Below are 57,671 nucleotides of genomic sequence, written 5' to 3'. Positions count from 1 at the left end.
ACCGGTCAAGGTGCAGTACACCGGTGTGCAGGTGTTGGCGCAGTGTACGAACGACCTGCATTACTCGAACAGTCGCGACCGCGCGATGGACATTGCGAAGGCGATCAACGAAGACATTCTGGAAGTCGACGCACTGGGCGTCGATTATATTCAACTCGACGAATTCACTTGGCCTTATTTCTATGAAGACTGGGCGATCGAAGCATTCAATCGCGCGGTGGCCGGCGTCAAACATGCGAAAATCGTCTGCCATATCTGCTGGGGCAACTGGGGTGGGACGCCTGCCTATTACCCGGATGAAACCGCATCGGCGGGCGAGGTTTTCGACCTGACCCTGCGCGCGCAAAACGCCAAAAAACCGAATCCGACTTCGTCGGTCGTGCCGAAATCCTACCAGGCCAACATCGACGTCTTCAATATCGAGGGCATCGGCCGTCTGCCCTTTGAGAATTCGGGCCTGGAAATCCTGAAGGAGCATCCGATTCCGAAAAACATGATGTTCTGGGCCGGCGTGATCGACGTCAAAAGTACCGTCTGTGAAACGGCCGAGCAGGTCGCCGCGAAGATTCGGCAGTTACTGACCGTGGTGCCGGCCGAGCAATTGGGCGTCACGACCGATTGCGGTCTGATTCTGCTGCAGCGTTACATTTGCCAGGACAAACTGCACGCACTGGTCGAAGGCGCGAAGATCGTCCGTAAGGAACTCGGAGTGGCTTAACCGGAGCCGCCCATGTTCACGCAAACCGACAAGCGTTGTTCGTTGTCCGAACTCGTCGTTCAGGTGAAGGACGGCGATGTGGTTGCTGTCGGTGGCGGCCTGTCCTGGCGCGAACCGATGGCCGCCTTGCGTGAACTGATTCGGCAGGGCCGCAAGGGACTCAAAGTAGTCGGCTCCGCCCATGGCATCGATATCGACATGCTGTGCGGCGCCGGCGTCGTGGCCGCGAGCGGCGAATCCTATGTCGGTTTCGAACAGGATTTCGGCATGGCGCCGAATTACCGGCGCGCCTGTGAATCCGGCGATGTCCAGGTCGAGGACAACTGCTGCTATACGCTGGTGCAGCAATTGCGCGCCGCGATCTCGGGGCTGCCGTTCATGCCGATTCGCTCGGTGCAGGGGACGGGCTATGAGGCACTGCATCCCGAATTCAAAACGATGATCTGTCCTTATACCGGCGACAAGCTCGTGCTGGTGCCGCCATTGCAGCCCGATGTGGCGCTCCTGCATGCGCATTTCGCGGATCGCCACGGCAACCTGCACATCGAAGGGCCGCCGGTGGCCGATATCCTATTCGCGAAAGCATCCCGCAAAGTGATTGTGACGGTCGAAGAGATCATCGAGCATGAAGACCTCGCTGAAAAAGGCGTCACGATCCCTTATTTTTACGTGACCGCGGTCTGTGAGGTTCGGTACGGCGCGCACCCGACCTCGTGCTATCCGAACTATGCCTATGACCGGCAGCATACGCATTATTACTACGATCAAGCCAGGCAAGGTGCCGAGTCTTTTCGGGAAAACTATCTGAAACCGTTCGTTAGTCAATGTCCCGATCATCAGGTTTATCTGGAGGCGATAGGCGGCCGTGAACGCTTGCACCGGCTGGTAACATGGCGCGAGAGCGCCGAGCAGTGGAGGAGCCTCTATGACTGAGCCAATCCGCACCTGCACGCTCGGCGAATTGATGATCTATCAGATCGCATTGACTATCGAAGACGGCATTCTGGCATTCCACGGTTTCGGCTCGCCCCTGGTACAGCTTGCGCTGCATCTGGCCAAGCGCAGCCATGCGCCTAATCTGGTACTGGTGGCGGGCGCGACCTATGCGGTCAATCCGAGCCCCCTGTTTTTGACGCCAACCTCGAACGATTTCGCGATGAGCCTCGGCGCCGAATGCGACTTGAATATCGAGGAACTGTTCGATCTGGCCGCAAGCGGACGGATGGGGCGGATGTTTTTATCCGGGCTGCAGATCGACCCTTGGGGTAATGTGAATGTGACCCGGCTTGGCGATGCCGGCCATCTGAAGCTGAAGCTGCCGGGCGGTGGCGGCGGCTGCAATCTGTCCTGCGATGCGGGCCATATCACGATCTGGACCGCGGCGCACCGTGCGCCTCCGGATCAACAAGGACGGCGCCGCTTTCGGCTGGTCGAGCGCTGCGATTTCGTGACCAGCGTCGGGCATCGCAGCGCCGACGGCAGGCCGCGTTCCGAACTGCCGTACCGGGGCAAGGGGCCTGACTGCATCGTGACCGATCTCGGCGTTTTCGATTTCGACGCAACCGGTCATGCCAGGCTGAATGCGGTTTATCCCGATACCACGGCGGCGCTTGTCGCCGAGAACACCGGCTTTGATTTTCCGGTCGCCGCTGATCTTGCGAACGCGCGTTTGCCCGAGCCGGGCATGATTGAGCTGATCCGCCGTCTGGACCCGATGCAGGTTCACCGCCGGGAACTCAGCCTTGACGATCAGTCCCGCGAATTCGAGTTGTAGGAGCATGCGGATGGCAAACACGAACGGCGGCATCCTCGAGGTCGGTCAATTAAGACAGCGGGAGAACTTCGTGCCGTTGCCTTACCGCTGCGTCAGTTTTCAGCCGTATGAAGGTCCGATGACGGCGGATGCGATCGAGCGTTATTTGCTGAGTCGGGAAGTTTACCGCCGAACCGATATCGTGATCCTGCATGGCCCGAATCGTGACTATGCGGTCGCGGCGGTGCAGCGGTCTGGATCGGACAGCCTGTTTACGAGGGCAGAGAAGGTTGAAGTACTCGGTCTGCCCGCCGATTGCATCTTGATCGAAGATCCCGATACCGACCCCGCCAACCGTTCGGCGCTTGCCCTTACCGCGGTTAAGCACGGGGTCACCCCCAAGCAAACCGCGATCGTGATCGGCACGTTCGATCATGTCAACATCATTCATCGGCCGAATCCTCTGCGTCTGCGCGTGGTTGAAGTCGTGCCGCCCCATCCGCCCAAGTTGCTGCATATGGTTGAACAGGTGCTGGGCTATGCCGATTTGCCGCCGATAGTACTGGAGCCGGTCACGATCGATTTGCGCGATCTGGCTGCTACCGTAAGCCCGGACGCGTACTTGGTACCCTGCCGTTCGGGCGGTCTGAACGAACTCGGCGCGCCGGTCTATTTTTTGGACGAGCGGCCGAAACAACGTGAAAACTGGACTTTGCTCGGCTGCGAGCGGAGCCTGCAATTTCACCGGTATTATTACGGCGATGAGCCGCCGCGCGTCGAAATGTGCCCGCGCAAGCTGACCGCGCCCGATAACCAACTGACACTGCTGAAATGCTGTCTACTCGAATACGATATTGAACGGGACGGCCAGCGGATGATCGTGCCCTGGGGTACCGATTTGCCGATGATCGAAAGAGCCCTGCGCGAATTAACCGGAGACGGCGGCGATGTCTGAACTGGCCTGGGAAAATATCATTACCGGCGTGCGCGAGGCGCGCAGCGCGAAGCCGCGCAAAACCGGCTGCACGATGGTGATGGATGTCGGCAAGGGGCTGTTCGAAACGCAAAGCATTTTGGAGATGTCGGGCGCGTATATCGATCATTGGAAGTTCGCGTTCGGCACCTCGGTTTTTGTCGAGAAAGCCCGATTACAGGAAAAATTGCGCCTGTTGGCCGAGCACAATATCCTGACTTTTCCGGGCGGGACCCTGCTTGAGGTGGCGATGCTGAAGATGCATTGCCGGGTCTACATGACGCATGCGAAGGCGCTCGGCTTTCAGGCGGTCGAAATTTCGGACGGCACCCTGCCGATTCCTCGCTTCAGACGGCGCCGCATCATCGAGTGCGCGCTGAATGCCGGCTTGATTCCTATCACCGAAGTCGGCAAGAAAGATCCGAAGCGGCAGCCGACCGCCGATCAACTCGCCGACGAGATAGTGCAGGATCTGGAGTGGGGGGCGGCCTGGGTGATTCTTGAAGGCAGGGAGTGCGGCCAGGGCGTCGGCGTTTTTGACGAGGCGGGCAATGTCGAGGGTTTCGAGGTCGAAAGGCTCGTCGAATTGCTCGGCTCCAGAATCGATGCGTTGATCTGGGAGGCGCCGCTGAAGGCGCAGCAGGTCAATTTCATCGAAAAATTCGGCGTGAATGTCGGCCTCGGCAATATCAGCCCGGATCAGATCCTCGCGGTCGAGGCGCTGCGTAACGGCTTGCGCTTCGATACGCTGAATCGGGTCTCCGATAAACTGGTGCGCACCGGCTTCTGGGATCCGAATGCGGTGGAGCAGGACAAACCGTAGTTATTCCTCTTGTTAAAATTGAGATCATCATGACAGCCCGGCATCAGGCGGAACCACTCCCGCAGCAAGTGCTCGAAATAGGCGCCCGCCTGAAGGTCCCTCCTTCCGAGTTATTGGTAAATTCGGTGTTTGCTTCGGAACTCGCTCAGCAACTGCATCTGTTCGATGCATTGGGTATCACCGACATCGCGCAGACCCTCGTTGCTCTCGAACTGAAGACGATTCCCGAAACCGAGGGACGCGCATTGCTGGCAGCATTGCTGGAACTGCAAAAGAAACCGGACGATTTTGTACTAGGCCCCGAGCGTGGCGACCTCTATACCAACCGCGAGGCCTGGCTGACCGAACGCAGCGCCGCAGTCGGCTGGCTCGGCGCCGGACGTGCCCGCCGCGAAGCGATCACGACTGCATTCGTGATCGTGATGCGCAGGGTTTTGCTGGACTATCAATTCGCGTTGAGCAAACTGGGCGGTCTGATGGTCGAACGGGCCATGATCCACCGGCTTTCGATCATGCCGGACTACACCTACCTGCAAGCGGCGCAGCCGACCACGTTCGGGCATTATCTGCTGAGCTTCGCCTATCCCCTGCTCCGGGACCTCGAACGGCTCGATCTGCTGTTAGGCCAATTGAACCTCAGCCCGGTCGGCTGCGGCAGCACCAATGGCTCCCTGATTCCGCAAGGCCGGCAGCAAGCGGCGCAACTCCTCGGTTTTGCCGGCGTGATCGAGCATGCCCGCGACGCGATGTGGCAGGCCGATGTGTGCATCAACGGCGTCTCGATACTCAATACCAGCAGCATCACCTTGAGCCGCTTGGCCGAAGACCTGCAGATTTTCAGCACGCAGGAGTTCGGGTTGATCGAGCTTGACGATCGCCATGCGCGCGCGAGCAAGATCATGCCGCAGAAAAAAAATCCGTTTGCGTTGACGCATGTCAGGGCCTTCGCGAACAAGATGATCGGTCTGAGTACGACCGTGACCGCAAGTTCCAGAACGCCGAGCGGTCAGTCGGATAACCGCTTGCTGGTTTACGGCGAACTGCCCGAAGCCGTCCGGCAGGCGACTGAAGTGAGCGAGCTGATGGCCGAGGTGCTCGAACACTTGACGTTCAAAGCCGACAGGGGCAGGCAACTTATCGAGACCGGTTGGACGCTCGCGACCGATCTTGCCGAAACGCTGGTGCTCGAATGCGGTCTCGATTTTCGGGTCGCGCATCAACTGGTCGGATTCCTGGCCAGCGAGTTTCAAGGGCAAAGTCTCAGCGCATTGTCTCCCGACATCATTAGCGCCGCCTGCGAACAGCGCTTTGGACGGCGCATCGAATTGTCCCGCGCGCAATTCGAAAAAGCGCTCGATCCCCTGCATGCGATTGAATCCCGGCAGGAGGCCGGCGGCACTTCAATGCGCAGCATGGAGACTATGCTGAACGACTGTTCGGCCCGATTCACCGGCTATCGGGAGCAAGCCCTCCAGAGTCTCGCCTACCTTGAAGACAAGGAAAAGGAACTTCTGATGCTCGCCGAGGCGCTGGCCGCAACATGATCGATTCGGTGCATATCAGCGATTCGACGATTTACGGCTCGGCCTGGAGCACGCCGCCAATGCGTGCGCTATTCGCCGAGCAGAATAAAATCAAGGGCTGGCTCGAAATCATGTCGGTATTGGCGGCCGTGCAGGCGGAGTTCGGTTTGATTCCGGTCGAGGCGGCCAGGCAAATCGAGGCATGCCACGCGCATATCGAGATCGACGAGGCTTTCCTGCGAGAGGCCGGTGAAGGCTTCGCGAAAACGAACCACTCGCTGCTCGGCATCATCAACGTCTTGAAGTCGCGGCTCGAACCCCAAGGCGGCGAATGGGTCTGCTATGGCGTGACGGTACAGGATATTACCGATACCCAGACGATGCGGACTTTGGTGCGGGTCCGGGAACATTTTATCGAGCAAGTCTGCGCGATCGAACGCACTTTGAGCGATCTTGCCGTCCGCCATCGCGATACGCCGATGTGCGGCAGAACGCATGGGCAGCCGGGCCTGCCGATCACCTTCGGTTTCAAGGCCGCCTGCTGGCTGGACGAACTGGACCGTCACCGCCGGCGCCTTGTCGAACTCGGCCCGAGACTCTGTGTCGGACAATTGGCCGGCGGCGTCGGCAGCCTGTCGTCATTAGGACCGGCATCGCTGGCGTTGCAGCAAGCGTTTCTGCAACGCCTCGGCTTACAGTCTCCCACGATCTCCTGGACCAGCAGCCGCGACCGTCTTGCCGAATGGCTGAATACGCTGGCGCTGATCACCGCGACCGGCGACCGGATCGGTCAGGAAATCGTGCAGTTGCAGCGGCCCGAAATCGGCGAGCTCAGCGAAGGTTTTACCGAGGGCGCGGTCGGCAGCATCACGATGCCGCAAAAACGCAACCCGGAAATTTCGGAACATCTCGGCACACTGTCTCGAGTCGTTCGGCATCATGCCGCGCACATGGCCGAAAATCTGGTGCACAGTCATGAGCGCGACGGTCGCTCCTGGAAGGGCGAGTGGGCGATCATTCCGGACGCCACGCTGGCGGCCGGCAAGGCGCTGGACTTGTTGAAGACTCTTTTGATTGAACTCGAGGTGCACGAGCAGCGCATGCTGGCGAATATCGACGCCAGCCGAGGCCTGATTTACAGCGAACGGGTGATGCTGGCGTTGGCGAAAAAGATCGGCAAGCAAAGCGCGCATCGAGCAGTTTATGAAATCGCCATGCGCGCTTATGAACATGGAATGCATCTGCGGCAGGCATTACACAAGGATCAATCCATTACCGGTCTGTTGCCGGCGGCCGAGATCGATGCGCTGTTCGATCTCGGCTCCTGTACTGGGCATTGTGCGGAGATGGTCGAGCGGGTGATCGCTTCAATCGATCTATCGGGGCAGTCATCGTGAAACTCCCAATGACTGCCGCGGAGCGTCTCGATGTGGCCCGCCACATCGAAAAGAAAATCCCGCGCCAGAGACTGGCGGCCTATCCTACGCCTTTGCAGTCCTTCAACCGTTTATCCGCGATGCAGTCCGGTCCGAAACTTTGGGTCAAGCGCGACGATTTGATCGGCTTCGCGCTCGGCGGCAATAAGATTAGGGGCCTGGAAGTGATGCTGGCCGATGCCCTAAAGGTTGAAGCCGATACCTTGATCACCGGCGCCGGCGTGCAGTCCAATCACGTGCGCGCGACCGCCTTCGTGGCGGCATTCGCAGGGCTCGACTGCATCGCCGTCTATTGGGGTAAGCCGCCGCCGAACATCGACGGCAATTATCGTGTCACTACGATGCTGGATGCGCAGGTTCATTTCACGCAGAACGACGACAGGGCGAGCGTGGATGGCGCGATAGAAACCATAGCGGACCGCATGCGCAGAAGCGGCAGACGCCCTTATCCGATTCCGCGCGGCGGCGCCTGCATGATGGGCGTTCTGGGTCACGTACTGGCCGTGTGCGAGGCGTACCGGCAATGCCTGGAACTTGCAATCAGTCCGGATGCGATCGTGATCGCGGTCGGCTCCGGCGGCACCTATGCGGGTTGGCTGCTCGGAACGAAGTTACTGAATCTGAATTGGCGAATCATCGGCTACAGCGTCAGCCGCGATCCGAAGGAAGCCGGCGTGCAGATAGCTCGTTTGGCCAATCAGGCGGCGGCATGGCTGGGCTCTGAATTCGGCTTCTCGGTCATGGATGCGCCGGTGCAGGGCGGCTTCATCGGGCCGGGCTACGGCATTCCGAGTCCCGAAGGCGCGAACGCGATTAAACTGGCGGCTCGCTTCGAAGGCCTTTTGCTCGATCCGGTTTATACCGGTAAGGCGATGGCGGGTTTTCTGCATGGACTGGATAGCGGTGTGTTTGATGCGTGCGAAAACGTGATTTTTTTGCACAGCGGCGGCGAGCCGGCATTTTTTGCCGGGCAGGGCGAATGGCTGGGCATTCATCCACGAGTCATTTGATCAGAAAAGGGGAATGACATGCGCATCGTGATCATAGGCGGTGTGGCGGCCGGGGCCAAGGCGGCGGCCAAAGCCAAGCGGGTGAATCCCGATCTGGAAATCATCGTTTTTCAGGACGAGGCCGAAGTGGCCTATTCGGCTTGCGGCCTGCCCTATGTGATCGGCGGTACGATTACGGATCAAAATAAACTGGTGATCAGGACGCCGGAAGAATTCGCCAAAGACGGCATTCGGGTCGAGACGGGCCGTCGCGTTGTCGCTTTGGATGCGGCAAACCGGCGGATGAGGGTGCGCAATCTACAGGATCAAAGCGAAGAAAGCATCGCTTATGACCGTCTGATCGTGGCTACCGGCGCGTTGCCGATCGTGCCTCGGGTGGAAGGCATCGATCTCGACGGCGTGCTGACCTTGCGAAAAATAGGCGATCTGGCAAGGTTCAAGGCCATTTTCGATACGCTGCGGCCGCAAAAGGCGGTGATCGTCGGCGCGGGCTATATCGGCATGGAGCTCGCCGAAGCCTTTCACGAACTGAATATCAAAACGACCCTTATCGAGAAATTCCCGCGTATTCTGCCGAAGTTTGATCCCGAGATGGCGCAACTGGTGCATGATCAGTTAGTCGAACAGGATATTGAATTGATCCTCGGCGATGGTCTCAGTAAATTGCAGGGTGAAAACGGCCGGGTCATCGCGGTTGTGACCGAATCCGGCAAAGTCATTCCGGCCGACCTGGTCGTGATCGCGATCGGTGTGCGGCCGAATACCGAACTTGCGATGGCCGCCGGCATTGCGCTCGGTAAGACCGGTGCGATTGCGGTCGACTCAAGGATGCAAACGAACATTCCGGGAGTCTTCGCGGCCGGTGACTGCGCCGAGACGATCGACCGGGTATCGGGGCAGCCGACGTGGGTGCCGCTCGGCGATATCGCCAATCTGCAGGGACGGGTCGCGGGCGAAAACGCGGCCGGCGGCAATGCGCATTTTCCGGGCGTGTTCGGCACCGCGATCTTCAAGGCCTTCGAGCTGAATGTCGCGATGACCGGATTGTCCGAGCAGGCGGCGCGCGCGCAGGGCTTCGAGCCGGTCTCGGTGTTGCTCAGGCGCGGCGATCGGGCTCGTTATTATCCGGGCGGCCGGGAGGTCACTATCAAATTGATTGCCGATCGCCGGGATGGCCGCCTGCTCGGCGCTCAGGTGATCGGTCCGGGCAAGGCGGACAAGATGATCGATATTGCGGCGACCGCCTTGCTCGGCAAATTGACCTGTCATGATCTGGAGAATGCCGATCTGGCTTACTCGCCGCCGTTCAGTCCGGTGTTGTCGCCGATGATCATGGCGGCCGGCGCCCTGAGCAGCCGGGTTTCGGGCGTCGCGGATTGAAGGTGTCGGCTGCATGGAACTATGCGGCCGCCGCTTTCCAGGTCAATGTTTCTCCCGCCTTCAAAGGCGTTATCGCGACCTCGCCGTCTTCGTAAGCCGCCGGCACCTGCCAATCCCTCTTTTCGAGCGTGATCGTGCCGGGGTTTCTCGGCAGCCGGTAAAAATCGGCGCCGTAAAAACTCGCAAAGCCTTCCAGCTTGTCCAGCGCATCAGCTTTTTCGAATGCCTCCGCATAAAGTTCGAGCGCGATAGGCGCGCTGAAGCAGCCGGCGCAGCCGCAGGCGTTTTCCTTCAACGCGGTCAGGTGCGGTGCGCTGTCGGTGCCGAGGAAAAATTTTGGATTGCCGCTGGTCGCCGCCTGCACCAGCGCCTGGCGGTGATGTTCGCGCTTGAGCACCGGCAGGCAATAATGGTGCGGGCGGATGCCGCCGGCCAGAATCGCATTGCGGTTATACAGTAAGTGTTGCGGCGTGATCGTCGCGGCGATGTTCGGGCCTTGGGCCTTCACGAAATCGACTGCCTCTCGCGTGGTCACATGCTCGATGACGATGCGCAGCGCCGGGAAATGCTCGACAATTCGGCTCAGCCGGGTTTCGAGAAAAACGCGCTCCCGATCGAAAATGTCGCAGTGTTCGTCGGTCACTTCGCCGTGGATCAACAGCGGAATATCCTGTTTCTCCATTTCCTGAAACAAGGGGTAGGCGGCCTCGATGTTCGCGACCCCTGAGTCCGAGTTGGTCGTGGCGCCCGCAGGATAGAGCTTGAACGCATGCACATGCTCGGATTCGGCGGCTTTCCGGATCTCTTCAGTACGCGTCGAGCCGGTCAGATACAGGGTCATCAAGGGGGTAAAATCGAGCCCTTCCGGAATCGCCAGCAAGATTTCCTGGCGGTAGGCCAAGGCCTGCTCGACGGTCGTGACCGGCGGTTTCAGGTTCGGCATGATGATCGCGCGGGCGAATTGCCGGGCCGTATGCGGCAGCACCGCTTTCAGCATCGCGCCGTTGCGGACATGCAAATGCCAGTCATCGGGGCGGGTGATGGTTAATTTCTTCATTTAAAAGGCCGTTTTCTGTAGAATAACTCGATATTCTATCGTAGCTGCTTGAAAAAAAGTGCAAGCATCCCTATCTCGATCATTATTTTCTTACCGGAGACATCCATGCCAATCTATGAATATCAATGTCAATCCTGTGGGCATGAGCACGAAGCCTTGCAAAAACTCAGCGACCAGCCGCTGGTGCATTGCCCCGCGTGCAGCAAGCCCGATCTGATCAAAAAAATATCGGCGGCAGGCTTCCGTTTGAAAGGCGGCGGCTGGTACGAAACCGACTTCAAGAGCGGCGCGAAGAAAAACGTTGCGGGCGAAAGTACCGAGTCCTCGAAGCCGCACAGTTGCAGCGGCAGTTGCGGCCACTAGGTCGTGGCTTGAATTAACCACGCCAAGCGGTTAATATCGATCATTTTTTCGGATTTACAGGAATAACACCACCATGCGGACGCACAAGTGCGGGGAATTAACGAAACAACATACCGGGCAAACCGTTGAATTGTGCGGTTGGGTGCATCGTCGCCGTGACCACGGCGGGGTCATTTTTATCGATTTGCGGGACCGTACCGGCCTGGTGCAGGTGGTCTTCGATCCGGATGTGCGTGAGGCGTTCTCCTTGGCCGAGCATGTGCGCAGCGAATATGTGCTGAAAGTGGCCGGTACCGTGCGCGGACGCCCGGAAGGCACGATCAATCCGAACATGGGCACCGGCGAAATCGAAGTGCTGGTCAGCCAGATGATCGTGTTGAACGAGTCCGAAACGCCGCCGTTCCCGGTCGAAAGCGAGATCGAGGTGAACGAGGAACTGCGCCTGCGCTACCGTTACATCGACCTGCGCCGCTTCGCGATGCAGGAAAAGATGAAGGTACGCCGCGACGTGGCGCGGGTGCTGCGCAATTTCCTGGACGATCACGAATTCTTCGAGATCGAAACCCCGTACTTGACCAAGGCGACCCCGGAAGGCGCGCGCGACTATATCGTGCCGAGCCGGACCCATGAAAATGCGTTTTTCGCGCTACCGCAATCGCCGCAATTGTACAAACAGATCCTGATGATCGCGGGCATGGACCGCTATTATCAGATCGTGCGCTGCTTCCGCGACGAAGACCTGCGCGCGGACCGTCAGCCCGAATTCACCCAGCTCGATATCGAGACCTCGTTCATGGACGAGAACGAGATCATGCAGATCATGGAAGAGATGATTCGCCAGTTGTTCCAGAAGGTGATCGGCGTGAATCTCGGCGCGCATTTCCCGCGCATGACCTATCAGGAAGCGATTTCGAAATACGGTATCGATCGGCCCGACCTGCGTATTCCGCTGGAACTGGTCGACATTGCCGACGACATGAAGCACGTCGATTTCAAGGTGTTCTCCGCGCCAGCCAACGATCCCGACGGCCGTGTCGTCGCGATGCGCCTGCCGAAAGGCGGCGATTTGAGCCGGAAGGATATCGAGGACCTGACCAAGTTTGTCGGCATTTACGGCGCGAAGGGCCTGGCCTACATCAAGGTCAACGATCTTGCCGCCGGCATTGACGGTTTGCAGTCGCCGATCGTGAAGTTCGCCCCGGCCGAAGTCTGGGACAGCGTGCTGGCGAAAACCGGCGCGCAAAACGGCGACCTGATCTTCTTCGGCGCCGACAAGGCCATGATCGTGAACGAAGCGATGGGCGCGCTCCGCGTCAAGCTCGGCCACGACCTGGGGCTGCTCGAAGGCGAATGGAAGCCGGTCTGGGTCGTCGACTTTCCGATGTTTGCGTGGGACGAAAAGAGCCGCCGCTATGCCGCGATCCATCACCCGTTCACCGCGCCAAGCTGTTCGATCGAGGAATTGAAGGCGAATCCCGGCACGGCCTTGTCGCGCGCCTACGACCTGGTGCTGAACGGCACCGAAGTCGGCGGCGGTTCGATCCGTATCAACCGGCCGGCGATGCAGCAGACCGTGTTCGAGATTCTCGGCATCCAGGAAGACGAAGCCCGCGAAAAATTCGGCTTCCTGCTCGACGCCTTGAAATACGGCGCGCCGCCGCATGGCGGTCTGGCGTTCGGCCTGGATCGTCTGGTCATGCTGATGACCGGTTCGACCTCGATTCGCGACGTGATCGCGTTCCCGAAAACCCAGTCCGCGGCCTGCCCTCTGGTCAGCGCGCCGGCGGTCGTTCCCGAGGAACAATTGCGCGAGTTGGGCATCAAATTGATCAAGCAGGCTGGCAAAGAAAAAGCTTCATAAATTAAAGCTGAAAGTCAGCGGTGTCCGCGGCGCAAGGAAGCGCCGCCTCAATCAATCACAGAACAGGGATTGAGTCATTTTTTAGGAACAAGAAGATTAAGTCTTGTGCCCGTCTTTCTGTAGCAACATCAAATATGGCTAATACCCCTTTCCCAATAGAAGATTACGCCCTCCTCGACGACGCCGAATGCGACGCCCGCATCGTTGCGGCCAAAGCCAAGCTCGGCAAGCGCTGCGTGATTCTGGGGCACCATTATCAGCGCGACGAGGTGTTCAAGCATGCTGATTTCACCGGCGACTCGCTGAAGCTGTCGCGTAATGCAGCCGAGTCCGATGCCGAATACATCGTGTTTTGCGGCGTGCATTTCATGGCCGAGGTGGCCGACATCCTGTCGCGCCCCGAGCAGATTTCGATTTTGCCCGATCTCGCAGCCGGCTGTTCGATGGCGGACATGGCCAATCTGATCAAGGTGCAGAAATGCTGGCAGGAGTTGGCCGAGGTGATCGACGTCGAAAACGAAGTCACTCCGGTCACCTACATCAATTCCGCGGCCGACCTGAAGGCGTTTTGCGGCGAGCATCAAGGCATCGTCTGCACTTCATCGAATGCGCAGAAGATTCTCGAATGGAGTTTTGCAAGGCGGTCCAAGGTATTGTTCTTTCCGGATCAGCATCTGGGCCGCAATACCGGCTACCGCATGGGCATCCCGCTCGAACAGATGGTCGCCTGGGATTTCAATAAGCCGCAGGGCGGTCTGACCATTGATCAGATCAAAAATGCGAAGATGATCCTCTGGAACGGCTATTGTTCGGTGCATCAGGCCTTCAAGCCGGAACAGATCGACCAGTTCCTGGAGCGCTATCCGGAAACGAAGGTCATTTCGCATCCCGAGGCCGCCTTCGAGGTCTGCCAGAAATCCGATTATATCGGCTCGACCGAATACATCCTGAAAACGGTGCGCGAGGCCGAACCGAATACGCGTTGGCTGGTCGCGACCGAACTGAATCTGGTCAACCGCCTGAATGAGGAATGCAAGGCGCAGGGCAAGCATGTGCATTTCATGTCGCCGATGCTGTGCATGTGTTCGACGATGTTCCGAACCGACCCGCAGCATCTGGCTTGGGTGATGGAAAATCTGGCGGCGGGCCACGTGATCAACCGGATCACGGTGCCGGCGAAAGAAGCGGCGTTGGCGAAAAAGGCACTGGATAATATGTTGGCGGTGGCGTAAGCTAAGGCAATAGCCGGAGCAGAATCAAGGCCGGTTTCAATCAAATCCGAAAGGTAGAAAGTATGCGTGCGAATTCTTCATCGTTCAATTGGGGTGTGCCGGCGGCGTGTCTTCTGGCGCTATCGTTCGCGGCCGGCTGCGGAAAGGACGCTCCGAAAAGCGCATTCCCTCAGCAGGCGGTCAAAAAATACGAGCAGGCGACCACGTTGGAAGGGATGGTTTCCGACAATGCAGGGCCGATCAAACTGGGCACGGTGAAGGCCTGCGACGAGAAAGAGAACGTGATTGCTGAAACGGCATTGCAAGGCAGCGATCATTACAAAATCGAAATTCCAGCCGGCACCGCCTTACCGATAGTATTGACTTTTTCTCGGCCGCAAGGCGTCGAGAAGATGAATACCGTGGTCGTGTATCCGAGCGTGACCAAATTCGACATCACCCCGTTATCGACCGCGATCGCGAAAAAGGCCAAGGCGCTCGGCGGTTATACGCACGGCAATATGCTGGTCGCTGCGGAAAGCATGGGCACCGTGCCGGACGACAACAAAATGACCGCCGGCTTTCGCGGCGACCCGACCAAGCAATACGGCGGCTGGCATTAGTTTCTACGAATAATCAATACGAGCAGCGGGCGTTGTGTATTGCGCCTTGATTTAAAATGACTCGGCCGTTATAATTCCCCAGCTAAATCGATGGGAGCACTATGTGGCAGATAGAAGATGGTCTACTGTCAGCAAGATACTGCTTTATCAAGTTCTGATAACTATACTGATGACGGCCGGATTCGCCGTCGCTGGCGGAAAAATGGCGGCCTTATCCGCGGCTCTGGGTGGGTCGGCGGCATTTTTTCCGAACCTGTTTTTTGCATACAGGATTAAGAAGGCGACCGGACAGGAAGCGCGCAAGATCGTCGTATCATTTTACACCGGCGAAGCGGGCAAGCTGTTGTTGACAGCGGCATTTTTCGTCCTGATTTTTCAAATCCCTAACATAGATTTATTACCGTTGCTCGTCGGCTATCTGACGGCATTGTCGGTTTTTTGGTTTGCGCTATTGATGCGCTGATATTTTTTGACGACGAGAGAGGAAAGATGGCAACCGAAGCGCACGCGGCTGAAGGGGCAACCGGCTATATCATCCACCATTTGACTCCGCTGAGTGCAGGCGAGGGATTCTGGACCTTGCACCTGGATACCCTGTTTTTTTCGGCGCTGCTCGGCGCATTGTTCATCTGGTTTTTCAAGTCGGCAGCGGAAAAAGCGACCGCCGGCGTGCCGGGTCCGGTACAGAATTTTGTCGAAATGTTGATCGAATTCGTCGATCAGCAGGTGAAGGACAGTTTCCACGGCAAGAGCGCGCTGATCGCGCCGTTGGCGTTGACGATCTTTTGCTGGGTTTTCATGTTCAACTTCATGGACTTGTTCCCGGTTGACATTCTGCCGCTGATCGGTGGTGCGATGGGCATTCCGTACCTCCGGGTCGTGCCGAGCACCGACCTGAATGCGACCTTTGCGATGTCGATTTCGGTGTTCTTCCTGATCATTTTCTACAGCATCAAGGTTAAGGGCGTCTGGGGTTTTGCGAAGGAACTGATGTTTCAACCGTTCGGTCCCTGGCTGTTGCCTTTCAACCTGCTGTTGAAGCTGGTTGAGGAAATCGCGAAGCCGATCTCGCTGGCGCTGCGGTTATTCGGTAACCTGTATGCGGGCGAGTTGATCTTCATCCTGATCGCGCTGCTGCCTTGCTATGTGCAGCCGATCTTGAGTCTGCCTTGGGCGATTTTCCATATTTTGATCATCACTCTGCAAGCCTTCATTTTCATGGTATTGACGATCGTCTACCTGAGCATGGCGCACGAAGATCATTAGTCTTTATTTTTAACTGTTCTTATAACTATTTACCTTTGGAGGTATCATGGAAATTGCAAAATTGATTGCTGATGTGCAGGGTATGACTGCGATTGCAGTGGGTCTGGTATTGGGCATGGGTGCGCTCGGAACCGCGATCGGTTTCGGTCTGCTCGGCGGCAAATTCCTGGAAGGCGCGGCGCGTCAACCGGAAATGGTTCCAATGCTGCAAGTCAAGATGTTCGTCGTTGCGGGTCTTTTGGACGCGGTAACCATGATCGGCGTCGGTTTGGCTTTGTTCTTCACTTTCGCAAACCCGTTCCTGTCAGCCGTACAAGCCGCTGCGGGCTAAGTTGAGCCATACCATTTCATAAAAAACGACAAGAGGAACGCATCGTGAGTATCAATGCTACTCTGATTGGACAAATGATCACCTTTGCGCTTCTGGTATGGTTTACCATGAAGTACATCTGGCCTCCTTTGTTTAATTCTTTGGAAGAACGCAAGAAGAAAATCTCCGAAGGGCTGGCCGCGGCCGACAAAAGCCAGGAAGATTTGAAGCTGGCCGAAAAGAAAGCCAAAAACATCATCAAGGAAGCGAAGGATCAGTCTTCGGAAATCGTGACGCTGGCGCAGAAGCGCGCGAACGAGATCGTCGAAGAGTCCAAAGACAACGCCAGCAAGGAAGCGGAGCGCCGCATTCAGGCGGCGAAGGCGCAGATCGAACAGGAGATCGAGCAAACCAAGGAAGCCCTGCGTAAAGAGGTGGCGGCTTTGGCGGTCAGTGCGGCGGAACAGATTCTCGGTGCGGAAATCGATAAAACCAAGCATCAGGACATCATCGGCAAAGTCTCCGATAAACTATAAGGTTAAGCAGAATGAGCGAATTGGCAACATTGGCGAGACCTTATGCCGCGGCGGTGTTCAAGCGGGCCAAAGAGACGGGTTCGTCCGAAAAATGGTCGAAGACACTGGCGTTTCTAGCGTTTATCCTGAGCGAGCAAAGCCTTGCGGTTTTCGTGAACAATCCCAAGATCAGCAACGAAAGTTTGTCGGGCCTGATGCTGGAGATTGCCGAAGGTCAAATCGATAGCGAAGGCGCCAACTTTCTGAAGCTGCTCGTGCAAAACCGGCGGCTGAATCTGGTTCCTCATATCGCGAAGATTTTCGAAGCCTACAAGGCAGAGGATGAAGGCTACCTCGATGTTGACGTCTATGCCGCCTATCAGTTCAGCGCCGAAGGCCGGAAGGAATTTTCCGCCAAATTGGAAAAGCGGCTGGGCAAGAAAGTCAATATGAACGTAACGGTCGACAAATCATTGATCGGCGGCGTTCTGGTGCGCGCGGGCGACAAGGTGATAGACGGATCGATCAAGGGTCAACTCCAACACATGCAAAAAGCGCTACAGTGAGAGTGAGAAAAAATGCAATTAAATCCATCTGAAATTAGTGATCTAATTAAAAAGAAGATCGAAGGCTTCGATCTCGGCGCTGAAGCGCATACCGAAGGCACCGTAGTCAGCGTGACCGACGGTATCGTCAGAATTCACGGTTTGTCCGAAGCGATGCAGGGCGAAATGCTCGAATTTCCGGGCAACACCTACGGCATGGCGCTGAACCTCGAGCGTGACTCGGTCGGTGCGGTGGTGTTGGGGGCCTATCAGCATATTTCCGAAGGCGATACCGTCAAATGCACCGGCAAGATTCTGGAAGTGCCGGTCGGCGAAGCGCTCTTGGGCCGCGTCGTGGACGCGCTCGGTAAACCGATCGACGGCAAGGGTGCGATCGAAACGACCGAAACTTCTCCGATCGAAAAAATCGCGCCGGGCGTTATCGCGCGTCAATCGGTCAGCCAGCCCGTGCAATTGGGCTTGAAATCGATCGATGCAATGATTCCGGTCGGCCGCGGCCAACGGGAATTGATCATCGGCGATCGCCAAACCGGCAAGACCGCGATTGCGGTTGATGCGATCATCAACCAAAAAGGCACCGGCATCAAATGTATTTATGTCGCGATCGGCCAAAAACGGTCGTCGATCGCGAACGTGGTGCGCAAGCTCGAAGAACACGGCGCGATGGATCATACCATCATCGTCGCCGCATCGGCTTCCGAATCGGCTGCGCTGCAATTCATCGCGCCTTATACCGGCTGCGCGATGGGCGAATTCTTCCGCGACCGCGGCGAAGACGCGCTGATCATTTATGACGACTTGACCAAGCAAGCCTGGGCTTACCGCCAAGTTTCGCTGTTGCTCCGCCGTCCGCCAGGACGTGAAGCGTATCCGGGCGACGTTTTCTATCTGCACTCGCGTCTGCTCGAAAGAGCGGCACGGATCAATGCGGAAGAAGTCGAAAAATTGACCGGCGGCAAAGTCAAAGGCAAGACCGGTTCATTGACCGCATTGCCGATCATCGAAACCCAAGGCGGCGACGTTTCCGCGTTCGTTCCGACCAACGTGATTTCGATCACCGACGGCCAGATCTTCCTGGAAAGCAACCTGTTCAACTCCGGCATCCGTCCTGCGGTCAACGCGGGTCTGTCGGTATCCCGGGTCGGCGGCGCAGCGCAGACCAAGATCATCAAGAAGCTCGGCGGCGGTATCCGTCTCGACCTTGCGCAATACCGCGAGTTGGCGGCGTTCGCGCAGTTCGCATCGGATCTCGACGAAAGCACCCGCAAGCAGATCGAACGCGGTCAACGCGTCACCGAACTGATGAAGCAAAACCAGTATTCACCGATGTCGGTCGCACAAATGGCGGTTTCGCTGTTTGCGGCGAACCAGGGTTTCCTGGATCCGGTCGAAGTGAACAAGGTCCTGGCTTTCGAAGCCGCACTGCAGTTGTATATGAAAACGGAACACGCCGCGCTGATGGACAAGATCAATGCGACCGGCGACTGGAACGGCGAAATTGAACAAGGGTTGCAGACTGCGATCGAAACTTTCGTTAAAACGCATAGCTGGTAAAGGGCGCATCCAATGGCAGTCGGCAAAGAAATACGCACCAAGATCGCGAGTATCAAGAATACTCAAAAGATCACCCGCGCGATGGAAATGGTCGCCGCGAGTAAAATGCGTAAGACCAAAGACAGAATGCAGGCGACGCGGCCTTACTCGCAACGGATCGGCCGGATCATCAAGCATCTGGCGCATGCGAATCCCGAGTACAAGCATTCGTTTTTGATCAAGCGCGACGTCAAACGCATCGGTCTGATCGTGATCAGTTCGGACCGCGGCCTCTGCGGCGGTCTGAATTCGAATCTGTTCAGACGGACGCTGAGCCAGTTGACCGAATGGGACAAGGCGGGCGTCGGCGTCGATGTCTGCACGATCGGCGCCAAGGCAACCGGTTTTTTCAGCAATCTGAAAAAGGTCCAGTTGGTCGGCCAGATTTCAAAGCTGGGCGATACGCCGCATTTGAACGACATCATCGGCATCATCAAGATCATGCTCGATGCCTTCGATGAAGGCAAGATCGACGAATTGTACGTGGTCAGCAATGAATTCGTGAATACGATGACGCAGCGCCCGACCATCGAAAAGTTGCTGCCGGTGGTCGCCGATGAGATCGAAGAGAAGCTGAGCGGTCATTGGGATTACCTCTACGAGCCGGATGCGAAAGACGTGCTGGATCACTTGCTGAGCCGGTACATCGAGTCGAAGGTTTATCAGGGGCTGGTCGAAAACAATGCCTGCGAACAGGCAGCCCGGATGATCGCGATGAAAAGCGCGTCGGACAATGCCGGAAACTTGATTGGCGAGTTGCAGTTGATCTACAACAAAGCCAGACAGGCCGCCATTACCCAGGAAATTTCAGAAATCGTTGGCGGCGCTGCTGCTGTTTAAGCCCAAAAAAGCGAGACAAATAAGAGGAAAACTCAATGAGTTCGGGTAAAATCGTACAAATTATCGGCGCGGTCGTCGACGTGGAATTCTCACGCGAAGAACTGCCCAAAGTATATGATGCATTGAACGTGGAAGGCGCCGGTCTGGTGCTGGAAGTACAGCAGCAATTGGGCGACGGCGTGGCCAGAACGATTGCGATGGGCAGCACCGACGGCTTGAGCCGAGGTATGGCCGTCACCAATACCAATGCGCCGATTTCGGTGCCGGTCGGTCTGGAGACTCTGGGCCGGATCATGAACGTGCTTGGTCAACCGATCGACGAAAGAGGTCCGATCGGCGAAAAGACTTCCTGGGGCATTCACCGCGAAGCGCCGAGCTATGCTGACCAATCCGCCGGAAACGAACTGCTCGAAACCGGCATCAAGGTCATCGATCTGATCTGCCCGTTCTCGAAAGGCGGCAAGGTCGGCTTGTTCGGCGGCGCCGGCGTCGGCAAGACCGTCAACATGATGGAGTTGATCAACAACATTGCGACCGCGCATTCCGGCTTGTCGGTATTTGCAGGGGTGGGCGAGCGGACTCGTGAAGGTAACGACTTCTACCACGAAATGCAGGAAGCAGGCGTCATCAATGCGGAAGATCTGACACAATCTAAAGTCGCGATGGTTTACGGCCAGATGAACGAGCCGCCAGGAAACCGTCTGCGCGTTGCCTTGACCGGTCTGACGATGGCGGAATATTTCCGTGACGAAGGCCGCGACGTGTTGTTCTTCGTCGACAACATCTACCGTTACACCCTGGCCGGTACCGAAGTCTCGGCGTTGCTCGGCCGGATGCCGTCCGCGGTAGGTTATCAGCCGACCCTGGCGGAAGAAATGGGTGTTCTGCAAGAACGGATCACTTCGACCAAGACCGGTTCGATCACCTCGATCCAGGCCGTTTATGTGCCTGCGGACGACTTGACCGACCCGTCTCCTGCAACCACTTTCGCGCACTTGGACGCGACGGTCGTATTGTCACGTCAAATCGCCGAGCTGGGTATCTACCCTGCGATCGATCCGCTCGATTCGACCAGTCGTCAGCTCGACCCGCTGGTGATCGGTCAGGAGCACTACTATGTGGCGCGTAAGGTGCAAAGCATCCTGCAACGCTACAAGGAACTGCGCGACATCATCGCGATTCTGGGTATGGACGAATTGTCGGAAGAAGACAAGTTGACCGTGGCCCGGGCGCGTAAGATTCAGCGCTTCCTGTCGCAGCCGTTCTTCGTCGCGGAAGTATTCACCGGTTCGCCTGGCAAATACGTCTCGTTGAAAGACACGATCGCCGGCTTCAAGGGCATTATCGACGGCGAATACGACTCGATCCCTGAACAGGCGTTCTACATGGTCGGCACGATCGACGAAGCGCTCGAAAAAGCGAAGAGTCTGAAAGCTTAATTTTTGACAGGATAAGACATGGTCATGACCGTACACGTAGATATCGTCAGCGCCGAAAAGGAAATCTTCTCCGGCACAGCGGAAATGGTGTTCGCACCGGCCGAAATGGGCGAGGTCGGCATCGCACCGCGGCACGCGCCGATGATCACCCGGCTGAACCCCGGTGAGGTCAGAGTCAAGATCAACGACAAGGAAAGCCTCCCGTACTATATTTCGGGCGGCATTCTGGAAGTGCAGCCGCATCTGGTCACGGTCCTGGCCGACACCGCGATACGCGCGAAGGACATCGACGAGGCGGCGGCCTTGCAGGCCAAAGCCAGAGCCGAGGAAGCGCTGGCCGACAAGTCCGGAAAAGTCGACTATGCGACCGCGCAGGCGCAGCTCGCGCAGGCGATCATGCAGCTTCGCACCCTGGACAGACTCAGAAAGCGCGGCGGTTAAGCGAGTAATCCGCGCGTTATGTGAACACAAAAAGCCCGATAGCGACGAACGCCGTTATCGGGCTTTTTTATTTTTCAACAGGTCGTTATTTCCCCACATTTCTCGCATGGCTCCACAAAGCGAGAATTCCGTCTTGGATATTTCGAGAGCCTATGCAGTACAATAATTTATGGGAAAATTAATACTTTCTTGTCAAAATTAACGGCTCTAACTCCAAAAATCCCTCTTATCCTGTTTTCATGATCAACGCTCATCAATAAGGATGCGCGTAGGAAAATTGCAATGAATCTGACCACCATCATTCTCGCCGCCGGCAAAGGCACCCGAATGCGTTCGGAACTGCCGAAAGTTCTGCACAAAATCGCCGGCAAACCGCTGCTCCGCCATGTCTATGACATGAGCCGGACACTGGAAAACAATCGCATCCTGATCGTTTACGGCCACGGCGCCGAACACGTGCTCGACACCCTGAAGGACATCGATGCCGGCTGGTTCGAGCAAAAACAGCAACTCGGCACAGGTCATGCGGTGCAGCAGGTCAGCGATCAAATAAATGACAATGACGCCGTATTGATTTTGTATGGCGATGTGCCGTTATTGAAACAATCCACCGTGCAACAGATGCTCGCGGCTGTTAGCGAAAAATCGTTGGCCTTGTTGACCGTCACGCTGGCTAATCCGAAAGGTTACGGTAGAATCGTCCGCAACGAGCAGGGGCTTGTGACCCGAATCGTCGAAGAAAAAGATGCAAGCGAGGCCGAGAAACAAATCCGCGAAGTGAACACCGGCATCATGGCAGTGCAGGGTGGGCTGCTGAAAAAATGGCTCGGCCAATTGAAGAATCATAATGCCCAAGGCGAATATTATCTGACCGACATCATCGAAATGGCCGTCGCCGAAGGGGTGACTGTCACGACCAGCCAGCCGGAAACCGAGGACGAGGTGCTCGGCGTAAACGACCGCAACCAACTGAGCCATCTGGAACGGGTGTATCAGCAAGAGCAAGCCAAAGCCTTGATGACTCAAGGCGTCACACTCTATGATCCGGCGCGCTTCGACCTCAGGGGAAAAATCGAGGCGTTAGGCCAGGACATCGAAATCGACGTGAATGTGATTCTGGAAGGCAACATCCGGATCGGCAACAACGTCAAGATCGGTGCGAATACACAGATCAAGGACTCGGTGATCGAGGACAATGTCGAAATCCTGGCCAACAGCGTGATCGAAAATGCGGTGGTTGGCCGGGGCAGTCGGGTCGGACCTTTTGCGCGCTTGCGCCCAGAAACGGTCCTGGCGCAAAATGTGCACATCGGCAATTTCGTCGAGATCAAAAAAGCCACGGTCGCCGACGGCTCCAAGATCAATCACCTGAGCTATATTGGCGACAGCGAGGTCGGCAGCAAGGTCAATATCGGCGCCGGCACGATCACCTGCAATTATGACGGTGTGAACAAATTCAAAACCGTAATCGGCGACGGAGCCTTCATCGGTTCCGACACGCAATTGATCGCACCGGTCACGATCGGCAACAATGCGACGATCGGCGCCGGTTCGACGATTACTCGAGACAGCCCGGAAAATCAGCTGACCTTGTCCAGGGCGAAACAGATTTCAGTACCCGGCTGGCAACGGCCCGCGAAGAAGGAGAATTGATATGTGCGGCATCGTAGGTGGCATCGCAGAGCGGAACGTCGTTCCGGTCTTACTCGAAGGTTTACGGCGGCTCGAATACCGGGGCTATGATTCGGCAGGGCTCGCGGTGATCGACGGCAAGAACATCCGGCGGAAGCGCGAAGTCGGCAAGGTTCAAGGCCTGGACGATTTGATCAAGGCCGATCCGATGTCCGGTTCGATCGGTATCGCGCATACCCGTTGGGCCACGCACGGCAAACCGAGCACTACGAACGCGCATCCGCATGTCAGCCGCAACCGGGTCGCGGTCGTGCATAACGGCATCATCGAAAATCACGAAGACCTGAGGAACGCACAAAAGCAGCTCGGTTACGAATTCACCTCCGAAACCGACACCGAAGTGATCGTGCATGAGATCGACCATGCGCTGGAGACGGCGGACGGCCTGCTGAATGCGGTCAAGCAAACGGTCAAAAAGCTCGAAGGCGCCTATGCGCTCGGCATCATCAGCACCGCCAATCCGAATCTCCTGATCGCCTGCCGCAAAGGCAGCCCGCTGGTGATCGGCGTCGGCATCGGCGAATATTTCATCGCTTCGGATGTGGCCGCCTTGCTGCCGGTCACCCAGCGCTTCATCTTTCTCGAAGACGGCGATATTGCCGCGCTGCAAATCGACCAGTTGGTCATCTACGATGCCGAAGACAACATCGTCCAACGGCCTATCAAGGAAAGCCAGCTGAAGGCCGATGCGGTCGATAAAGGCAATTTCCGGCATTACATGCTGAAAGAAATTTACGAACAACCTTTCGCTATTTCGCAAACCCTGGAAGGGCACTTCATCAATCACCGGCTGCAGGAAAATTCGTTCGGTCATAACGCCGGCGAAATTTTTGATCAGGTCAAATCGGTGCAGATTCTGGCCTGCGGCACCAGCTATCACGCGGGATTGGTCGCGCGTTACTGGTTCGAACGGCTCGCGCGGGTGCCTTGCGACATCGAAGTCGCCAGCGAATTCCGTTACCGGCATCCGGTACTGGCGCCGGGTACGCTGGTCATCACGATCTCGCAATCGGGCGAAACCGCCGACACCCTCGCCGCGCTGCAGGAAGCCAAGAAGCAGGGCGCCAAATATGCGGTCGCGATCTGTAACGTGCCGGAAAGTTCGTTGGTCAGGGAATCCGATCTGGCGCTGATGACAAGAGCCGGCCCGGAAATCGGCGTCGCCTCGACCAAGGCATTCACGACGCAGCTGGCGACGCTGATGATGCTGGTGATCGCAATCGGCCGCCGCTTCCATCTGCCGAACGCGCTGGAAGAAAAAATTACCTCCGAATTGTTCGCCTTGCCAGGCAAAATTGAAAAAGTGCTGGAATTGGACGGGCAGGTGAGCGAACTGGCCGAGCAATTCGCCGAAAAGGAGCATGCGCTTTTCCTCGGGCGGGGTACGCATTACCCGATTGCGATGGAAGGCGCGCTGAAGCTGAAGGAAATATCCTACATCCATGCCGAAGCCTATCCGGCCGGCGAATTGAAACACGGCCCCCTGGCCCTGATCGACGCCGACATGCCGGTGATCACGGTCGCGCCGAACAACAGCCTGCTTGAAAAACTGAAGTCGAACATGCAGGAAGTCAGCGCCCGCGGCGGGCAATTGATCGTGTTCATGGACGAAACGCTGGTGCCGGCGCAGGACGGCAACGTGCAATACATCAAAGTCCCCCAAATCGAAAACGAAGTCGCGCCTATCGTGTTCACAATTCCGTTGCAGCTGCTGGCTTACCATGTCGCGGTGTTGAAAGGCACCGATGTCGATCAGCCGAGGAATTTGGCGAAGTCGGTCACGGTGGAATAACGCGATAAGATACTTAAATGCCTATATTTGGAGATAATAAAGTCGTAAAACGTTTAGGGGCTGTTGCCGTTTCACATCGGTAGCCAGATGAAAGCACAGGCCAAGGCGATGACGCTTTCAAAATTGCGCTTCAATTTGTCATATCGTGTGGCGACGGCTCTGAAATGCTTTAGCCGCGCAAACAGATTTTCAACGAGGTGGCGATATTTGTAGAGACACCAATCCATTTCATCATTCCCGATGGTTGAACTCTGTTTTCTTGGAATGACCGGCACAGCCCCTTGATCGCGAATTTGCATCCGTAAAGGCTCACTGTCATAGCCTTTGTCAGCGACCATGTACTCAACCGGGGGAAGTTTGGCCACCAACTCCGGGGCTTCTTTGCAGTCATGGACTTCCCCTCCGGTGACCGAGAAATGGATGGGAAGGCCGCCCGCATCAACAACCCTGTGAATTTTAGTCGTATTGCCCGCAACCGATTTCCCGATCGCCGTTTCCTGTTCATGAGCTGCGCCGCTGCTATGCTGGTGGGCTTTCACGATACTGCCATCCATGAATGCCCATTCCAAATCCGGCTCCACAACCAGTGCCTGAAAGAGCCTCATTAATTTTTCTTGAAGCGACCAGGCATTGAATCGCTTATAGACCGCATTCCATTTTCCAAAGGCTGCCGGCAAGTCTCTCCAAGGACAGCCGACTCGCATACGATAAAAAATGCCTTCAACTGTTTGCCGAAGCGTGGGTTTGTCATAAATCCTCAAGCTCAGCAGGACGGTTTTAAATTTGTTCCAATGTTCATCCGTAAACAGTTGTCGCGGCATAGATGGCTTTTTCTTTGTGACTGAAAAAATTCAATCAATGAGGCCAATCCACCAGCGTTTCAAGGGCATGATTGTAAAATGGCAACAGCCCCTAACAATTTAAACTTTAAAGACAATTGTGAGTAAAACGACTGAATCAACTACAGCTCTAACAGAGTGCGGCTCACCGGGCATTAAATAAAGCAGTTGGCCGGATGTTAATGCTTGTGTTGCTCCCATTGCAGGGCACTCAACTTCACCGGTTATGCAATGAATCACACAGGGCCCTGATACTTTGTGACCTGCAAATTCTTTACCTGCCGAAAGAACAAGTCGAACCAGTTCCATTTCATCTGTTTTCGCGATGACTTTTGTTTTTTCATTTGGGACGTCTTGCGCCCAGGTTGCCAAGTTAACAATTTCACCTGGTGCTGCGTGATGTGTGGCCATGAATATCTCCTAATAAGTTTAAATTTATCAAACACAAGTTAATAATCCAGTGACGAGAAAATGGTCGCTACTTTTTCGAACCGATCATTAATATTTTTCAATCCTCCCAAAAGGGTAAGTTCTCCATCCGATTAACGGGTTTTGCAATCTATCCTTTAATAGATAGGTTTTATTACTTCAAAACGCCTGATAAAACCAGCCACACACCGCTGTTTTGCGTTGAATGTAACAAACGTCAATCCGTCGACTGTCGACGCACTCCCAGCCAGCCTTTGATGGATGCGATTACCAACGGTATGGCACCAAATATAATAAATACCAGGTCACCGGGCAGACGTAGCCACTCGATCAGGCGAGATCGATCGCTGCCGATGTAATCAAGGCTGCGCGCATGCCAGTATCCATGCTGAGCTACATCCCAGACCTGTAACACTCCGCTGGGGAACAAGCTCATCATTAACATCATAGTCAGACCGACGTTGGTGCCCCAAAATCCGACCTTAACATATTTCTCGATGTCGACCCAGCGTTTATCGGTGCTGGTCTGGCGCAAAACGAATACCATCAGCGCAAGCGCAAGCATACCGAATACGCCCATCATCGCGGCATGGCCGTGATTGGGCGTCAGTTGGGTGCCGACTTCATAGTAGCTCACGATCGGCAGGTTGATTAGGAAGCCGAAGATGCCGGCGCCGACGAAATTCCAGAAGCCCACGGACATCAAGAAGTAGAACGTCCACTTATGCGGTATTGCTACCTTTTTGCCGCAGACGTCGCAGTCAGCACGTGTGGTGCGCACGAAATCCCAGGCATCCAGGGTCAGTAGAGTCAAGGGCACCACTTCCAGTACCGAGACCATCGCCGACATTGCCATGTTGACGCTGCTCTGGCCAGTAAAATACCAGTGATGGCCGGTGCCGATTAGGCCACCGGCGAAATACAGGATGGCATCAAGGTAAATCACTCGAAGCGCAACATTGCGCTGTGTAAGACCCAGTTGATAAAACATCAGCGCCACCATGGTGGTTGCGAAGAATTCAAAGAAACCTTCAACCCATAGATGAATGATCCAGAAACGCCAGGTATCGACCACGGTGAAGTTGGTCTTGGCGCCGAAGAAGAGTGCCGGAATATAGAACATCGGAATCGCCAGGGAAGCCAGCAGGAACAGCCTGACTAAAGGTTTCGCTGAGGACTCGCTCAACGTATCTGGCTGCACCAGTTTCAATAATATCTCAAACCACACCAGCAGACCGGCTATAAGCAGATATTGCCACAGACGACCGAGCTCCAGGTATTCCCAGCCCTGGTTGCCAAGCCAGAACCACCATTGTCCCAGCATTTGTGATATACCGGCCCACTCGCCTAACAGGCTGCCGCCTATGACCACGACGAAAGCACCGAATAGCAGATGAACCCAGCTCGCGAACCAGTGTGGTTCATCGTTGCGCAGTGAACGGCCGAGAAACAAAGCTGCGGCGACAAAGGCGGTAGCGATCCAGAATACCGCGGTTTGCAGATGCCAGGTGCGCATCAGATTGCTGGGAAATAGCCCCTCTAGTTGGAAGCCGTAAAAACTGCCTGGATCCGCTCGATAGTGCGCCACCGCGCCACCCACCAAAGTCTGCACAAGAAACAGCAGTGCCACCACCACGAAGAATTTCACCAGGGCCAACTGTCCGGCGCTGGCTTGGCCAGGCAACAAATGAAGGTGCACATGCTGGCCGGTGCTAAGCCAGCCAAGATAATCGAACTTTCCGAACAGCAACAGCACGATTGCAATACCGGCCAGCAGCACGATAAGACTTAGCGCACTCCACAACAGGGCTCCGGGTATCGGCGTATTACCAACACTGGGGTCGTACGGAAAATTGTTGGTGTAGGAGTAATTTTCACCGGGACGGTTGGTCACCGAGGCCCACGCCGTCCATGTGACGAATGCGGTAAACTGGTGCAACTCAGTCGGATCGCTGATCAGTCCCCGCTTGAGCCCGCCATTACGTTCTGGGTTAAGGAAGTAATCAGTCCAGTAAGCAATCTGTCTATGGTAGGCGGCAGTTTCCGGCATGGTCAGATGCAGTGTTGCGCTGTCGGCGTCATAATGATTGGTTTTTAGCTCGACCGCTGTTTGTGCATAAACTGCCGCTAATTGCCCAGGTGTTAGTTCAGAAAGTGGCTGTTGGTATTGCTGCTGCGCAATGACTGTGGCGGTATCCTCGCCGATACGGTGCGATGCCTCGGCCGAGTAATCGGGCCCCAGGTATGCGCCATGACCCCAGATACTGCCGTTGTTCATCAATCCGTACTTGAGAAAGATGGCCTGGCCTTCACTGATGTCGTCGCCGGTAAACAGGCGAACACCTTGCGCATCAAGCACCTGTGCAGGGATCGGAGGAGCGTTGCGGTAGGCCAACGATGTGATGACGATCAGGCCTGAAAAGCCCAGCACCATCACGATCAACACCGTGCGCAGCCACCAGGGAGACAGCGCAGAGTCCTCGGTAGTTAAGGGTTGTGCGGCAACACTCATAGTATTCTCCTTTAATTAAGTACCTAATACAGCCATCATCAGTAGCCTGAAAACTCTTCCGTGCGGATGTTGTTATCGTCGACGCCCGCTTCGCTCAGTGTTTGTCGCATCGCATTCACCATCGCGGGCGGGCCGTCGGTGTAGTAGATGGGACGCGTCAAATCATCAATGTATTTCAGGAGCATGGCTTTGCTGATAACACCGGTTTCTCCATGCCAATCGCTTTTCCATCTGCGTCATCGTATCGATAAAGGTATAGTTTCTGTTAAACAGTGTGGAAAAATTGCCAGTTATTGCTAATAAAGAGCGTCAAAATTTGCCAGCAGTAATTTTCATCTTGTTGTATTTAAAGTTTCTAATGTATCACTTAACTGGAAAAATCGACGCCGAAAGAGGAAAAGTTGGAATCATTTTTACAACTCCCACGTCTTAAGCACTCTTAGGCGAAAACTAATGACACGAGTGAACCGGACAGTTACAGTTAAACTTAAACTTAAACCAAACCTCAATGCAGTCAAACAGCTTTAAAAATTTGCCAGTAAAGAGTGTCATAATTTCAAGACTGCAATGTTAAATCAAAGGATTACATATTTTTATCCTCCCCTTTGACTAGAAAAACAGGTGCTGACATTGGAAAAAATAGAAGCTGTTTTACATTCTAAGGGTAACAACCGGTTTTCGTGATCTTTAAAATTGACGGATATCAATTTGAGACAAGATTAAGAAAATACTTTTGGAGAACGGCCTAAGTGAAACGTTAAATTGGCCAAATTATTGCCTACACGTTCCTTAGTGTTATCATTTAAGTTCTTCTTTAAGAAGCTTTTTCATGGCAGATACAAGTATTTCTTCAGAGGAGGTTTTTACTTTTTAGAAAATTAATTTTGAACGTCTCTAGGTGGGAGTACAAAGTCATGGGTAAAAACGTAACGCTGAAGCTGATCGAAAGCCACTTGATCGAAGGTCGTATGATACCGGGTGAAGAGATTGGTTTGAAAATTGATCAAACGCTCACCCAGGACGCAACAGGCACTCTGGTCATGCTGGAATTTGAAGCACTTGGCATTCCGCGCGTACGAACCGAGCTTTCCGCCCAGTATGTGGACCACAATCTCCTGCAGGAAGACTTCAAAAATGCCGACGACCATCTGTTTTTGCGTAGTGCTTGCAAGAAATTTGGCCTTTGGTATAGCCGGCCCGGTAACGGCGTGAGTCATCCCGTACATATGGAACGCTTCGGCATGCCGGGAAAAACCTTGTTAGGCTCGGACAGCCACACCTGTGCGGCTGGTTCATTGGGGATGCTGGCAATCGGCGCGGGTGGCCTAGAGGTGGCGATGGCTATGGCGGGGGAACCTTTTCGCGTCAACATGCCGAAAATATTGGGTGTCAAATTGGTAGGGAAGCTTCCCGACTGGGTGAGCGCCAAGGACGTGATTTTGGAAATGCTGCGCAGGTACGATGTGGACGGCGGGCTTGGCAAGATCGTCGAGTATTACGGTCCCGGATTGAAAACCCTGACCGCTATGGACCGGCATGTGATCGCCAACATGGGAGCCGAACTGGGAGCCACCACGACGGTGTTTCCGGCGGACCATGCGGTTATGGCGTTTCTGAAAAGTCAGGGGCGTGAGGACGCCTTTCAGGAAATTCTCGCGGATGAGGATGCGGAATACGACGAATACGAGGAAATCAACCTCTCAGAACTGGAGCCTTTGATTGCGACGCCCAGCAGTCCGGGTAAGGTGGTACCGGTGCGCGAGGTGGCGGGCAGGGAAATATACCAGTCCTATATCGGATCGTCCGCTAATCCGGGGCTGCGGGACTTTGCCATCGCGGCCATGGTCGTGGACGGCAAACAGGTACACGACCGCGTTTCATTCGACGTCAACCCCACGTCCCGACAGATATTGGAAAACATGATGTCAATGGGCATACTCGGAAAGCTCATCCATGCGGGCGCCCGCCTCCATCAGGCGGGATGCGGCGGCTGTATCGGCATGGGACAGGCTCCGGCTACGGGTCGCATTAGCCTGCGCACCGTTCCCAGAAATTTTCCGGGCCGCTCGGGCACCAGAGAAGATCAGGTTTATTTGTGCAGCCCTGAAACCGCTACCGCCTCGGCCTTGACCGGCGTAATTACCGATCCACGCACGCTAGGCATGGAGTACCCCCGTTTCATGGAACCCGAGACCGTTCTCCTCAATACCGAGATGCTGATCCCTCCTACACAGGAAAGCGAACTGTATGACCTGGAGAAAGGTCCCAATATCAAACCTCTGCCACAGTTACAACCTCTGCCCGAAACACTCCAAGGGCTAGTGCTATTGAAAGTGGGGGATGATATTTCCACGGACGAAATTATGCCGGCCGGTGCCAAGGTGCTGCCTTTTCGCAGTAATATCCCAGCAATCAGCCGGTTTGTTTTCAGCCAGATCGACGAGACGTACTATGAAAGAGCCATGGGCCATCAGCAACAGGGATCATTCGTTGTGGGCGGCACCAATTACGGACAGGGTTCGAGCCGCGAGCACGCAGCCTTAGGTCCCCGTTATTTGGGAGTTAAGATGGTAATCGCAAAAAGTTTTGCCAGAATACATTTACAAAATCTTAGCAACTTCGGTATTCTCCCTCTGATATTTACCAATCCTGAAGATTGGAGCAAGATCACTCAAGGCGACTTGCTGTCCATTCCTAATGCGCGCAATGCCATTCGCATGGGCAACAGAGTCCAGGTAAATAATATAACTAAAGACGAGACCTATGAGACCGAACACACGTTGACGCCCTACCAGGTGGAAATGGTGCTGGCGGGTAGTCTGATCAATCTGGTTAAACAAAAAGGACTGAACCTGGCAAAAAATCAGTCATAAAACAATAATTCTAGGTTGCTGAATCAGAGCGAACAGGTGGTATCCATCGAAAAGTGATGAGGTTCATAGCGCATCCCAACCTCGCTAATCAAGAAGGAATACTTAAATGTCAGAAAAGTCGTATCCTAAAGGGGTAGCTCCCGCCCCTTCCAGTATTTACCCAACTTGGGCACCTGCTGCCAAAGACGCGGTTGGCACGGCATTAGGTACCTCACGCGTATGGTTTACCATGGCGCAGGGTATTATTACCGAGGTGTATTACCCGCGCCTGGACATTCCTCAGTTAAAAGACCTAGGTTTCATCATCGCCAACGGCACAGATTTCTGGATTGAACTACGTCGGCTGGGCGATTATACGGTGACCTGGCAGGACGATGCCATTCCGGCAATCACCATCACCCATCACCATGCCCGTTTTATGCTAACACTTAAGATATGCATTGATCCGGAACGTGATGTGCTGCTGGTCGATTTTATGTTGAAAGGGGATGCAGAGCTGCAACTCTATCTACTGGCGGCACCCCGTATTGGCGAAGATGCGACTAGCAATCAGGCATGGAGGGATGTGTGGGCAGGTCACCTCATGTTGTGGGCTGAACAGGGGCCGTTCGGGATGGCCCTGACGGCTGTCGATCGCGAAGGCCGGCCAGCGCTGTTACAATCTTCAGTAGGATTAGTGGGTAGGAGCGACGGCTGGCAAGATTTTAAACTCAATAACGGCATGGCATGGCACTATGCCCAGGCCGGCCCTGGCGAAGTAGCATTCACTGCGCAATTGTCCTGCACCGGTACGTTGGCCCTGGGGCTTTCCAGCAGCCGCGAAGCCGCCGCCACATTGGCCCTGCAATCGCTGTCGTCAGGTTTTGAGACGCTCTGGGCAAGGTATTGCCAAGGCTGGCAGCAGTGGCTGGAGACGCTGCACTGGCCACCTGAGTTGGAGGCTTTGCTGGATTCTAAGTCCCTCATACTATTACGGCGTTCGGCAACAGTCATAAAAGTTCACGAAGATCGTACTTTCCCGGGTGCTTTTGTCGCAAGCCTGTCGGTGCCTTGGGGCGAAGCCAGCAACAGCCGGGGTGGCTATCACTTGGTATGGGCGCGCGACTTAGTCGAGACGGCAGGTGCATTGGTGGCACTTGACGATATAGCGGATGCTCAGCGGTGTTTGATTTACCTCATCGCTACCCAGCAGGCCAATGGCCATTGGCTGCAAAACCAGTGGCTGGGCGGCAAGCCTTTCTGGCAAGGTATACAGCTTGATGAAACGGCTTTCCCGGTGCTGCTTGCCAGCGCCTTGGCGGAGCGAAATGCACTGGGTGAAGTACGAGTGGGCGATATGGTGCGCCGGGCTCTTGGCTTCATAGCGCATGAAGGGCCTATGACTGCCCAGGATCGCTGGGAGGAAACCCCGGGCATCAATACTTTTACCGTCGCGGTAGCCATTGCTGCTCTGGTCGAAGGCAGTCGATTTCTCGCAGGGCTCGAATTAGACTGTGCGCTGATGCTGGCCGATACCTGGAACACGCGCCTGGAAGAGTATACCTGGGCAGCCAATACTAATTTGGCTCAGCAACTTGGAGTACCAGGCTATTACATGCGCAGCTCGCCGAAAGACATATTGATTCATGAAGGAGCCAAGTTTGAACATCTACTGATCAAAAACCGCGGGAATTACCCAGGGGTTGCCGCCGATGAACAGCTCGCTATCGGTTGCTTGCAGCTTGCCCGCTTTGGGCTGCGTGCCGCTGATGACCCTGCCATGGTAAGTAGCGTTCAGGCTATTGACCTGCTGCTCAAGGCCAATACGCCTAACGGTCCGGTGTGGCATCGCTATAACGGCGACGGTTATGGCGAGCATCCGGACGGAGCGCCTTTTGATGGCTGGGGGCAGGGTCGAGGATGGCCGCTTTTATCTGGTGAACGTGGACATCTGGCCTTACTGGCGGGGGAGGATGCACGACCTTATTTACAGGCTATGGCGCGAATGACTGGTAAAGGCGGGCTGTTGCCAGAACAGGTGTGGGATAGCGTGGCCATCCCTGAGCGTGGCCTGTATCCAGGCCAACCCAGTGGCTCGGCAATGCCGCTGGTATGGGCGCACGCCGAATTCATCAAACTAGCGTTAAGTATAGCAGCAGGCGCGCCAGTCGATAGGCCTGCACTCACCTGGGCCCGCTACGGCGGACGTCATTTGCAGCTTGATTACGCTTTGTGGCAACCACGCCAGCGTGTGAAGCAACTGGTTGCCGGTCAGGAACTGCGTGTGCTGTTGTCCGAAGCTTCACAGGTACACTGGGGTAAGAATGACTGGCAAAACCCGGCGGATGTCATCACTGAAGATTGGGGGTTAGGTTACGTTGCACGGCTGCCGACCAAAGAGTTTGTGGCAGGCGAACACATCGACTTTACCTTCTACTGGCTTGACCGCAAAGTGTGGCAAGGTGAAAATTTCCAGGTTGTCGTTATTACAGGAGATACGCCATGAGTCTTAGGAAACCCATGGAAGAGAAGGAAGTCATTATCCGGTATTACGCATGCCGGCTGCAATTCCAGCAATAGTGACCTGCAAAGCTTGCTGTACCGTATCCTGATGTTCTGTATTGAAGCGTAACCGTCTAAGCATTTCCGCCTGCAGATAATGTAAAGGATCGAGGTAGGGATTTCTTAAATTGATTGCATCCCTAATCAATGGCTCATTGTCCAGCAAATGCGATTGCCTTTTAATCAGATTGACGCTGTCTTTTAAATTGGATAACTGTTGTCTTAATTGTTTTCCTAAAGGGTGAAGCCGGCTATCGACCAGCACTTTTCATAATATTCAACCATGTCACTGTCGGTCTTGGCTAAGACCATTTCCACTAGATCGATATGAGTGCGGAAGAAAGGCCAGTGACGATGCATGTCCTTCAAATTTTTCAACATTTCGTCGCTTGCTCCCTCCAGCGCTTGTTCGGTACCTAGCCAGGTAGGAACCATTAGGGGCTGTTGCCATTTTTACAATCTTCAGTCACAAAGAAAAAGCCATCTATGCCGCGACAACTGTTTACGGATGAACATTGGAACAAATTTAAAACCGTCCTGCTGAGCTTGAGGATTTATGACAAACCCACGCTTCGGCAAACAGTTGAAGGCATTTTTTATCGTATGCGAGTCGGCTGTCCTTGGAGAGACTTGCCGGCAGCCTTTGGAAAATGGAATGCGGTCTATAAGCGATTCAATGCCTGGTCGCTTCAAGAAAAATTAATGAGGCTCTTTCAGGCACTGGTTGTGGAGCCGGATTTGGAATGGGCATTCATGGATGGCAGTATCGTGAAAGCCCACCAGCATAGCAGCGGCGCAGCTCATGAACAGGAAACGGCGATCGGGAAATCGGTTGCGGGCAATACGACTAAAATTCACAGGGTTGTTGATGCGGGCGGCCTTCCCATCCATTTCTCGGTCACCGGAGGGGAAGTCCATGACTGCAAAGAAGCCCCGGAGTTGGTGGCCAAACTTCCCCCGGTTGAGTACATGGTCGCTGACAAAGGCTATGACAGTGAGCCTTTACGGATGCAAATTCGCGATCAAGGGGCTGTGCCGGTCATTCCAAGAAAACAGAGTTCAACCATCGGGAATGATGAAATGGATTGGTGTCTCTACAAATATCGCCACCTCGTTGAAAATCTGTTTGCGCGGCTAAAGCATTTCAGAGCCGTCGCCACACGATATGACAAATTGAAGCGCAATTTTGAAAGCGTCATCGCCTTGGCCTGTGCTTTCATCTGGCTACCGATGTGAAACGGCAACAGCCCCTAATGGTTTCCTGGGCTACGCAATCGCTCCTCTTTAAATTTGTCTCAGCGTCATCCAGGGATAGAGGTTATTCAAGCATGTTCGTCAGATCTCCCATGTTTTTCCGTACGCCTGACAATGGTTCCAGATTAAACCGCCGCGTAATAAATTTGATGATCGAAGTGGTGTCGTAAAGCGTATTGTCGATGTGATGCTTTTTCACAAACGGCGAAATAAAAATAGCCGGAATACGCGTGCCGGGCCCCCAGCGATCCGCTTGGGGTGGCGGGACATGATCCCAAAAGCCGCCATTTTCGTCATAGGTGACAATGATGAACATATTCGGCCACTGTGGACTGGCTTGTAGTTGCTTAACCACGTCAGCAATATGGGTATCACCCGACATGACGTCGGTATAACCCGGATGCTGATTCAAGCTACCTTGAGGTTTATAGAAAACGACTGCCGGTAACGTGCCGTTGGCTATATCTGTTTGCAGATCCGTGTAGTCCTTTAAATGCTGGGCGCGTTGCTCCCGCCCCGTCTCGGTGCTGGGGGCAAAGCGGCTAAAGTAGTTAAAAGGCTGGTGATGGGCCTGAAAATTGGCAGCGCCCTTCGCTTTGTTAAATATGACCTGGCGCGGCTTTTCCGGGCTTTGCGTTCCATCGATCAGTGCCAAGCGCCATGCTCCGGCATACCAAGTCCAGTCGATATGTTTTTCCGACAAGGTATCGCCAATGGTTTTTTCGGACTGTGGCGCAAGTGGCGCTGCAGCGCCTTTTGCATTCATATCGGCCAATAGGGCATTTCCGTTTTTTGCGGGTGGCGTACCGCTGGGCTGGAATGGCGGTTGCGTCAGATCGACGGCATAGCTGCGGTGAGTCATCGGATCAGCAGGCGTGAAATTAAAGTCTCCCGCATAGTCTGGTGCCGCCTGCATCGCACTACCGGGTTTGACAGCTAATTGCCCGGTATGCGGGTCCAGTATCGAAACACGGCCATCAGGCGCCTTGTCCATCGAAGGCGTGCAGGCGCAGACCAGCCAGAAATGATTCAAAAACGATCCGCCATATGCAGCCATAAAAAAATTATCGGCCAGAGTGTACTGCTGAGCTAATCGCCACATTGCCATGTTGGAGCCATCGTAATACCCCATCGTCAATCCGCCGGCATTGGAAAAGGCTGCAAATTGGTCATTACGGCCGGCGTGAATTTGTAATTGATGGTTATAAAAACGGTGCGTCAGATCTGGCGAGGCAGCCTGAATCCCACGCATTGAGGGCGAACCTCCGGGCTGTGCATCAATCTGAAACGGTTTATTGGGCAAACTGCCGACAAAGGTCCAGTTTGGATCACGACTGTTCCAGACCGTTGGCAAGCTAGGCAATAGGGTTTTGCCGTCGCGGTCGCGTTGTAAGTACGTATCAGGCTGGGCCAAGGCATTGGCGATGCCATTGGCGCCCGGAAACAAGCCGTAAAGATTATCGAAGCTACGGTTTTCGGCGTAAATCACCACGATGGTTTTGATCTTCTTGAGTCTGGATTCAGTGACTATCTGATCTGAACTGTTGTTTGGGGATGCCTGATGAGTACTGGCACATCCAACGACTAGCAGTGAAAAACCGGTCAATAATCCGATTGAGGTACGGCGATATTTGATGGGCATGTTATTTAAAATTGTTGATACTGATGAAATAAAAGCATTAACAGGCTGTTGAAAAAGCACCGTCCGAGGCGGCACGTGAGCTAATTTAAGGTTCGGACCCCGTCTTTTCAGCTCAAATTCGTAATCTTCTGAGGAAGTGTACCTGAAAAAAAATCAGTACCCTCAGCATTTTTGGTCATGTTGGCGGTGATTAATTCGATTACGGCAAAAACAGTTCTATCAGGTCAATTTTCATACTTTGGCAGCCCGGATTCGGCTTTGTCATAAAAAAGTCATCTTATTGTCGAATAATGTCGGCATCACGCAAATTCATGTACTTCTAAGCGGTGTTTAGAGGCATTGGAATGCCTTGTCCATAAATTTCATTGCAAAAGTTTTGACCTGTATCTGTTTTATGTCGTCAGAAGAAGAAATCATAGAAATCGAAAAAAAACAGAACATTTCCGTACGCTTGCACCACCATGACCGCAATGCGATCAGAACGGTTGCCGCCCGCCTTTTTGTACGGGAGTCGGAGATTTACCGTTTGGCCGTCAATAATTTCATCAGTAACTTCAGCAAGTTGGATGACGAGGAGTGTAGCGGCAGCGATTTGCTGCCGTTGTTTATCAAGTATCGAGCGGAATTGATTCACAGCCTGGGCTTGAAAAAACAACAGTTGTTCAAGACCATCAACAACGGCAATGTGCATCCGGACAAATTCGTTGCCATGGCCGACATTGAATTGCTCCTGCTGCCGCAACAGCAAATGCGCGGGCGTTTGTTGCAAATCGAAGAAGCTCAGGCCTACAAGCAGCTTGATACTAACATCTGGCTCGAAAATTATTTTATCGAGAAATACGGCTTGCAGAAAGATTTCGAGGAATGCTTTGAAATCTCCGACAAGGGCTGAGCCTATTCAACTACACCTCGACAATAGGTTAATGCTGTTCTAGGCGGGAAAATCGCGCAGGCCCCCTTCTCCTTTTTTCCGCTGTCCCTCAATCGCGGCTAAAGTCGCTCCTACAATCAAATACGGCGCTCGAAATTTGTCCGACCATCCCATCGGCAACCGGAAATAGGTTTAGCATGACTTAACCGGGCTGTTAGTATCTTAAGAATATCTGACAACGTAATGCATTACCTGAAATTGTCATCGTTCTGTAACTCCAGCCTCGCGTTAGATATGGATAATGCGCAACTGTCGAGCCCATCTGGTGCGGATGGGATAGACAGGGAATGCAGGAAGCCATCTGGCAACGTAATCAATAAAGTCTTTCGGGGGAGAGCGATTTGTTGTCTTCGGATATAACAATTTGCAGGAGCGCGTTAGGGAGCGGGAAAACTGAAAATGGGAAAGTGATAAGGGATGAAAAATGGTAGCGGGGGCAAGGCACTTTTAGGGGCAGGGACGGTTTGAAAAAGACCTTCAGCGAGTTCAGGACGGGCGGTTCCCCAATCGGTGAATATCGCAGTAAAAAACGAGCGTGTGAAAAAGCCACACCCGCTGCGAAGCGGGGACGGAAAGCCGCGGATCTTGTTGCCCACAAGCGCAATACAGCCGGGCTGTCACATCATGCCAATTAAGTTATTTAATTTTATTAAGCAAGAGGATTAATAATGAAAACTTTGAATAAAACACTGATCGCCGCGGCAATGCTGGCTGGCGCAGGGTCTGCAAACGCGAGTATCGCTTACGATCAAAGTGGCTCGAATGAAGCCTATTTGGCTGCATACGACATCACGACTGGCAAAACGTTTAACTTCGATACCGGCGTGACTTACGACAACCTGGTGGCAAACGAAAACAACTCGGCTTTCAGTTTGAATTTCGATTTTTCGGGCGACTCCAACTGGACCAATTTCATCACCGGCGCGAGCTTATCCAGCATCAAATACGTGGTTGCTGTCGGCAACACTAACGTTGGTGCAGCGATTACTTTGGATAGCCCATTGACCCCAAATGCTGAAGTAAACCAAGGCATATTTTTTGGGGCAGACGTGGCAACCGCCATTTCAGCCCACGCAATCGATATCAACAGCAAGGTTATTGTCAACAATGCGCAAAATCTGAGCACGTTAGCGTTGGATTCAGAAAGCCCTGGAGCTGGTCAGTTTGGTGAGGCTACGACTGTGTGGAACAGCTGGATTCAGGATCCGACTGCCTCATACGGCCAGTCGATCGGCTTCCAGTTAGGTGTTTTGGATCAAACTGATGGTCACAACATTGCTTCCACTTTTGCAGGCAAATGGCAACTGGCTGGCAACGGCCTGACTTTCTCTGCTCCGGCTGTTGCGGCAGTGCCGCTGCCTGCTGCGGTATGGCTGTTCGGCGCCGGTTTGATGACCATGCTGCGCGCAAACCGCCGGCCGTCAATGGCTCTGGCCGCCTAAGGCTCGACCTGTCTCTCGCCCGGTCCCCCGCAAAGGAAATCACGAGAGGCGGACAATGCTATAACCCTACCGCGGCCAGGTCGCGGGAATTTAAACACAAAACGCGAGAAAACCATGAAAAACCTTATCTTACGTTCCGCCGTGATCGCGGTGATGTCTGCCGGCGCGGCGCATGCCGACATCACGCTGGATGGCACCGGCAGAGTCACCGTAACGCCTACCAATACCTATGATATTTATCTGTCAGGCTCTTCCGCGGCGTTGGACTTCATCGAGCAGATATTGACGAATGCGGGCCTACCTACTGCCGACCAGTTGTGCGACTCTACTAAGCCAATCTACAAGTTCGCAGACAACAATGTCGCGAACAAAAACCAAAACGCTTACTATTGCTCGATCAACCCAAGCAATACCGCTCTCTCAGGGTTGGCTGCTGGTAAGACCGAACTGTTGATTTATAAACGCAGTTCAGGCGGATCAGCACAAGGAGTTGCACCACTGGTCGCCGAAGCGAAAGGCGCTGCCGGTTCGGCGATTTCGTTTTTGTTCGTCGATCCTAGCGTCTGTGACGTACCGTCAGCAGGTCCTGGTCTCCGTGTTGCGAAATGTACCTTTACCGACGGTACGGCCGGTCAATACCAGTCGCATGTGTCTGATTTCGGCGTTTCCGATGTGGATCCAGGCCAGTTCACCGGCTTAAATACGCCGTCTGGCTTCACGGCTGTCACTGCGAGCGACGTTGGGCTGTTGAACGTGAGCACCGCCGCAGCGCAAGTGTTCGGCATCCCGGTCACGCTGAGCCTGCGGAATGCGTTACAAAACGCGCAATTCCCAACCACCAGCGTCTGTAATCCAACCAATGCGGGTTATACCACCGGCTTTAATGGTACCGCCGAATCGGAAGCCTGCATGCCCAGCCTGACCCGCGATCAAGTCGGCAGCATCTTGGCCGGTAAACTGAACAGCTGGGATCAATTGAGAATTGGCACGACCGGTTTGTATGCTATGACTACCGCGACGGCTCCTAACGTGACCAAGCCTACTAGCTCTCGCCTGCACGTCTGCACCCGCACCAATGGTTCAGGCACCAAGGCGACCACCGGCATCAACTTCCTGAACTATCCTTGCACGGCGGCGGCTACTGCGTTGGCAGTTGATACCGGTACTACTGGTGAAGCGATTGCCAAAACGCAAGTGCATGCGCTGGCCTCTTCAGGCAACGTCACCGAGTGTCTCGATGAACTGGATAGCGGCAGCAACACAGTCGGCACCGCGTTCAACAATACCTATGGCTTTCGCTGGGCGATCGGTATTCAAGGTACGGATCAAAACGTCGATCTGGCTCATGCTTGGCGCTTCATTAAAATCGACGGCGCCGCGCCGACGATGGACAACGTAGCTTTAGGCCTCTACCACGATTGGGCCGAGTTGAGCTTCCAAACCAACAAAACCCACGTCTGGGATCAAAGCGAAGACGGCGTTGTGAACGAGTTTATTCGTGTTGCCGGCAGCCCGGTTGTGATGGGCGCCTTGAGAGCGACGGCAAGCTTCGGCGACACCGGCTTCCTGGCCAATCCGAAAAACTTTGCGCCTAACGTCAATGGTATCCTCGATCACACCAGTCCGGTCAACCCGTACAGCCATGCTACAACAGGCGCCGCAGTCAATAACTGCCGCGTTCCAGCCGTTTATAACCTGAGCAATCCAGCCGGCGCCGGCGTACAGCTTTATTAAGAAAATGAATGGTCACGGATGACTTGAATCAGGACGATTCATGATAAACCAGCCGTTTTCGGACGGCTGGTTTTTTGCATTTTTGAGCAAGCGCGTTGGTGCGGAACGGATTGAGACCGCGTCAAGTCAGCGCATCAGCCAAACGGCCTAGGCGTTGGGCTTTTTTAGTCACATAACATTAATATAAAACTGATAGATTTGTCAGGATTCGGTTTTCAAGGTGAAAACCTGTCAGTACACGTGGATGATATAGATGAAGCAGGTCAATAGACGCAAACCGGCCCGGATCTTAGGGTGGCTGGCGGGATGCATTTTTACAGTCGCCTTTGACGTGTTGGCTCAGGATGTTGAACAGCCAGCCCCAGCGGAGACTGAAGCCGTGCAGCAACAGCAGAATGCACCCCAGCAACCGGCCCTTTTCGATTTGCTGGAGCTTCGTGTCAAGGGGAATACCTTGCTGAACAAAAATGAATTGTCGCGCACCGTTTATCCCTTTTTAGGACCCAAGAAAAACATCGAAAGTGTGGATAAGGCGCGCGAGGCGCTGGAGAATCTCTACAAAGCCAAGGGCTATCAAACCGTCTCGGTCGATATTCCGGAGCAGGATGTCAAAAACGGCGTGGTGTATTTACAGGTTGTCGAGGGCAAGGTGTCGCGGCTGCGCGTGAACGAGTCGCGCTATTTCTCACTGGGAGCGATCAAGGCCGGCGTACCGGAACTTGCGGAAGGCAAGACCCCCAATTTGCCGGAAATGCAAAAGCAGTTGGCCGCCCTCGCAAAACAAAGCGAAGACCGCAAAATCACGCCGATTTTACGCGCCGGCGACACGCCGGGTACGCTGGAAGTGGATTTAAAGGTGAAGGATGAAATGCCCCTGCATGGGCGCGTCGAGTTGAACGGACGCAATACCTCCGCAACCACCCGTACGCGTCTGGTGTCTTCGCTCCGCTATGACAACCTGTGGCAGAAATTCCACAGCGCGTCGCTGATGTATCAGGTTTCGCCGGAGAATAACGAAGAAGTCGATGTCTGGGCCGGCACCTATGCGATGCCGTTGTTTGACTCCGATACCCGGCTGGTCTTTTATGGCGTCGGTTCTTCTTCGAATGCCCAAATCGCCAGTGCCGGTGCCTTGAATGTGATCGGTCAGGGCAGTATTTATGGCGTCCGGCTCGTGAAGCCGCTGATGAACCTGGACAATTATTTTCATAGCCTGACGCTCGGCATGGACTACAAGGATTTCCAGGAAAATTTGAACTTGGTCGGTTCCGACACCTTATCGACGCCGATTACCTATGCGCCATTCGTCGCGCAATATAGCGGCACGGTGCGGGGCGAGAAATCGATCGCCGCGTTCGATGTGGGCGCGCATTTTTCGGTGCGCGGCGTCGGCAACGATCAGAAAGAATTTGAAAGCAAGCGCTACCTGGCCAAATCCAATTACGCCTATTTAAGCGGCAATCTTAATTTTCGTCATGACCTGCCTTATGGCATGGAGTTCGCCAGCCGCTTTTCCGGGCAGATTGCGGACTCGCCGTTGATCAGCAATGAGCAGTTCTCGCTGGGCGGCGCGCAGAGCGTGCGCGGCTATTATGAAACGCAGGCCCTGGCGGATAACGCTATTCAGGGCTCGCTGGAGCTTTATTCGCCGCGGATCGTTCCGGACGACTGGGATTTTTTCAATAAATTTCAAGCACTGGTGTTTGTCGATGCAGGGCGGGGATGGATCAAGAAGGCTTTGCCGGGCAATGCCAGCGGATACACTCTGGCCAGCGCGGGAATGGGCTTGCATTTCAATATAGGCAAATTGTTTAGCGGTCTGCTGGATGTGGGCATCCCGTTCATTAGTCAGCAGAAAATCATGAGCGGAGATCCCCGGCTGCATTTTACGCTGGCGACCGAGTTTTAAGAATACGTAAGAAAACGTGTCTTTTGGCGGTGTTGACTGCCGATAGGCACAGATAATGAGACAAAAATACCATGCAAAGCCAAACCTGCCGCGAGGCAGGGACGGAAAGCCACGGGTCTTGCGATAAAGATGGCCGGGCTGCCTTTGTGAATCTTAAAGACAGACAGTTTTGTCATACGGGTTGGAAATATGATGGCCAGCGGTCATAGCAATAAATTATCCTGCATCGAATCTATCGATCTCTTCAAGTTAAAACCGGTGGTTTCGTGCATTCGTCTGGTTATCGCCGGCGGTTTGATTGCCGGCAACAGCCTGCCCGTGTACGCGGATCTGCCGGTGCCTTCGCCTAATTTTGTCGCTTCCGGGAGTGTGTTGCCGCCTCAGGTGACCGGCGATACCATGTTGATCAAACAAGAGACCGACAAGGCCATCCTGAACTGGCAGAGTTTCAATGTCGGCGCGAAAAATACGGTGCAATTCGTCCAACCCGGCAGTTCTTCTATCGCTCTGAACCGCATTCATCAGGCCGATCCAAGCCAAATTTTCGGCCAGATCAAAGCCAATGGGCAGATCTATCTGTATAACCAAAACGGTTTTGTCTTCGGCAAGGACTCTGTCGTCAACGCGAATTCTGTGCTGGCTTCGACTCTGAACATTACCGATGAGGTTTTCAACAGCGGCATCACTCGCGTGTTTGACGATGGCGGCAAGGCGGCGCTGGCGATCGAGCCCCAGCAGCCCGGCAGTTCTCTGGACCCTAAAACCGCATCGATTCTGATCGACGCTGGCGCCAAGATCCATGTGGAAAAAAACGGCCGCATTATTATCTCTGCGCCGACGATTGAGAACAAGGGATCACTGTCCGCGGACGAGCAGGGCCAAATCATCCTGGTGGCCAGTCAGGACAAGGTTTATCTGCAACCCGCAGACAAGAACAGCCCGTTTGCCGGCTTGCTGGTGGAAGTCGATACCGGCGGCAAGGTCACCAATGCGGGCGACATTTTGGTTCGGCAGGGTAATGCGACACTGGAAGGCTTTGCCGTCAATCAGAACGGCCGGGTCACCGCCACCACGTCCGTGAATGTGAACGGCTCGATCCGCCTAGTGGCCGAAGAGGCACACGGCATTCAGGGCAATACCTTGGTCGCGACCAAAACCTCCCGTGCCGCCGACAAAGGCGACGGTTTAGGGACTAAATCCAAATTAAGATTTGGTTCCGGCAGTACAACACAGGTTATCGCGGATAACGACGGTGGCGCCGCGATTGACGAACAAGCACAGCCGCAATCCTATGTTCAGGCCAAAGCGCATACCGTTGCGCTGGAGTCCAATGCGGCCGTCGTCGTACCCGGCGGCAAGGTAGATATCACGGCCACGGATAACTTGATTTCGCCCACTCAAGGCACTTCCGGCCGGGTTTTCATGGACAAAGGCGCCTCGATCGATGTGTCGGGTGAAAAAGGAGTGAGTGTGGCGATGGAGCGCAATGTCGGCGAGATTTCGGTACAAAGTTACGAACTTCGCGATGCGCCGTTGCAAAAAACAGGCGTATTGAAAGGCGAGACAGTCCGAGTAGATCTGCGCAAGGATACCAATATTATCGATACCAGCGGGGCCGTGGCGCGGATTCAGCGTGGAATCAAAGAACGCTTGAGCAAAGGCGGCGAAATAAAGTTGACCTCGAGCGGCGACGTCGTGATCAATGACGGCGCCAAGCTCAATATTTCTGGGGGGTCGGTCAATTACCGTTCCGGTTATATCGGTACCACCAAACTGTTAACCGATTATGGAAAGATCGTCGATATCAGCGATGCTGATCCCAATCAGCATTATGTATCGATCTTTGGCGTCGTCAAGGAGGTTCACACAAAATGGGGAACCGAGAGAGTTTGGAACACGCTCGAACAGTTTGGGAAGGGGAAGTTTGAACAAGGCTACCGGGAGGGCAAGGATGCCGGATCGCTCAATATCCGGGCGCCAAATTTACTGATGAATGGCGATTTGATCGCCGGTTCCGATGCTGGGCCTTACCAACGGCTTCCCGGCTTACGTCCAGACGGCGGCAGCTTTGTGTTCGATTCGTCCGTATTTCCGACCGCATTTACGGACGTTCGCTTTCAATCCGATAAATCCCCGGTTTTGCTAGGCTTGGACGATCCGTTTCCGACAGGTACGGGCGACAAGCCGCAAGCGGTGGTGCTGTCAACGCAATTGTTCAATCAGTCGGGAATTCAGCATTTAACGGTTAAAACCCGGGGGGAAGCGTCGCTGACCGAAGATGCCGATGTCCGGATGGTCCCGGGCGGTGAGTTTTCGCTGCAAGCGGGCGCGATCGACGTACAGGGTCGGATTCATGCCGCCGGTGGCTCAATCGACCTGGCTATCGCCCAAACCTTGGGTGATGTGCATCTGGGCGCGTCATCGGTTTTAGACGTTTCCGGACGCTGGATCAATGATTTGCAGCAAGGTTTATCGGCAGTGCCTGCCGATCCGTTGTATCTGGACGGTGGTTCCGTTAAGGTTCATTCGGTTGGCGATTTGTATTTTGACGCCGGAGCGAAAATCAGTGCGGACGGCGGCGCCTGGCTGGCGCAAAATGGTAAATTGAGCGCCGGTAATGGTGGATCAATCGACTTGGCGGCAGTGGGTCTCGGGACGTCATCGGCTGTCCATTTGGATGGCAAATTGTCCGCCGTGGGCATCAGTAAAGGCGGCAGCCTCACGTTGAACAGTGGCGAGATTATTCTCGGTAACGCAGGCTCCAAGACCACCGATCCATTACGGTTGGCGGTGAAAAATGGCGTTTTTGCTTTTGATCCGGAATCGGGTTTCGGTGCAATCAAACTGCTCGGCAATCTCGAAGGCGTAACGGTCGGATCAGATGTGAATCTAAATCTCAAGACCAGAAATCTGGTTCTAAATAGTGACTACCTGCAAAAGGCTAGCGCGGATTCGATACGCCCTATTGCGAATATGCGGCTTTTGCCCGAGCATTTGCGTCAGTCGTTCGCGCTAAGTCTGGCTGGTACACGAGATGTAGTAGTCGCAACCGGCAGTTCTATCGCAACGGACGTTGGATCGACCGTCAGTTTGGCTTCCTCGCTAGGCAGCATTTATGTGGACGGGCGTATTGCGGCGCCGGCCGGCACGATCAATGTGTCGATCAATCCGGTAGACGGTTCCGAATATGATCCTTCTCAAAATGTCCGTTTGGGTAGCCGTGCAGAACTGCTTGCGCAAGGAGCCACACTGCTGAACCCGATTGACGTCTTGGGGCGCCGCACGGGCGAGGTATTGGACGGCGGGCAGGTCCATTTCGATCTGAAAAGAGGATATTTTATTGCCGAACAAGGGTCTTTGATCGACGTTTCCGGGACGCATGCGGTTCTTGATTTACCATCAACAAATAAAGGCACAGGAGCGATGGACAATGTCTATGTGCCGGCCGATGTGGCTTCCAACGCTGGCGGGATTGCCATCACGGTTGCGGAAGGAGTGGTACTGGACGGCAGTATGCGAGGGTTTGCCGGCTCGGACTCGACACGCAGCGGCAGCTTGTCGTTAACATTAGATAATTCACATCGCCAGCCGCCCGATTTTCCGCTAACGCCTTTCCCCAATAATCTATTGACTATCCAAGTCAGGGAAAATCAACAGACGTTGTTCGACTCCAATATACAGTTTGGGGATGCGATTCCTGACAGCTATAACGGGCAGATGGTCGTAGCCGCTGACACGCTGGATAAAGGCGGCTTTGGCGACGTACGGTTGTCCGCACTGAACGAGATACGTTTTGCAGGCGATGTGAATCTGTCTGCAAAGGCGCGTCTGGATCTGGACGCGAGCAAAATCAGTTGGGCCGGTTTAAACGGCGCAACCAGCGGGACCGTCAATCTGAACACCGCTTTTTTAAGAATGGGGTCTTCGCAAACCCGGACAGTCAATACGCTTCCCTTAGCTGGCGAAGGGGTTTTCAATGCCCATGCGCAATGGATTGAATTGTTCGGTGCGACTCGCTGGGACGGTTTCAGCCATATCAACCTGAATAGCGCGCACGACATGCGGGCCGTCGGCATCCGCGCAGGAGCGGATCGCGATTTTCTGGGCGCAATGGTGACTGCCGCCGATCTGAATTTGAACGCCAGCCAGATTTATCCGGCCACATTGAGCAATTTCACTTTTGCGGTCCGCAACAACCCGAATGGCCAAATTAACATAACCGGCGCCAATACCGATCAATCGCCGTTGTCCGCAGCCGGCGTATTAAACTTTGAAGCGCCGGTGATCAATCAGACCGGTGTGATCAAAGCGCCGCTGGGTACGATCAATCTGAAGGCGGGTTCTCAGTTGACGCTCGGCGAGAACAGTTTGACCTCGGTATCTGCCGCCGGCCAAGTCATTCCTTTCGGGGTGACGCAGGGCGGGCTCGACTGGTTGTACCCGTTGGATTCCATCCGGAATTTGGTATTTAACACGCCTCCTGAAAAGAGACTGCTTCTGCAAGCGCCGGAGGTCGTCATGGCAAAGGGCAGCACCGTCGATCTTTCCGGCGGCGGCGACCTCTATGCATACGAATTTCTGCCGGGTTCCGGCGGCTCCTACGACTACTTGCAGCCCGGCAGCGGTTCTTATCAGGGCGGTTTTGCGATTTTGCCTGGTTTGGGTGCAAATCTGGCGCCATATGATCCTTTTCAATATGCCAGTGGAGGCATTGACTTTGGCAAACAGGTGTATTTAAGCGGCACGGATAACCTGCCTGCCGGCATTTACTCCGTATTGCCTGCCCATTACGCCTTGCTGCCCGGCGCATTTTTGGTGACGCCGCAAGCCAATACACAGGATCAGACGTTAACGACAAAGACTATTAATGGGCTATCGGTGGTGGCGGGCTATGAATTGATGGCCGGGACGGGTACGCGTGATGCTCGCTGGAGCGGATTCCGCATCGAAAGCGGCGCAGATATTCGCAAACATTCACAATACGAAGAACATCTGGCCAATGACTTCTATTCGGCGAAAGCCTTGAAAAACGAAACGGCTGTGCCGGTTTTACCTAAGGATAGTGGCCAGATTTCGATTATTGCCCAGACCAAGTTGATGTTGGACAGCGAGTTTATGGTAGATGCGCTGTCCGGTGGCCGGGGCGCGAGAATGGACATCGCTTCCGATAATATCGCAGTCGTTGGCCAACTGAGTGCGACGCCCACGGTCGGCACCCTGGAAATTTTAGATACCGACCTGAGCGGATTGAAAATAGATAGCCTGCTGTTGGGAGGCGCGCGCAGCTTCGACGCAACGTCTGGGGAAACCAAAGTCAGCGTTAATGCGAAGCAAGTCGTGTTCGGCGAGGGCAGCAAAGTCAATGTCTCAGATATGATCGTGGCTGCGACCAATCGAATCGATGTGCAGAACGGTGCGGCGCTGGCGGCAAACGGCTCTGTCAATACCGGCGATAAGGCGCTGAATATTACGGGTAATGGCGCATTGTTGCGGATTTCCGGCGACAAACAGGTTACGTTGAACAGGACCAATGCATCCGGCGCTACCGGAGAATTGAACATTGCAGCAGGTTCGACTCTGTCCGCGTCGGAGTCGATGCTGCTCGATGCCAGCAAGTCAACCCAACTGTCAGGCGATATTTTAATGCAGGGCGGATCGCTGAGCCTGTCCGCGACTACGATCAATCTCGGTGAAGTCGATAATCTGGGCGGCAATGCACTGAATCTGTCCAATCTAAAGCTGCGTAACCTTGCGGTGGATGAATTGGTTCTCACCGGACGCGACAGTGTCGGCATCTATGGCAATCTTGGTCGTGTGGATGACAGCGGACTTCCGGTACTCGGTTCCGATGGGTTGCAAAATCCCATTCAATTCAAGAGTCTGGTGATCAACACGGCCGGCTTTACCGGCCACGGCGCGGCCGGAGACCAGGCTGGAATCCAGGCCGGCAGCCTGCGTCTGCAAAATACCTTTGCGGCCGTAAACCACCAGACGGTCGATGGTCATGGGCTGTTGAATTTGTCGGGGGATAGCATTGAAATCGGTAACGGCAACTTTACCCTTCAGGGCTTCGATGGGGTCGCGATTGACGCCGGCAATGAGTTCAGGCTCAAGGGTACGGGAAATCTTAATGTCGCCGCCGATCTGAATGTGGCGACGCCCGCGCTGACGACTGATGGTGGCGCCGATATCAAATTGAATGCGGCCGGACACAATGTCCAATTTGCGGCCTTGACAACAGCGAAGACAGTCGGCAGCGGTTTCGGTGCCGCCTTTAATGTGATTGGCGATGCGATTTCGTTTGATACGAAAGCCTTGCTGCCGTCCGGCAGCCTTGGCCTTCATTCGACATCGGGAGATGTAACGATTGGCAGTCAAGCCCAGCTTGATTTAGGCGGCAGCGGGGTCGCTTTTGCGGATAAAACCGAATATACGCCGGGCGGCGATCTGAAAATAACGGCTGATCACGGCAAGGTGATCCTGGCGGCCGGGTCAACAGTCAATTTGGACAGCGGAGGCGGCAAAGCGCCTGGAGGACAATTGACTCTGCAAGCGCCTGAGCAGTCGATTGCCTTACTGGGCCAGTTGAAGGCGTCGGGGGGGAGCGCGACACTTGATGTCGCCGACTTCGATACAACAGCCAATTTCGATGCTTTGATGAATAAGCTGGGCGATGCAGGCATCAATCATGCCATCGATTTCCGCACGCGTACAGCCGATATTGTGCAGGCCGCAGATTCGTCGATAAACGCACAAACCGTAACTCTGTCGGCGGATCGCGGTGCGATCAGCCTGGCCGGGGCCATTAAAGCCGATGCCGCAGGAACCGGCGGGCAAATCAAACTTTACGCCGGGGACGGCATTACGCTGGAGAACGGTTCCACTCTGACTGCAAAAGGTCTGGGCAGCGACGCCAAAGGCGGCTCGGTTCTGCTGTCTTCGGTTGATGCGGATAACGATAATGTGAGCGGCATCAATCTGAAGGCGGGTAGCGTGATCGATGTCAGAGGCGGGACGGCGGGAAATGGCGGGGAAGTCACCCTGCGCGCCTTGCGCGCCGGGAACGGCGTCAACATTCAGCCTCTTGCCGGTTCGGTTAAGGGCGCCAGTCATTTTTATGCGGAAGGCGTCAAGAAATATAGCGATGCTAACGGCATCATTACGAGCTCCGATATCGATAAAATCAAAGCGGATACCGACGCTTATATGGCCCCGGCAAACATGCTTGCGGTGACAAACACGCTGGGCGGCGGCATCCGGTTGCGGCCCGGTGTGGAGATTGATTATAACGGCGATCTGGTATTACAGGATAAATGGGATTTTGTCGATTGGCGCTATAACGAAGGAACCGGTTTAAGCGATCTTCCCGGGACTTTGTCGCTGAACGCCAGCGGCAAGATTATCCTGAATGCATCGATTTCGGACGCTTTCAAGGACGGAACCCTTTATTACGATATGGTTCAAGTTAAGGATATGTTGCAAAGCGGCGATTCCTGGTCATATCAAGTGACTGCCGGTTCTGATTTGGCGGCAGCCGATCGGGCTATGACGAGCGCGAACAAGAATCTCGTGATCGGTCCCGATGCGAGCGTCAGAACGGGCACCGGCGACATCGGACTCGTATCGGGGGGCAATATCGTGTTCACCAATGATACCTCGACGGTTTACAGTGCCGGCAGGCCGAGCGATGCCGATCGTTTCGGAACTCTACAAGACTTGAGTGTCGCATTCCAGTTTTATTCGGAATATCCTGTCGACGGCGGCGATCTTGTTATGAAGGCCGGAGGGGATATACAAGGCGCGGCAACCAATCAGTTTATCAGTCCATGGCTGGTGCGCCAGGGCAACTGGACAACTAATGCCAATCATGCCGAGGAAGTTCCGACCGCATGGGGTGTGGCGCTCGGCTACCTGCCTGCCGAGCAAGGCATTGGCAATGTCGCCGATGCCGATGCGCCGTTGTTCAGACAAAATGTCGGGTCGTTTGGAGGCGGCAAGGTTGAAATATCCGCTTCTGGCAATATCAATGACCTGTCCGTTATGATGCCGACAACCGGTAAGCAAATCGGTCAACCTGTCGCGGATCCCCACGATCCTAATCCGTCTTCCCTTGATTTCATAACCAATGACGTGCAGGTTCAGGGCGGTGGCGAGATGCGCATTTCGGCCGGTGGTAATATCGCGGGCGGCGCGTATTTCCTGGGGCAAGGTCAGGGCTCGCTGACAGCCGACGGCGCGATTAAAGGCGGCAGCCAGTTCACTGCGGGACCGCAATTGGTGATGGGCGATGCCCAAATCGATTTGGTGGCAAAGAAGGATTTGAGTCTGGCCGGTGTTTCCGATGCGATGGTGCTGAATTCCGGCGACACCAATTTCTTTACTTACGGCGATGCCAGCGCGGTCAGCGCGAGCGCGTTGGCCGGCAATGTGCATCTGAATTCTGATCTTTCCGTGATCGACAAGTTTGTGCAATTGGGAGACAACCAGAAAAAGTTGGCCGGCATTTATCCGGGAACGCTACAGTCAACGGCTTTCGGCGGCAGCGTGATGCTCGATAACCAGATCATCTTGTTCCCGTCGGCGCAGGGCGCTCTGAATCTGTCGGCGGTACAGGACATTACTTCTAAGGGAGATACGAACCGGCTGGGCATGTCTGACGCGGATCGGTCGCTATTACCTTCCGCTTTGTTGCCGGTCGCGCGGAACAATATGAGCGATGCGGCGGCGCGTCTTAATCCTTTCGGTTTGCCTGCTCTGGTACATGCCGCTACGCCGCTGCATGCCGGTGATAGCGAGCCGGCGCGACTGGTAACCAATCAGGGCGATATCAAAAATATCCAGTTCAGCCTAGCTAAAAAAGCGCTGGTGCAAACCGGACGCGATTTTAAAAATGTGTTGTTGCTCGTTCAGCATGCCAATTCCAACGACGGTTCTCTTTTAAACATCGGTCGTGACCTTGTTTACACCAGCGACCGGAGTTCGGACGGCGCGTTGATTAATAACCCGAATAAGATTGAAATTTCAGGTCCGGGCGAAGTGCTGGTCAAGGCCGGGCGCAATGTGGATCTCGGCGCATCGGGCGGTTTGTCGACACTCGGCAATCTGGTGAATCCCGTCTTGGCGGATCGGGGCGCCAACATCTCCGTGATGACCGGCTTGAACGGCAAGGAGCCTGATTACGTTGCCTTTATCGATAAGTATCTGGTGGGTAGTGAGACTTATGCTGCCGATTATGCCAAGGTTTCTGGGCTGATTACCGATTTTATGCGCGAACACACCGGCAATCCGCTGTTGTCTGCGACTGACGCTTTGGCCGGATTCAAAGCATTGAAGGCCAATGACTATTTGGAAATTCAGCCGCGACTCAATGCGCTGATATTGCCGGCTTATATGAACGAAATCCGGGAGTCGGGTTCGGCTTCGGCAGGTTCCGGAAATCTGGGCAACGAACGAGGTTATGCGGCGATAGAAACCTTATTCCCGGGGGCGTCATGGAAAGGCGATCTGAGCTTGTACTTCAGTAAAGTTCAAACACTGGACGGCGGCGACATCAATCTCTTGGTGCCAGGCGGGCAGGTTAACGCCGGTTTGGCGGTGGCGTTTACGGGGGCGAAAAAATCCTCGGAATTGGGCATCGTCGCGCAAAAAGATGGTGCGGTCAATGCGGTGGTGAACGGAGATTTTCTGGTAAACCAGTCGCGGGTATTCGCGCTGGATGGTGGCGATATCACTCTATGGTCTTCCAATGGAGATATTGATGCAGGCCGCGGTGCCAAGTCGGCGATCGATGCGCCTCCTCCTGTCGCCAGCTTCGATAAAAACGGCAATTTGCAGATTACGTTTCCTCCCATCGTTTCCGGAAGCGGTATCCGAACCGCCGCAAGCTCAAGCAGCACGATTCCGGGGAACGTGTATTTGTTTGCTCCGAAAGGCGTGGTGAATGCCGGCGAAGCAGGTATCGGCGGCACCAACGTGACGATCTCCGCGACCGCGGTCTTAGGCGCAAACAACATTCAGGTGAGTGGCATAGGTACCGGTGTGCCGGTCGCTTCCACGGGCAGTTTGGCTGCCGGTTTGACGGGCACCAGCAATCTTACCGCAAGCGTGAGTCAGGTCGCCCAAGCGGCAACCGGCGTAGATAATGACGATACTACGGAAAAAGCCCAAAATGCAGCTTTGGGCATGTTGAGCGTCGACGTGATCGGCATAGGAGATTCGGATCCGGAGGAAAAGAATTCACCGCAACAGAAGCGCTCATCGCGCAGCACCTCATAACTTGATCCTCTATCCGTTAAAAAACCGGCTTTATAAAAATAAAGCCGGTTTTTTAATCGGCGCTGAATAAATCCAAGCCGTCAGCGGTGTTGGCGTCATATTTATGTAATGAGACTTTGAAATAATTCCACGGCTTAAACGTAAATGAGAGAAAGAATGAAAAAGTTTGGCGTTCTATTTTTGTTACTTGTGTTGGCTCCGTCCATGGCATCGGCCTGGTGGAACGAAGACTGGGCATACAAGAAAAAAATAACGTTGGACATGCAAAAGCTGCAACAGGACGGAGTCACTGTGCCGGCGTCGGCTTTTGCTTTGATCCGCCTGCATATGGGCAACTTCGGCTTTTTTGCCGATCTTGCGGATAAAGGTAAGGATGTTCGCGTATTGGCGGGCGACGAAAAGACGCCGCTGAAATTCTTTATCGAAAAACTCGACACGGTCAACCAGATGGCGTTGATCTGGGTCAAGTTGCCCGCCGACATCGCTACCGCCGAGGAGCCGGCCGTTTGGCTGTATTATGGCAATCAGAACGCCACGGATGCACAGGATGCGGGCGGGGCTTTCGACGCCAATCAGGTGTTGGATTATGCATTTGACCGCGCCGGCACCAAGGATGCGACGGCTTACGGCAATAACCCGAGCGAGTCGAGCGCAACCGCTGTAGAAGGCGGATTGATCGCCGATGCCGCGGTATTCAATGGCAGTCAAATTGTCCGGGTGCCGGCCACTCCGGCGCTGCAAATGTCAACGGTTTCCGGTTGGACCGTTTCGGCCTGGGTAAAAATTGACCAGGCGCAAAACAACAGCGTTATTTTTCAAAGATCGGGTCCCGGCAGCACTGTGACCTTATCCATCTTGGGGGAAACGCCTTATGCCGAAGTCGAGGCCGGTTCCAAACAGGAAATCAAGGGGCCGGTGCCGTTAACCAAAGGTACATGGCATCATCTGGCTCTGAGTGCGGAAACTGCGAACTTGGTGTTGTATGTCGATGGGGTGTCCGTAGGCTCTTTGGGTGTGGAGACTCGTGATTTGACCGGTGAATTGACGCTAGGCGCGGATGCTAAAGGCGCGCGCGGCTTTACCGGCATGCTAGATCAATTGGCGGTATTCAAGACCGTGCGTGACGCCAATGCAATCAAGTTCGATTTTGCAATGCAGGGCTCTGCCGGAGCGGTGCTGGCTTACGGTGAGGACAGCACTCCTGACAGCGAGGAGGGCGGCGAAAACCTGATTATGGGGTCGATCAAGAATGTGACCACGGACGGCTGGGTGATTATCGGCATCCTTGGCGTCATGTTCGTGATCAGCTGGATGGTGATGATCGTTAAAGCGATCGTACTGAACCGGATCAGCCGCGAAAACAAACGTTTCGGGCAGGCTTACAGCCAGTTGACGACGCAGGAAATAGGCAACCTGAACAGCGAGGACGATGAAGACGATCAGGACTATGACGAATCGGCATTGTTGTTATCGTTCACCAAGAGCCATGGCGCGTTTACAGGGTCGAGCATCTACCGTGTCTACCATGTCGGCGTCGAGGAAATGAACCGGCGTCTGAAGAAAGGGACTCGCGTCAAGGACAGCGAACCAAGACTTACGTCGCAATCGATGGAGGCGGTCAAGGCCACGATGGATGCTGCGCTGATCCGGGAACTGCAAAAACTGAATTCGCAAATGGTTCTTCTGACCATCGCGATCAGCGGCGGGCCGTTCCTAGGGTTGCTCGGCACTGTGATCGGGGTCATGATCACGTTCGCCGCGATCGCGGTCAGCGGCGAGGTCAACGTGAACGCGATCGCGCCGGGTATCGCCGGCGCGCTGACTGCAACGGTGGCCGGTTTGGCCGTGGCCATTCCCTGCCTGTTTGGTTACAACTATCTCGGCAGCCGCATCAAGGAAATCACCGCTGACATGCAGGTGTTCGTCGATGAATTCGTCGCGAAGCTGGCCGAGCAGCATACCTAAGGCATACCGATTACGCAATGGTTGTCATACCCGCCAGGACGCGGGTTGACTCTTGGATGCTGGCGATAAAGCAAGGCAGGGAGCCGTTGCTTTATCCAGAGCCAAGGATGGCAAACTTAATACGGCCATGCGGCCTCGGCAACGGCTCCTGTGTTGCCTACCTCCTGCATCTGTGCGGTCGTGGATTTCGACAATCCAGGCTGAGATGACGACAAGTCTTATAGGTGTCTTGGACCTAACGGTATCCGGTTAAAAAATCAGCTAACAAAAATTTATTATGAAAGTACAAGAAGAAAATGCGGCCTATGACGAAATCAACGTCACGCCGATGCTGGATTTGGCTTATGTTCTGCTGATCGTGTTCATTTTGATGACCACGGCGGCGGTTCAGGGCATCCAGATCAATTTGCCCAAGGCCAGCAATACGCCGAGTCTGGCCAAGCCGCAAACCAAAGCGATTACGGTGACCGCCGACGGCACCATTTATCTCGATACCTTTCCGGTCACGATGGAACAACTGGAAACAACTTTGCAGCAATACAAGGCGGTCAATCCCGCCTTGCCGGTGGTGGTGAAGGGCGATGCGACCGTGCAGTATCAAAGCGTCGTCGACATTCTGGCATTGCTGGGGCGGCTGGATATTACCCAGGTCGGTCTTGTCACGCAAAACCTGGTCAAGTAGTTCCGTCTCGGTGCATGAGTAATAAGAAGCATTTGCGGGTATATCTGCCGCGCATCATCGGCGGATTGATACTGATAGCGGCGGTTTTTTATCTGATCAAGGTCATCGGCCGTTTCATTGATGAACAGCCGGCGAAGATCGAGAAAAAAATTCAGCCGATCACGATACTGAAACCGCCGCCACCGCCACCGCCGCCGCCCAAAGTCGAGGAGCCGCCGCCGGAGCCGGAAGTCGAGGAAAAAATTGAAGAACCTACGCCGGAGCCAGAACCGCTTCCGGATGTGCCCGATCAGCAGCCAGCCGGCGACACCGGCCTGGATGCGGAAGGCACGGCGGGTTCTGATGCCTTCGGGCTGGTTGGCCGCAAAGGCGGCCGGGGGCTTTTGGGCGGGGGGAATCCTTATGCCTGGTATGCCGGCACGGTCAAGGCGAGTTTGCTCGATATTCTTTCCGAACATGACGAGTTGCGAAGAAAAAACTATTCGGCAATCGTCAAGATTTGGCTGAACCCCGACGGCTCGGTGTCGCGCTATGAATTGGCGCGCGGCAGCAACGACGCGGAAATCGACAGTTTATTGCACAAAGTGATCGGAAAATTCAGGAAAGCGAACGAAGCACCGCCGGCGGGCATGGAACAGCCGATCAAACTCAAAATTTCATCACGACTTTAAAGAATTCAAGAATTTCAGGACATGAACATGGACAACAATAAATCGCTGTTGGCGATTGCATTGCTATGCGCGACCGGAGTGACGCAAGCCGGGGAAAAAGAAGAGTTGCTGAAGCTCCGCAATACTACGACCAATCTGATCAAGCAGTTGGTCAAGCAAGGCGTGTTGTCGGACAAGTTGGCCGAAGACATGATCAAGCAGGCCGAGACGGACGCCGAGCAGCAGGTTGCGGTGGCCAAGGCGGCAGAGGCGAATGGCAATGAACCTTCCGATCCGGATGAAGTGCGCGTGGCTTATGTGCCTGATTTTGTCAAGGACGAGATTCGCCAGCAGGTGCGCAGCGAGCTGCGCGAGGAAGTGGTCGGGGATGTGATGCAGAAAGCCAAGCAGGAAAAATGGGGCGTGCCCGATGCACTGCCGGAATGGATCAACCGCATCACAATCTCGGGCGATATGCGCTTGCGCTCTCAGCATGAATACATGGCATCGGACAATATCGCTAATGCTTATTTCGACCCGATGGCGATAAATGATCTCGGTGGCGTAACAAATGCCGGGCCTAACGCATTCTTAAACACTACCAACGATAGACAGCGTTTCCGCGAGCGTTTTCGGCTGGGTATCGATGCAAAAATCACTGACAATTTTAAAGCCGGCGTACGATTGGCAACCGGCAATCAGCGAGATCCGGTTTCGACCAATCAGACCTTGGGTAATACCGGATCACGTTACGATTTTGCCGTGGACCGTGCATTTCTCCAATATGATGCGATTGATGACGACAAAT

At 54.5% G+C, this 57,671-nt stretch carries 42 protein-coding genes, 1 pseudogene and 2 riboswitches (2 of these 45 only partly in view); of the genes and pseudogenes, 36 read left to right on the top strand and 7 right to left on the bottom strand.

Features of this window, described 5'->3' with window-relative positions; genetic code table 11:
• The 9 genes in view from ACEPPP_RS09335 to ACEPPP_RS09295 are tightly spaced (at most 29 nt apart) and all read left to right on the top strand, a layout consistent with a single transcriptional unit that may run on beyond the window.
• Positions 1-718 carry the 3' portion of a cobalamin-independent methionine synthase II family protein gene (locus tag ACEPPP_RS09335; RefSeq protein WP_374090813.1) on the top strand. The gene continues 395 nt to the left of window position 1, outside the view, so 718 of the gene's 1,113 nt are visible here — the last part of the coding sequence; the start codon falls outside the window, past its left edge; the stop codon is at positions 716-718.
• Positions 719-730: 12 nt separating this feature from the next.
• On the top strand, positions 731-1,651 hold the full coding sequence (locus tag ACEPPP_RS09330) for a CoA transferase subunit A (protein WP_374090812.1): 921 nt from the start codon (positions 731-733) through the stop codon (positions 1,649-1,651).
• Entirely contained in the window at positions 1,644-2,492 is an 849-nt protein-coding gene (locus tag ACEPPP_RS09325) for a CoA transferase (RefSeq protein ID WP_374090811.1), read from the top strand. Before ACEPPP_RS09330 ends, ACEPPP_RS09325 begins: the two co-directional genes overlap by 8 nt.
• Positions 2,493-2,502: 10 nt before the next feature.
• Positions 2,503-3,426: a hypothetical protein gene (locus tag ACEPPP_RS09320; RefSeq protein ID WP_374090810.1), complete on the top strand. Its 924-nt coding sequence runs from the start codon at positions 2,503-2,505 to the stop codon at positions 3,424-3,426.
• Entirely contained in the window at positions 3,419-4,267 is an 849-nt protein-coding gene (locus ACEPPP_RS09315) for a phosphosulfolactate synthase (protein ID WP_374090809.1), read from the top strand. The genes ACEPPP_RS09320 and ACEPPP_RS09315 overlap by 8 nt, the downstream gene beginning before the upstream one ends.
• 29 nt (positions 4,268-4,296) lie before the next feature.
• Positions 4,297-5,811, top strand: coding sequence for a lyase family protein (locus tag ACEPPP_RS09310; protein ID WP_374090808.1), 1,515 nt, complete (start codon positions 4,297-4,299; stop codon positions 5,809-5,811).
• Positions 5,808-7,187: an adenylosuccinate lyase family protein gene (locus ACEPPP_RS09305; RefSeq protein ID WP_374090807.1), complete on the top strand. Its 1,380-nt coding sequence runs from the start codon at positions 5,808-5,810 to the stop codon at positions 7,185-7,187. The genes ACEPPP_RS09310 and ACEPPP_RS09305 overlap by 4 nt, the downstream gene beginning before the upstream one ends.
• Complete coding sequence (locus ACEPPP_RS09300) at positions 7,184-8,236, top strand: 1-aminocyclopropane-1-carboxylate deaminase/D-cysteine desulfhydrase (RefSeq protein WP_374090806.1); 1,053 nt, start codon at positions 7,184-7,186, stop codon at positions 8,234-8,236. Before ACEPPP_RS09305 ends, ACEPPP_RS09300 begins: the two co-directional genes overlap by 4 nt.
• Before the next feature lie 18 nt (positions 8,237-8,254).
• Complete coding sequence (locus ACEPPP_RS09295; RefSeq protein WP_374090805.1) at positions 8,255-9,616, top strand: FAD-dependent oxidoreductase; 1,362 nt, start codon at positions 8,255-8,257, stop codon at positions 9,614-9,616.
• Positions 9,617-9,635: 19 nt separating this feature from the next.
• Here the strand turns inward: ACEPPP_RS09295 and pyrC are convergent, their stop codons facing one another.
• The gene (gene pyrC, locus ACEPPP_RS09290) at positions 9,636-10,673 is read right to left on the bottom strand and encodes a dihydroorotase (RefSeq protein WP_374090803.1); all 1,038 of its coding nucleotides are present in this window, start codon (positions 10,671-10,673) and stop codon (positions 9,636-9,638) included.
• Between the two features lie 105 nt (positions 10,674-10,778).
• On the opposite strand from pyrC, the gene ACEPPP_RS09285 reads away from it, so the two are divergent.
• The 15 genes from ACEPPP_RS09285 (at position 10,779) to glmS (ending at position 25,185) form a co-directional block, all read left to right on the top strand.
• Entirely contained in the window at positions 10,779-11,036 is a 258-nt protein-coding gene (locus tag ACEPPP_RS09285; protein ID WP_374090802.1) for an FmdB family zinc ribbon protein, read from the top strand.
• Between the two features lie 73 nt (positions 11,037-11,109).
• Positions 11,110-12,897 carry an aspartate--tRNA ligase gene (gene aspS, locus ACEPPP_RS09280; protein ID WP_374090801.1) on the top strand — a complete coding sequence of 596 codons (1,788 nt, stop codon included), beginning with the start codon at positions 11,110-11,112 and terminating at the stop codon, positions 12,895-12,897.
• 134 nt (positions 12,898-13,031) lie between these two features.
• A complete protein-coding gene (nadA, locus tag ACEPPP_RS09275) occupies positions 13,032-14,129 on the top strand; it encodes a quinolinate synthase NadA (protein ID WP_374090800.1) in 1,098 nt (365 codons plus the stop codon).
• A gap of 62 nt (positions 14,130-14,191) precedes the next feature.
• Complete coding sequence (locus tag ACEPPP_RS09270) at positions 14,192-14,731, top strand: hypothetical protein (RefSeq protein WP_374090799.1); 540 nt, start codon at positions 14,192-14,194, stop codon at positions 14,729-14,731.
• A 169-nt stretch (positions 14,732-14,900) separates the two neighbouring features.
• Positions 14,901-15,194 carry an ATP synthase subunit I gene (locus ACEPPP_RS09265; protein ID WP_374090913.1) on the top strand — a complete coding sequence of 98 codons (294 nt, stop codon included), beginning with the start codon at positions 14,901-14,903 and terminating at the stop codon, positions 15,192-15,194.
• A gap of 26 nt (positions 15,195-15,220) precedes the next feature.
• Complete coding sequence (gene atpB, locus ACEPPP_RS09260) at positions 15,221-15,997, top strand: F0F1 ATP synthase subunit A (protein WP_374090798.1); 777 nt, start codon at positions 15,221-15,223, stop codon at positions 15,995-15,997.
• Positions 15,998-16,043: 46 nt separating this feature from the next.
• A complete protein-coding gene (gene atpE, locus ACEPPP_RS09255) occupies positions 16,044-16,328 on the top strand; it encodes a F0F1 ATP synthase subunit C (protein WP_005374759.1) in 285 nt (94 codons plus the stop codon).
• Between the two features lie 44 nt (positions 16,329-16,372).
• Complete coding sequence (locus tag ACEPPP_RS09250) at positions 16,373-16,843, top strand: F0F1 ATP synthase subunit B (RefSeq protein WP_374090797.1); 471 nt, start codon at positions 16,373-16,375, stop codon at positions 16,841-16,843.
• A gap of 11 nt (positions 16,844-16,854) precedes the next feature.
• Entirely contained in the window at positions 16,855-17,388 is a 534-nt protein-coding gene (locus ACEPPP_RS09245; protein WP_374090796.1) for a F0F1 ATP synthase subunit delta, read from the top strand.
• 12 nt (positions 17,389-17,400) lie between these two features.
• A complete protein-coding gene (gene atpA, locus ACEPPP_RS09240) occupies positions 17,401-18,942 on the top strand; it encodes a F0F1 ATP synthase subunit alpha (protein ID WP_374090795.1) in 1,542 nt (513 codons plus the stop codon).
• Positions 18,943-18,954: 12 nt separating this feature from the next.
• A complete protein-coding gene (gene atpG, locus ACEPPP_RS09235; protein WP_374090794.1) occupies positions 18,955-19,821 on the top strand; it encodes a F0F1 ATP synthase subunit gamma in 867 nt (288 codons plus the stop codon).
• A gap of 35 nt (positions 19,822-19,856) precedes the next feature.
• On the top strand, positions 19,857-21,260 hold the full coding sequence (gene atpD, locus ACEPPP_RS09230) for a F0F1 ATP synthase subunit beta (protein WP_374090793.1): 1,404 nt from the start codon (positions 19,857-19,859) through the stop codon (positions 21,258-21,260).
• Between the two features lie 18 nt (positions 21,261-21,278).
• Complete coding sequence (locus ACEPPP_RS09225) at positions 21,279-21,701, top strand: F0F1 ATP synthase subunit epsilon (RefSeq protein ID WP_374090792.1); 423 nt, start codon at positions 21,279-21,281, stop codon at positions 21,699-21,701.
• A 282-nt stretch (positions 21,702-21,983) separates the two neighbouring features.
• Positions 21,984-23,354 (top strand): bifunctional UDP-N-acetylglucosamine diphosphorylase/glucosamine-1-phosphate N-acetyltransferase GlmU, encoded by a 1,371-nt coding sequence (glmU, locus tag ACEPPP_RS09220; RefSeq protein WP_374090791.1) that lies wholly within the window; start codon positions 21,984-21,986, stop codon positions 23,352-23,354.
• 1 nt (position 23,355) lies between these two features.
• Positions 23,356-25,185, top strand: coding sequence for a glutamine--fructose-6-phosphate transaminase (isomerizing) (glmS, locus tag ACEPPP_RS09215; protein WP_374090789.1), 1,830 nt, complete (start codon positions 23,356-23,358; stop codon positions 25,183-25,185).
• 71 nt (positions 25,186-25,256) lie between these two features.
• On the opposite strand, the gene ACEPPP_RS09210 is transcribed toward glmS, so the two are convergent.
• The 4 genes from ACEPPP_RS09210 to ACEPPP_RS09195 all read right to left on the bottom strand — a co-directional run bounded on the left by ACEPPP_RS09210 (position 25,257) and on the right by ACEPPP_RS09195 (position 29,126).
• Positions 25,257-26,006, bottom strand: coding sequence for an IS5 family transposase (locus ACEPPP_RS09210; protein ID WP_374090783.1), 750 nt, complete (start codon positions 26,004-26,006; stop codon positions 25,257-25,259).
• Positions 26,007-26,105: 99 nt separating this feature from the next.
• Positions 26,106-26,435: a hypothetical protein gene (locus tag ACEPPP_RS09205; protein ID WP_374090788.1), complete on the bottom strand. Its 330-nt coding sequence runs from the start codon at positions 26,433-26,435 to the stop codon at positions 26,106-26,108.
• A 235-nt stretch (positions 26,436-26,670) separates the two neighbouring features.
• Positions 26,671-28,965, bottom strand: coding sequence for a nitric-oxide reductase large subunit (locus ACEPPP_RS09200; RefSeq protein ID WP_374090787.1), 2,295 nt, complete (start codon positions 28,963-28,965; stop codon positions 26,671-26,673).
• A gap of 38 nt (positions 28,966-29,003) precedes the next feature.
• A complete protein-coding gene (locus tag ACEPPP_RS09195; RefSeq protein WP_374090786.1) occupies positions 29,004-29,126 on the bottom strand; it encodes a hypothetical protein in 123 nt (40 codons plus the stop codon).
• A gap of 753 nt (positions 29,127-29,879) precedes the next feature.
• Here ACEPPP_RS09195 and ACEPPP_RS09190 point away from each other — a divergent pair.
• Positions 29,880-31,838 carry an aconitate hydratase gene (locus tag ACEPPP_RS09190; protein ID WP_374090785.1) on the top strand — a complete coding sequence of 653 codons (1,959 nt, stop codon included), beginning with the start codon at positions 29,880-29,882 and terminating at the stop codon, positions 31,836-31,838.
• Between the two features lie 106 nt (positions 31,839-31,944).
• A complete protein-coding gene (locus ACEPPP_RS09185; protein WP_374090784.1) occupies positions 31,945-34,323 on the top strand; it encodes a glycoside hydrolase family 15 protein in 2,379 nt (792 codons plus the stop codon).
• Between the two features lie 33 nt (positions 34,324-34,356).
• On the opposite strand, the pseudogene ACEPPP_RS09180 reads toward ACEPPP_RS09185, so the two are convergent.
• Positions 34,357-34,814 (bottom strand): annotated as a pseudogene (locus ACEPPP_RS09180) (phosphoenolpyruvate carboxylase).
• A gap of 51 nt (positions 34,815-34,865) precedes the next feature.
• Here ACEPPP_RS09180 and ACEPPP_RS09175 point away from each other — a divergent pair.
• The gene (locus ACEPPP_RS09175; protein WP_374090783.1) at positions 34,866-35,615 is read left to right on the top strand and encodes an IS5 family transposase; all 750 of its coding nucleotides are present in this window, start codon (positions 34,866-34,868) and stop codon (positions 35,613-35,615) included.
• A gap of 82 nt (positions 35,616-35,697) precedes the next feature.
• Here ACEPPP_RS09175 and acpA read toward each other — a convergent pair whose 3' ends face one another.
• Positions 35,698-37,335 (bottom strand): acid phosphatase, encoded by a 1,638-nt coding sequence (gene acpA, locus ACEPPP_RS09170; RefSeq protein WP_374090782.1) that lies wholly within the window; start codon positions 37,333-37,335, stop codon positions 35,698-35,700.
• A 334-nt stretch (positions 37,336-37,669) separates the two neighbouring features.
• On the opposite strand from acpA, the gene ACEPPP_RS09165 reads away from it, so the two are divergent.
• The 9 genes from ACEPPP_RS09165 to ACEPPP_RS09125 form a co-directional block, all read left to right on the top strand.
• Complete coding sequence (locus tag ACEPPP_RS09165) at positions 37,670-38,167, top strand: hypothetical protein (RefSeq protein WP_374090780.1); 498 nt, start codon at positions 37,670-37,672, stop codon at positions 38,165-38,167.
• A 574-nt stretch (positions 38,168-38,741) separates the two neighbouring features.
• Positions 38,742-38,828: riboswitch (cyclic di-GMP riboswitch) on the top strand.
• Between the two features lie 46 nt (positions 38,829-38,874).
• Positions 38,875-39,648, top strand: a complete 774-nt coding sequence (locus ACEPPP_RS09160) for a hypothetical protein (RefSeq protein WP_374090779.1) — start codon at positions 38,875-38,877, stop codon at positions 39,646-39,648.
• Positions 39,649-39,762: 114 nt separating this feature from the next.
• A complete protein-coding gene (locus ACEPPP_RS09155; RefSeq protein WP_374090778.1) occupies positions 39,763-41,382 on the top strand; it encodes a hypothetical protein in 1,620 nt (539 codons plus the stop codon).
• A gap of 253 nt (positions 41,383-41,635) precedes the next feature.
• Positions 41,636-43,291 carry a ShlB/FhaC/HecB family hemolysin secretion/activation protein gene (locus ACEPPP_RS09150; RefSeq protein WP_374090777.1) on the top strand — a complete coding sequence of 552 codons (1,656 nt, stop codon included), beginning with the start codon at positions 41,636-41,638 and terminating at the stop codon, positions 43,289-43,291.
• 68 nt (positions 43,292-43,359) lie between these two features.
• A riboswitch (cyclic di-GMP riboswitch) is annotated at positions 43,360-43,437 on the top strand.
• Between the two features lie 43 nt (positions 43,438-43,480).
• The gene (locus ACEPPP_RS09145; protein WP_374090776.1) at positions 43,481-53,566 is read left to right on the top strand and encodes a filamentous haemagglutinin family protein; all 10,086 of its coding nucleotides are present in this window, start codon (positions 43,481-43,483) and stop codon (positions 53,564-53,566) included.
• Between the two features lie 156 nt (positions 53,567-53,722).
• The gene (locus ACEPPP_RS09140) at positions 53,723-55,531 is read left to right on the top strand and encodes a DUF2341 domain-containing protein (protein WP_374090774.1); all 1,809 of its coding nucleotides are present in this window, start codon (positions 53,723-53,725) and stop codon (positions 55,529-55,531) included.
• A gap of 277 nt (positions 55,532-55,808) precedes the next feature.
• A complete protein-coding gene (locus ACEPPP_RS09135) occupies positions 55,809-56,213 on the top strand; it encodes an ExbD/TolR family protein (protein ID WP_374090773.1) in 405 nt (134 codons plus the stop codon).
• A gap of 14 nt (positions 56,214-56,227) precedes the next feature.
• Complete coding sequence (locus ACEPPP_RS09130; protein ID WP_374090772.1) at positions 56,228-56,884, top strand: TonB C-terminal domain-containing protein; 657 nt, start codon at positions 56,228-56,230, stop codon at positions 56,882-56,884.
• A gap of 27 nt (positions 56,885-56,911) precedes the next feature.
• A protein-coding gene (locus ACEPPP_RS09125) for a putative porin (RefSeq protein ID WP_374090771.1) crosses the window boundary here: on the top strand, positions 56,912-57,671 show its start. Its footprint extends 977 nt past the window's final position; the window shows 760 of its 1,737 coding nt (coding positions 1-760); its start codon is at positions 56,912-56,914; its stop codon lies off the right edge, out of view.

It is taken from the genome of Methylomicrobium lacus, assembly GCF_041897535.1.
Lineage (GTDB): Bacteria > Pseudomonadota > Gammaproteobacteria > Methylococcales > Methylomonadaceae > Methylomicrobium > Methylomicrobium lacus_A.
Note: the sequence above shows the minus strand (reverse complement) of the source record. Positions and strands in the feature narration are given on the sequence as shown.

What these genes read in the sequence shown, in the direction of transcription:
- ACEPPP_RS09330 (WP_374090812.1), top strand. Translation starts at nt 731, where the DNA reads ATGTTCACGCAAACCGACAAGCGTTGTTCGTTGTCCGAACTCGTCGTT.
- ACEPPP_RS09325 (WP_374090811.1), top strand. Translation starts at nt 1,644, where the DNA reads ATGACTGAGCCAATCCGCACCTGCACGCTCGGCGAATTGATGATCTAT.
- ACEPPP_RS09320 (WP_374090810.1), top strand. Translation starts at nt 2,503, where the DNA reads ATGGCAAACACGAACGGCGGCATCCTCGAGGTCGGTCAATTAAGACAG.
- ACEPPP_RS09315 (WP_374090809.1), top strand. Translation starts at nt 3,419, where the DNA reads ATGTCTGAACTGGCCTGGGAAAATATCATTACCGGCGTGCGCGAGGCG.
- ACEPPP_RS09310 (WP_374090808.1), top strand. Translation starts at nt 4,297, where the DNA reads ATGACAGCCCGGCATCAGGCGGAACCACTCCCGCAGCAAGTGCTCGAA.
- ACEPPP_RS09305 (WP_374090807.1), top strand. Translation starts at nt 5,808, where the DNA reads ATGATCGATTCGGTGCATATCAGCGATTCGACGATTTACGGCTCGGCC.
- ACEPPP_RS09295 (WP_374090805.1), top strand. Translation starts at nt 8,255, where the DNA reads ATGCGCATCGTGATCATAGGCGGTGTGGCGGCCGGGGCCAAGGCGGCG.
- pyrC (WP_374090803.1), bottom strand. Translation starts at nt 10,673, where the DNA reads ATGAAGAAATTAACCATCACCCGCCCCGATGACTGGCATTTGCATGTC.
- ACEPPP_RS09285 (WP_374090802.1), top strand. Translation starts at nt 10,779, where the DNA reads ATGCCAATCTATGAATATCAATGTCAATCCTGTGGGCATGAGCACGAA.
- aspS (WP_374090801.1), top strand. Translation starts at nt 11,110, where the DNA reads ATGCGGACGCACAAGTGCGGGGAATTAACGAAACAACATACCGGGCAA.
- nadA (WP_374090800.1), top strand. Translation starts at nt 13,032, where the DNA reads ATGGCTAATACCCCTTTCCCAATAGAAGATTACGCCCTCCTCGACGAC.
- ACEPPP_RS09270 (WP_374090799.1), top strand. Translation starts at nt 14,192, where the DNA reads ATGCGTGCGAATTCTTCATCGTTCAATTGGGGTGTGCCGGCGGCGTGT.
- ACEPPP_RS09265 (WP_374090913.1), top strand. Translation starts at nt 14,901, where the DNA reads ATGACGGCCGGATTCGCCGTCGCTGGCGGAAAAATGGCGGCCTTATCC.
- atpB (WP_374090798.1), top strand. Translation starts at nt 15,221, where the DNA reads ATGGCAACCGAAGCGCACGCGGCTGAAGGGGCAACCGGCTATATCATC.
- atpE (WP_005374759.1), top strand. Translation starts at nt 16,044, where the DNA reads ATGGAAATTGCAAAATTGATTGCTGATGTGCAGGGTATGACTGCGATT.
- ACEPPP_RS09245 (WP_374090796.1), top strand. Translation starts at nt 16,855, where the DNA reads ATGAGCGAATTGGCAACATTGGCGAGACCTTATGCCGCGGCGGTGTTC.
- atpA (WP_374090795.1), top strand. Translation starts at nt 17,401, where the DNA reads ATGCAATTAAATCCATCTGAAATTAGTGATCTAATTAAAAAGAAGATC.
- atpG (WP_374090794.1), top strand. Translation starts at nt 18,955, where the DNA reads ATGGCAGTCGGCAAAGAAATACGCACCAAGATCGCGAGTATCAAGAAT.
- atpD (WP_374090793.1), top strand. Translation starts at nt 19,857, where the DNA reads ATGAGTTCGGGTAAAATCGTACAAATTATCGGCGCGGTCGTCGACGTG.
- ACEPPP_RS09225 (WP_374090792.1), top strand. Translation starts at nt 21,279, where the DNA reads ATGGTCATGACCGTACACGTAGATATCGTCAGCGCCGAAAAGGAAATC.
- glmU (WP_374090791.1), top strand. Translation starts at nt 21,984, where the DNA reads ATGAATCTGACCACCATCATTCTCGCCGCCGGCAAAGGCACCCGAATG.
- glmS (WP_374090789.1), top strand. Translation starts at nt 23,356, where the DNA reads ATGTGCGGCATCGTAGGTGGCATCGCAGAGCGGAACGTCGTTCCGGTC.
- ACEPPP_RS09210 (WP_374090783.1), bottom strand. Translation starts at nt 26,006, where the DNA reads ATGCCGCGACAACTGTTTACGGATGAACATTGGAACAAATTTAAAACC.
- ACEPPP_RS09205 (WP_374090788.1), bottom strand. Translation starts at nt 26,435, where the DNA reads ATGGCCACACATCACGCAGCACCAGGTGAAATTGTTAACTTGGCAACC.
- ACEPPP_RS09200 (WP_374090787.1), bottom strand. Translation starts at nt 28,965, where the DNA reads ATGAGTGTTGCCGCACAACCCTTAACTACCGAGGACTCTGCGCTGTCT.
- ACEPPP_RS09190 (WP_374090785.1), top strand. Translation starts at nt 29,880, where the DNA reads ATGGGTAAAAACGTAACGCTGAAGCTGATCGAAAGCCACTTGATCGAA.
- ACEPPP_RS09185 (WP_374090784.1), top strand. Translation starts at nt 31,945, where the DNA reads ATGTCAGAAAAGTCGTATCCTAAAGGGGTAGCTCCCGCCCCTTCCAGT.
- ACEPPP_RS09175 (WP_374090783.1), top strand. Translation starts at nt 34,866, where the DNA reads ATGCCGCGACAACTGTTTACGGATGAACATTGGAACAAATTTAAAACC.
- ACEPPP_RS09165 (WP_374090780.1), top strand. Translation starts at nt 37,670, where the DNA reads ATGTCGTCAGAAGAAGAAATCATAGAAATCGAAAAAAAACAGAACATT.
- ACEPPP_RS09160 (WP_374090779.1), top strand. Translation starts at nt 38,875, where the DNA reads ATGAAAACTTTGAATAAAACACTGATCGCCGCGGCAATGCTGGCTGGC.
- ACEPPP_RS09155 (WP_374090778.1), top strand. Translation starts at nt 39,763, where the DNA reads ATGAAAAACCTTATCTTACGTTCCGCCGTGATCGCGGTGATGTCTGCC.
- ACEPPP_RS09150 (WP_374090777.1), top strand. Translation starts at nt 41,636, where the DNA reads ATGAAGCAGGTCAATAGACGCAAACCGGCCCGGATCTTAGGGTGGCTG.
- ACEPPP_RS09145 (WP_374090776.1), top strand. Translation starts at nt 43,481, where the DNA reads ATGATGGCCAGCGGTCATAGCAATAAATTATCCTGCATCGAATCTATC.
- ACEPPP_RS09140 (WP_374090774.1), top strand. Translation starts at nt 53,723, where the DNA reads ATGAAAAAGTTTGGCGTTCTATTTTTGTTACTTGTGTTGGCTCCGTCC.
- ACEPPP_RS09135 (WP_374090773.1), top strand. Translation starts at nt 55,809, where the DNA reads ATGAAAGTACAAGAAGAAAATGCGGCCTATGACGAAATCAACGTCACG.
- ACEPPP_RS09130 (WP_374090772.1), top strand. Translation starts at nt 56,228, where the DNA reads ATGAGTAATAAGAAGCATTTGCGGGTATATCTGCCGCGCATCATCGGC.